The 57,671-nt window shown below is 42.4% G+C and carries 51 protein-coding genes and 1 pseudogene (1 of these 52 running past the window's edge); 37 read left to right on the top strand and 15 right to left on the bottom strand.

All coding sequences use genetic code 11. The features are described 5' to 3' along the window. On the top strand, positions 1-110 hold the final stretch of the coding sequence (locus SWH54_05470; GenBank protein ID MDY6790702.1) for an RlmE family RNA methyltransferase. 496 nt of this gene lie to the left of the window's left edge; the window shows 110 of its 606 coding nt (coding positions 497-606); its start codon lies beyond the left edge, outside the window; its stop codon occupies positions 108-110. Positions 111-264: 154 nt separating this feature from the next. Beyond that, entirely contained in the window at positions 265-1,008 is a 744-nt protein-coding gene (locus SWH54_05465; GenBank protein ID MDY6790701.1) for a YebC/PmpR family DNA-binding transcriptional regulator, read from the top strand. 65 nt (positions 1,009-1,073) lie between these two features. Here SWH54_05465 and nadA read toward each other — a convergent pair whose 3' ends face one another. After that, on the bottom strand, positions 1,074-1,970 hold the full coding sequence (gene nadA, locus SWH54_05460; GenBank protein MDY6790700.1) for a quinolinate synthase NadA: 897 nt from the start codon (positions 1,968-1,970) through the stop codon (positions 1,074-1,076). 50 nt (positions 1,971-2,020) lie between these two features. After that, entirely contained in the window at positions 2,021-2,680 is a 660-nt protein-coding gene (gene lolA / locus SWH54_05455; GenBank protein MDY6790699.1) for an outer membrane lipoprotein chaperone LolA, read from the bottom strand. 899 nt (positions 2,681-3,579) lie between these two features. On the opposite strand from lolA, the gene SWH54_05450 reads away from it, so the two are divergent. Then, positions 3,580-4,227 carry a lytic transglycosylase domain-containing protein gene (locus SWH54_05450; GenBank protein ID MDY6790698.1) on the top strand — a complete coding sequence of 216 codons (648 nt, stop codon included), beginning with the start codon at positions 3,580-3,582 and terminating at the stop codon, positions 4,225-4,227. A gap of 112 nt (positions 4,228-4,339) precedes the next feature. Further along, a complete protein-coding gene (locus tag SWH54_05445) occupies positions 4,340-4,954 on the top strand; it encodes a LysM domain-containing protein (GenBank protein MDY6790697.1) in 615 nt (204 codons plus the stop codon). Between the two features lie 127 nt (positions 4,955-5,081). Here the strand turns inward: SWH54_05445 and SWH54_05440 are convergent, their stop codons facing one another. Next, positions 5,082-5,288 carry a hypothetical protein gene (locus SWH54_05440; GenBank protein ID MDY6790696.1) on the bottom strand — a complete coding sequence of 69 codons (207 nt, stop codon included), beginning with the start codon at positions 5,286-5,288 and terminating at the stop codon, positions 5,082-5,084. A gap of 166 nt (positions 5,289-5,454) precedes the next feature. Between SWH54_05440 and SWH54_05435 the strand changes: the two genes are divergently transcribed. The 8 genes from SWH54_05435 to SWH54_05400 all read left to right on the top strand — a co-directional run bounded on the left by SWH54_05435 (position 5,455) and on the right by SWH54_05400 (position 13,561). Continuing rightward, a complete protein-coding gene (locus SWH54_05435; protein ID MDY6790695.1) occupies positions 5,455-5,751 on the top strand; it encodes a TRL domain-containing protein in 297 nt (98 codons plus the stop codon). Positions 5,752-5,763: 12 nt separating this feature from the next. Next, positions 5,764-6,126, top strand: a complete 363-nt coding sequence (locus SWH54_05430; protein ID MDY6790694.1) for a hypothetical protein — start codon at positions 5,764-5,766, stop codon at positions 6,124-6,126. Between the two features lie 29 nt (positions 6,127-6,155). Beyond that, positions 6,156-6,758 (top strand): OmpA family protein, encoded by a 603-nt coding sequence (locus SWH54_05425; protein MDY6790693.1) that lies wholly within the window; start codon positions 6,156-6,158, stop codon positions 6,756-6,758. Next, entirely contained in the window at positions 6,758-7,360 is a 603-nt protein-coding gene (locus tag SWH54_05420; GenBank protein ID MDY6790692.1) for an alpha/beta fold hydrolase, read from the top strand. The genes SWH54_05425 and SWH54_05420 overlap by 1 nt, the downstream gene beginning before the upstream one ends. Before the next feature lie 392 nt (positions 7,361-7,752). Further along, a complete protein-coding gene (gene xsc, locus SWH54_05415; GenBank protein MDY6790691.1) occupies positions 7,753-9,486 on the top strand; it encodes a sulfoacetaldehyde acetyltransferase in 1,734 nt (577 codons plus the stop codon). A 182-nt stretch (positions 9,487-9,668) separates the two neighbouring features. Beyond that, complete coding sequence (locus SWH54_05410; GenBank protein MDY6790690.1) at positions 9,669-10,883, top strand: acetate kinase; 1,215 nt, start codon at positions 9,669-9,671, stop codon at positions 10,881-10,883. Positions 10,884-11,012: 129 nt separating this feature from the next. Further along, positions 11,013-12,782, top strand: coding sequence for an aldehyde ferredoxin oxidoreductase family protein (locus SWH54_05405; GenBank protein ID MDY6790689.1), 1,770 nt, complete (start codon positions 11,013-11,015; stop codon positions 12,780-12,782). Between the two features lie 101 nt (positions 12,783-12,883). Further along, positions 12,884-13,561 carry a HEAT repeat domain-containing protein gene (locus SWH54_05400; protein ID MDY6790688.1) on the top strand — a complete coding sequence of 226 codons (678 nt, stop codon included), beginning with the start codon at positions 12,884-12,886 and terminating at the stop codon, positions 13,559-13,561. 32 nt (positions 13,562-13,593) lie between these two features. On the opposite strand, the gene SWH54_05395 is transcribed toward SWH54_05400, so the two are convergent. Then, entirely contained in the window at positions 13,594-17,040 is a 3,447-nt protein-coding gene (locus SWH54_05395) for a UvrD-helicase domain-containing protein (protein ID MDY6790687.1), read from the bottom strand. A 427-nt stretch (positions 17,041-17,467) separates the two neighbouring features. Between SWH54_05395 and dnaN the strand changes: the two genes are divergently transcribed. The 3 genes from dnaN (at position 17,468) to SWH54_05380 (ending at position 22,149) form a co-directional block, all read left to right on the top strand. After that, the gene (gene dnaN, locus SWH54_05390; protein ID MDY6790686.1) at positions 17,468-18,610 is read left to right on the top strand and encodes a DNA polymerase III subunit beta; all 1,143 of its coding nucleotides are present in this window, start codon (positions 17,468-17,470) and stop codon (positions 18,608-18,610) included. Positions 18,611-18,774: 164 nt separating this feature from the next. Continuing rightward, positions 18,775-21,207, top strand: a complete 2,433-nt coding sequence (gyrB, locus tag SWH54_05385) for a DNA topoisomerase (ATP-hydrolyzing) subunit B (GenBank protein ID MDY6790685.1) — start codon at positions 18,775-18,777, stop codon at positions 21,205-21,207. A gap of 150 nt (positions 21,208-21,357) precedes the next feature. After that, positions 21,358-22,149, top strand: a complete 792-nt coding sequence (locus SWH54_05380) for a thymidylate synthase (protein MDY6790684.1) — start codon at positions 21,358-21,360, stop codon at positions 22,147-22,149. On the opposite strand, the gene SWH54_05375 is transcribed toward SWH54_05380, so the two are convergent. The 4 genes from SWH54_05375 to SWH54_05360 form a co-directional block, all read right to left on the bottom strand. Continuing rightward, the gene (locus tag SWH54_05375) at positions 22,146-22,904 is read right to left on the bottom strand and encodes a hypothetical protein (GenBank protein ID MDY6790683.1); all 759 of its coding nucleotides are present in this window, start codon (positions 22,902-22,904) and stop codon (positions 22,146-22,148) included. The two genes, SWH54_05380 and SWH54_05375, sit on opposite strands and share 4 nt — an antisense overlap. 35 nt (positions 22,905-22,939) lie before the next feature. Then, on the bottom strand, positions 22,940-25,726 hold the full coding sequence (locus tag SWH54_05370) for an adenylate/guanylate cyclase domain-containing protein (protein ID MDY6790682.1): 2,787 nt from the start codon (positions 25,724-25,726) through the stop codon (positions 22,940-22,942). A gap of 195 nt (positions 25,727-25,921) precedes the next feature. Continuing rightward, positions 25,922-27,304, bottom strand: a complete 1,383-nt coding sequence (asnS, locus tag SWH54_05365; protein ID MDY6790681.1) for an asparagine--tRNA ligase — start codon at positions 27,302-27,304, stop codon at positions 25,922-25,924. Positions 27,305-27,401: 97 nt separating this feature from the next. Then, positions 27,402-28,811 carry a Do family serine endopeptidase gene (locus tag SWH54_05360; GenBank protein ID MDY6790680.1) on the bottom strand — a complete coding sequence of 470 codons (1,410 nt, stop codon included), beginning with the start codon at positions 28,809-28,811 and terminating at the stop codon, positions 27,402-27,404. A 208-nt stretch (positions 28,812-29,019) separates the two neighbouring features. On the opposite strand from SWH54_05360, the gene SWH54_05355 reads away from it, so the two are divergent. From SWH54_05355 to ubiE, 11 genes are all read left to right on the top strand, one after another. Next, positions 29,020-31,530, top strand: a complete 2,511-nt coding sequence (locus SWH54_05355) for a TIGR03960 family B12-binding radical SAM protein (GenBank protein ID MDY6790679.1) — start codon at positions 29,020-29,022, stop codon at positions 31,528-31,530. 82 nt (positions 31,531-31,612) lie between these two features. Beyond that, a complete protein-coding gene (locus tag SWH54_05350; protein MDY6790678.1) occupies positions 31,613-33,154 on the top strand; it encodes an Rne/Rng family ribonuclease in 1,542 nt (513 codons plus the stop codon). A gap of 151 nt (positions 33,155-33,305) precedes the next feature. Next, positions 33,306-33,440 (top strand): 50S ribosomal protein L34, encoded by a 135-nt coding sequence (gene rpmH / locus SWH54_05345; protein MDY6790677.1) that lies wholly within the window; start codon positions 33,306-33,308, stop codon positions 33,438-33,440. A 70-nt stretch (positions 33,441-33,510) separates the two neighbouring features. Then, positions 33,511-33,867 (top strand): ribonuclease P protein component, encoded by a 357-nt coding sequence (rnpA, locus tag SWH54_05340; GenBank protein MDY6790676.1) that lies wholly within the window; start codon positions 33,511-33,513, stop codon positions 33,865-33,867. Beyond that, on the top strand, positions 33,863-34,084 hold the full coding sequence (yidD, locus tag SWH54_05335) for a membrane protein insertion efficiency factor YidD (protein ID MDY6790675.1): 222 nt from the start codon (positions 33,863-33,865) through the stop codon (positions 34,082-34,084). Before rnpA ends, yidD begins: the two co-directional genes overlap by 5 nt. Positions 34,085-34,235: 151 nt before the next feature. After that, the gene (gene yidC, locus SWH54_05330; GenBank protein ID MDY6790674.1) at positions 34,236-35,924 is read left to right on the top strand and encodes a membrane protein insertase YidC; all 1,689 of its coding nucleotides are present in this window, start codon (positions 34,236-34,238) and stop codon (positions 35,922-35,924) included. 14 nt (positions 35,925-35,938) lie between these two features. Beyond that, positions 35,939-36,697 carry an RNA-binding cell elongation regulator Jag/EloR gene (gene jag / locus SWH54_05325; protein ID MDY6790673.1) on the top strand — a complete coding sequence of 253 codons (759 nt, stop codon included), beginning with the start codon at positions 35,939-35,941 and terminating at the stop codon, positions 36,695-36,697. Between the two features lie 298 nt (positions 36,698-36,995). Further along, on the top strand, positions 36,996-38,384 hold the full coding sequence (mnmE, locus tag SWH54_05320) for a tRNA uridine-5-carboxymethylaminomethyl(34) synthesis GTPase MnmE (protein MDY6790672.1): 1,389 nt from the start codon (positions 36,996-36,998) through the stop codon (positions 38,382-38,384). Positions 38,385-38,435: 51 nt separating this feature from the next. Next, positions 38,436-39,089, top strand: coding sequence for a YkgJ family cysteine cluster protein (locus tag SWH54_05315; protein ID MDY6790671.1), 654 nt, complete (start codon positions 38,436-38,438; stop codon positions 39,087-39,089). Between the two features lie 34 nt (positions 39,090-39,123). Further along, positions 39,124-39,471, top strand: a complete 348-nt coding sequence (locus SWH54_05310; protein MDY6790670.1) for a hypothetical protein — start codon at positions 39,124-39,126, stop codon at positions 39,469-39,471. Positions 39,472-39,976: 505 nt separating this feature from the next. Continuing rightward, complete coding sequence (gene ubiE / locus SWH54_05305) at positions 39,977-40,711, top strand: bifunctional demethylmenaquinone methyltransferase/2-methoxy-6-polyprenyl-1,4-benzoquinol methylase UbiE (GenBank protein MDY6790669.1); 735 nt, start codon at positions 39,977-39,979, stop codon at positions 40,709-40,711. A 45-nt stretch (positions 40,712-40,756) separates the two neighbouring features. On the opposite strand, the gene SWH54_05300 is transcribed toward ubiE, so the two are convergent. The 5 genes from SWH54_05300 to SWH54_05280 all read right to left on the bottom strand — a co-directional run bounded on the left by SWH54_05300 (position 40,757) and on the right by SWH54_05280 (position 47,209). Then, positions 40,757-41,371, bottom strand: a complete 615-nt coding sequence (locus SWH54_05300; GenBank protein ID MDY6790668.1) for an FmdE family protein — start codon at positions 41,369-41,371, stop codon at positions 40,757-40,759. Positions 41,372-41,842: 471 nt separating this feature from the next. After that, complete coding sequence (locus SWH54_05295) at positions 41,843-43,783, bottom strand: dipeptide ABC transporter ATP-binding protein (GenBank protein ID MDY6790667.1); 1,941 nt, start codon at positions 43,781-43,783, stop codon at positions 41,843-41,845. A 1-nt stretch (position 43,784) separates the two neighbouring features. Further along, positions 43,785-44,627: an ABC transporter permease gene (locus tag SWH54_05290; GenBank protein ID MDY6790666.1), complete on the bottom strand. Its 843-nt coding sequence runs from the start codon at positions 44,625-44,627 to the stop codon at positions 43,785-43,787. Beyond that, positions 44,617-45,558: an ABC transporter permease gene (locus SWH54_05285; GenBank protein MDY6790665.1), complete on the bottom strand. Its 942-nt coding sequence runs from the start codon at positions 45,556-45,558 to the stop codon at positions 44,617-44,619. The genes SWH54_05290 and SWH54_05285 overlap by 11 nt, the downstream gene beginning before the upstream one ends. Before the next feature lie 43 nt (positions 45,559-45,601). After that, on the bottom strand, positions 45,602-47,209 hold the full coding sequence (locus SWH54_05280) for an ABC transporter substrate-binding protein (protein MDY6790664.1): 1,608 nt from the start codon (positions 47,207-47,209) through the stop codon (positions 45,602-45,604). Between the two features lie 607 nt (positions 47,210-47,816). On the opposite strand from SWH54_05280, the gene SWH54_05275 reads away from it, so the two are divergent. The 6 genes from SWH54_05275 to SWH54_05250 all read left to right on the top strand — a co-directional run bounded on the left by SWH54_05275 (position 47,817) and on the right by SWH54_05250 (position 52,617). After that, a complete protein-coding gene (locus tag SWH54_05275) occupies positions 47,817-48,644 on the top strand; it encodes an outer membrane lipoprotein-sorting protein (GenBank protein ID MDY6790663.1) in 828 nt (275 codons plus the stop codon). Positions 48,645-48,647: 3 nt separating this feature from the next. Next, positions 48,648-50,186: a DUF1302 family protein gene (locus SWH54_05270; protein ID MDY6790662.1), complete on the top strand. Its 1,539-nt coding sequence runs from the start codon at positions 48,648-48,650 to the stop codon at positions 50,184-50,186. A 204-nt stretch (positions 50,187-50,390) separates the two neighbouring features. Further along, positions 50,391-51,143: a class I SAM-dependent methyltransferase gene (locus SWH54_05265; protein MDY6790661.1), complete on the top strand. Its 753-nt coding sequence runs from the start codon at positions 50,391-50,393 to the stop codon at positions 51,141-51,143. 81 nt (positions 51,144-51,224) lie between these two features. Beyond that, positions 51,225-51,869: a DNA-3-methyladenine glycosylase 2 family protein gene (locus tag SWH54_05260; GenBank protein MDY6790660.1), complete on the top strand. Its 645-nt coding sequence runs from the start codon at positions 51,225-51,227 to the stop codon at positions 51,867-51,869. 83 nt (positions 51,870-51,952) lie between these two features. Then, positions 51,953-52,342: a DUF488 family protein gene (locus tag SWH54_05255; GenBank protein ID MDY6790659.1), complete on the top strand. Its 390-nt coding sequence runs from the start codon at positions 51,953-51,955 to the stop codon at positions 52,340-52,342. Between the two features lie 71 nt (positions 52,343-52,413). Beyond that, positions 52,414-52,617 (top strand): 4-oxalocrotonate tautomerase family protein, encoded by a 204-nt coding sequence (locus SWH54_05250; protein MDY6790658.1) that lies wholly within the window; start codon positions 52,414-52,416, stop codon positions 52,615-52,617. Between the two features lie 22 nt (positions 52,618-52,639). On the opposite strand, the gene SWH54_05245 is transcribed toward SWH54_05250, so the two are convergent. Further along, positions 52,640-53,407, bottom strand: a complete 768-nt coding sequence (locus SWH54_05245) for an ankyrin repeat domain-containing protein (protein ID MDY6790657.1) — start codon at positions 53,405-53,407, stop codon at positions 52,640-52,642. Between the two features lie 633 nt (positions 53,408-54,040). Between SWH54_05245 and SWH54_05240 the strand changes: the two genes are divergently transcribed. The 4 genes from SWH54_05240 to SWH54_05225 all read left to right on the top strand — a co-directional run bounded on the left by SWH54_05240 (position 54,041) and on the right by SWH54_05225 (position 56,950). Beyond that, positions 54,041-54,199 (top strand): MGMT family protein, encoded by a 159-nt coding sequence (locus SWH54_05240; protein MDY6790656.1) that lies wholly within the window; start codon positions 54,041-54,043, stop codon positions 54,197-54,199. 404 nt (positions 54,200-54,603) lie between these two features. After that, on the top strand, positions 54,604-55,986 hold the full coding sequence (locus tag SWH54_05235; GenBank protein MDY6790655.1) for an FAD-binding oxidoreductase: 1,383 nt from the start codon (positions 54,604-54,606) through the stop codon (positions 55,984-55,986). 340 nt (positions 55,987-56,326) lie between these two features. Next, positions 56,327-56,605, top strand: a complete 279-nt coding sequence (locus SWH54_05230) for a type II toxin-antitoxin system RelE/ParE family toxin (protein ID MDY6790654.1) — start codon at positions 56,327-56,329, stop codon at positions 56,603-56,605. Positions 56,606-56,614: 9 nt separating this feature from the next. Continuing rightward, positions 56,615-56,950: a HigA family addiction module antitoxin gene (locus SWH54_05225; protein MDY6790653.1), complete on the top strand. Its 336-nt coding sequence runs from the start codon at positions 56,615-56,617 to the stop codon at positions 56,948-56,950. A 13-nt stretch (positions 56,951-56,963) separates the two neighbouring features. On the opposite strand, the gene SWH54_05220 is transcribed toward SWH54_05225, so the two are convergent. After that, positions 56,964-57,098 carry a hypothetical protein gene (locus SWH54_05220; GenBank protein MDY6790652.1) on the bottom strand — a complete coding sequence of 45 codons (135 nt, stop codon included), beginning with the start codon at positions 57,096-57,098 and terminating at the stop codon, positions 56,964-56,966. A 416-nt stretch (positions 57,099-57,514) separates the two neighbouring features. Between SWH54_05220 and SWH54_05215 the strand changes: the two are divergent. Beyond that, positions 57,515-57,671 (top strand): annotated as a pseudogene (locus SWH54_05215) (AAA family ATPase).

The following is a 57,671-nucleotide window of genomic DNA, read 5'->3' as shown; positions in this document are numbered from 1 at the left end:
TACATTCGGTCAAACGCTGTTTTGCCACCTGCCATATTTTCAAACCCAAAAGCAGTCGCAAAGCAAGCAAGGAAGTTTATATTATCGCTAAAAAAAAGAAGGCGTTATAATCATTAGCCGCTCACGGCTTGAAACTCGAAACTGGAAAGTAGAAACTCGTAAGAGATGAAACGAGAGCAGCACAAAAGCATGAAGGCCAAATGTCCCATTTCTATTTTCTAATTTCAGCGTTCCGTGAACGCTTACTATAATCAGGAGGTCACTATGTCAGGTCACAGTAAATGGTCATCCATTAAACATAAAAAAGGGGTCACCGATGCCAAAAGGGGAAAAATCTTCACCAAACTCATTAAAGAAATCACCGTTGCCGCACGCATGGGTGGCGGAGATCCGGATGCCAATCCCCGATTGAGGACCGCCATAGCCGCAGCAAAAAGTGAAAACATGCCCAAAGATAATATTGAAAGGGCGATAAAGAAGGGAACCGGTGAACTGGAAGGAGTGAATTACGAAGAAAGCACCTATGAAGGTTACGGTCCCGGCGGGGCTGCTGTTTTTATCGAATCGGTCACCGATAACAAAAACAGGGCGGTGGCTGATATTCGCCATATTTTCAGTAAAAACGGGGGGAATCTGGGAGAAAACGGATGTGTGGCCTGGATGTTCGATAAAAAAGGCTATATCGCCATAGAAAAAAAAGAGGTGGATGAAGATTCTTTAATGGAAACCGCCATCGAAGCCGGTGCGGAAGATGTCCGCGAGGATAACGGGTCCTTTGAAATCATCACCGAACCGGACGATTTTGAATCGGTAAAAGCGGCCATCGATCAGGCGGCTTTTGCCTATATCGATGCGGAGGTGACCATGCTCCCCCAGTCCACCACAAACCTTGAGGGAAAACAAGCCCTGCAGATGGTCAAGCTGATGGAAACCCTGGATGACTGTGATGATGTGCAGAAAGTTTATACCAATGCGGATATACCGGAGGATATCGTAAATAACATTTAAAAATTGGACGTTTTTATGCTTCGCACCTTTTCGGCCCCATGGCGGTATCGCCGTTGTGACGGTTTTTAACGAGACAGATCAACCATACGCTGTACCGCCTTTAGCGCCGGTACCCGGATATTTTCCGGCACATTCACTTCTCCTTTCATAAATTCGAGACTTGTTGCCACATCATCGAGGGAAATCCGTTTCATATCTATGCATTCCATACCGGCTGAAGCGGGATAAAATTTCTTGCCCGGGTTTGCCTTTTGCAGGGCATAAACCAGGCCCACTTCAGTTCCCACGATAAACGCTTTCTTTGCGGATTCAGCGGCATAACGTATCATTCCCGAAGTACTGGCGATCACATCCGCCAGTTGCAGTACTTCCGGCCGGCATTCAGGGTGTGCCATAAAAACGGCCTCCGGATAGTTATCTTTAACCGTCATACAGGCTTGGACCGTCAGTCCCTCATGAACCGGGCAGTATCCCTCCCACAGATGTATTTTCTTTTCGGTGTGTAAGGCGGTATACATCGCCAGGTTTCGATCAGGAACCATCATAACCTCGTTTTCATCCAGGCTGTTTACCACCTCAATGGAGTTTGCGGATGTACAGCAAACTGTAGAGATGGCCTTGACAGATGCGCTCGAATTTACATAGGTCACCACCGGCATGGGGGGCAGTTTATCCAGCCTGGCTTTCAGTTGTTCGGGTGTGACCATATCCGCCATGGGGCATCCGGCCTCTTTTACCGGAAGAAGTACGGTCTTGTCCGGTGATAAAATCGAGGCTGTTTCAGCCATAAAATGCACGCCGCAAAACAGAATCACCTCTGCATCGGTTTGGGCCGCTTTTATACTGAGCTCCAATGAATCACCGCAAAGATCCGCCAGGTCCTGAATTTCCGGCGGCTGGTAGTTATGCGCCAGCATAATCGCTTTTTTTTCTTTAAGTAATTGTTTTATTTTTTCTTTCATGTTTATCCTATCAAGTTAACTTCGATGAATTTGTAAAAAAAACCATCTCACTATTCATCCATCATTATCACATCCGTCCCCTCGGGTACAATAAAGTGAAACAGCGACTTGTCCAGGTTGAGATTAAATTTTGAATTAATCAAATCAATGACGGTTTCATCATCATATTGGTTTCGCGTGGTAATTTTTTTTATTTTAAAGGTTATTTTTGAAATTGCCAGATAAATTTCAGTGATTCCCGCTGTTTGTTCTTTGGGTAACAGCTTTAACACGTAGTCATGATCACTTTTTTGTTTTTCAAAATAAACCTCAAATTTTTCACGAATCAGCTTTATATCGGACAAAAAGCCCGCCCCTTTACCGTCCCCGAAAAAAGAAGGCGCCTTACCGATCATCACCTGGTTGTCATCCGGCTTATATACCCATAACTTTTCCCCGTTGGTGGTGATTGTTTGTTTGTCCGGCTTATCATACTCCCATCTCATCATGCCCGGGCGCTTGACATATATACTTCCTGAAGCCACGTCCGAGATGTCCATGGCTTTAAGTGTGGACTCCTGAACAAAATACGATGAAAAATCGTCCACATCGTATCTTTTTTCCACCTTATCCATGATTTCGTTTAAAGACAGCGGCTTTTCGCCTGCAATTGCAGCTGTGCCAGAAAAGATAACAGCACAAAAAAGATATAAAATTATCCTGAAATTCATTTTAAAACTCCATCTTGATAAAAAAAGCAGAAACAGGGTCAGAGACAATGTTTCAATACGTGATTGCAATCATTTTGTAAACAGTATCTTGCAGCAATTTTGATGGTGGCGTAAAAAGTATCACCCATAATTGATGACCTTACAATAAATCCCATTTATAATAACATGTGGATCAGCTTCCGATTAGTTGTAGTTAATTCAGACAAAGCATGTGAATCATCTTCAAGTGGGTCGGTGTGGTTCCAGAGGGTTCAAGGAGCCAAGGTTTCAAGGGTTCGAGTGAAATACTAAAGAATTACAAGGCGTTGAATGTCTGGTGAGAGTCATACAAACTCTGTTTAAAGATATATTAATAACAGCAAAATTCCCCAATGAAGAAAGACAACCCTTGATTACATGAGGATGCTTTACATTTCTTATGGTTCGGTTTGCGAACTGGAAACCCAGATATTATTAGCTGGAGATTTAGGCTTCATTGATAAAGGTGAATTGGATACAGCAAAAAAAGACATAGCAGAGATCGAAAGAATGTTGTACCGCTTTTCATAAATAAATTCCAAAATATGGAATTGCGGTATATGTGGTTGTAAGAAAAATCGTTTAGATTAAGAAACGTTTTTTAACAACCACTATAAAAGCGCTGATAAAATCTTTAGAAAACAAACACTTGTCGTAGTAAAACGGAGATCCCGTCATCGGGGAATCCTTGATCCCTGGAGTCCTTGGACCCTCTTCTCCAACTAATTTGGAGAAGAACCTAACATGTTAAACGCATTTGTTAGCATAGAATCGGTTTACCACGAAGGGCTTACCCTGCCATGGTCCCCTGTTTTTATTGACATACATCTCGATTTACCCTATTATAATACTGATCATTAAATCCTTATTGATGATTCGTTATGAAAGAAGACTCCCCCATAAATCCTCCTTCGATGAACCTGGCTTTGTGGCTAACCGTCGTTGCAATCGTTATGGGCATGGTGATGCCGTCGATATATGAGGAATCTAAGACCGCTCTGGTGGTGGCGAAAGAGCATGATATCGGGCAGCCTATCATTTCTGATCCTTTGCAAGAAAAGCCACCGGTTGCCGAACAGGATCAAAGGCGACCCATTCTCAGCTGGAATTCAGCGGAGCATCTGTTTCAGCCCATTGTTCTCAAAGCGGCCAATCGTTATAAGGTGGATCCGGCCATGGTGATGGCTATCATTATGGCTGAATCCAGTTATAATCCCAAAGCCGTTTCTAAAAAAGGCGCCAAGGGTCTGATGCAGTTGATGCCGAAAACCGCCAGATCTCTTGGTGTAAAGGACATTTTCAACCCTGAACACAACATAAATGCCGGTGTCCGTTATTTCAGAAAGCTGTTAAACCAGTTTGATGGAGATGTGGAGCTGGCACTGGCAGCTTATAACGCCGGGAGCAGAAAAGTCAGGGAGCACCGCGGAATCCCGCCTTTCGGGGCAACCCGGTTCTATGTCAAAAAGGTGATTAAGTATTACCGATACTATAAAACCCAACTGGATGCCAGCCGGCTGTATTCCTAAAACGCTGACCCCTTTCCCCACTATCCACTATATATTGTGTTGCTTTTCCCTTGACACACAACATGTATTATTTTATTCATTTTAAAAATGGTGAATCAAAGGAGAAAGAACCATGGATGAGGAGTATATTGACACAATAGAGGAAGTGACCGGAGAGGATTATTTAAATGAAGACGAGCGCCATATATGGGACAGAAAAAAATCATCTCCCATGCCTATTATTTTGCTGGGCGTTGGTTTTGTGGTGATGATTTTATTATTTATCATTTTCCTCACAAAAACGACTGATATGGCAAGCAAAAAAGAAATCGTCACCCTGGAGAAACGCGTGGCCCATCTTGAAGAAAGACTTGTTAAACTGGCCGACATCGATAAAGAACTGACACTTTTTGATACGCAGAGGAAAAAATTTGACCTGTTGCTCGACCGGTTCGACAGGTTTGAAACGTCAACGTCTTTAAAATTGGATATTATCAACAATGAGCTTTACACCTCGCCAAACAGGGGCCGTAAAACTGCTAAAAGCAAAAAACCGGAACCGGCAAAGGTGTCGCAAAAAATGGCGCATCCGGTCTATCATGAGGTCAAGGCCAAGGAAACACTCTATCAGATCAGCCGCCGTTACGGGATCACGGTGGATGATTTGCGTAAATTAAACCGCCTGACTCCTGAGGCGGTCATTCATCCCGGACAAAAACTGATTGTGGCCCCGGTGGAAAGCCAGTAACATCCGCATATGGCTATTTTTCTGCCATGCGGAACCTTTTGCCTGTCCGTAACGCTGGTGGTGATTTGGTCTTTGCTATCGCCCTCTATATAGGCCGTGTCAACATGCCCTCTTTGGCCTGCAGGTCTTAATAGCTTTTTCTTCTATCCCGCTGCGTTCGACGATCTTTTTTATACGACAGCGACACAAACACACCATCCCTTACACTCTTTCGCCGATCCTGTTTGTTTTTCCGCTGATCTTTGCGAAACAGCTTTGTATTGGAGCGTAAAGCCATTTTTTCTTGGGGCGGGTCCTTTTTGATAAAAGGCATGCCGCCAACGATAATATCCACGATATGAACCTCCTGATTTATCCATCGGTCATTACCGGTTAAAACTTTAGCTTTTTTAAATAACTGTTTTTTAGTTGCTGAAATTCAGATTGAAGATATTGTATTGAAAAAGGAAAACCCTTTTGCTATAAAGATGATAAACCCATCCATATGATAAGGAGTTGTTATGAAATCCGGATTCAAACTTGCAATTTTGCTTGCCGTCATTTTAATCTTCAGCGGCTGTGCCTATGTGCATATCAAAACTCCCTATGATTCGAACCTCGACAGAACAGAACTGGGTTCCAAAGTGGGAGTTGCCGAAGCTTACAGCCTCTTCTGGCTGGTTTCATGGGGGGATGCCAGCTATGCGGCCGCAGCAAAAAACGGAAATATTACGGTTTTAAAACATGCGGACCAGGAATCAACCCAGATATTTTTCGGAATATATGCCCGGTGGCGAGTGATCGTTTATGGGGATTGATGGTAACATCACATGACACTTAAAAAATATATCTTTTTAGCAGGCCTGCTTTTGCTTCTTCCGTTAATAAGCGGATGTATGTCCATAGGTCTTTCTGACAATAGTATTTTACGAGGCAGGGTCTTCAAGCACTACAGGCTACCATATACAATAGATCTTCACAACACGCCTGTAACGGATAGCCAGGCGCGTGGGTTAATCATCCATATAGAGGAGCCGGTGTCCGGTTACGGGCTTTATACGGAGTTTAACTCCAATGCCATTGGGGATATTGCAAAAAAACACGGACTCACCAAGGTATACTTTGCCGATATTGAGATTTTTGATGTCCTGGGGATATGGTACCACGAAAGGCTGCATATCTATGGAGAATAAAGAAAACCCCGGCAAAAAAGGAGAAGGGAATGAAAAATAAGCTGTGGATCGGTTTGGCCCTCTTATTTATTCTACCCGGTCATGTCTATTTTATCTCATGTGCCGGCAAGACCATTGAAGACGAGCCTTCTTTAAGTCAGGTATCTGAGGATGAGGCTGCCAGACAGAAAGAGGAAGAAGAATCACGACTTGCCGAAATAAAAAGACAGGAAGAGCTTGAACAGCAGCGAATTCTCGAGGAAGAACGTCTGAGAGAAGCATCGGCAAAAGCGGAACGTGACATGGCGGATGCCATGAACCTGTTCGAAAATGAAGACATCTATTTTAGCAAAGGAAGTTATTCCCTGTCTTCAGCAGCACAGGCATTGTTAGAGAAAAAAGCCGGCTGGCTAAAAACTAATCCTGAAATTTCGGTAATCATTCAAGGACATACAGATGAGCCGGGTACCGCCGAGTATAACCTTGCCTTTGGCGCAAGGCGCGGGGGGGAGGTAAAAAGTTTTTTGATAAAGATGGGTATATCGCCGTCACGGCTGACCGTTGTCAGCTATGGGAAGGAATGTCCCTCATATAAGAGCCGCAGCGAAGAATCAAAAAGAAAAAACAGACGCGTGCATTTTGTCATTGAATAATGGAACAGAGCATTTCTTTTCTATCTGAAAATTACCAATTGGAAGGCCTGCTCGATAAAAACAGCATGGACAACGGGGTGGTCATTACCCACCCACACCCCCTTTATGGCGGGGATATGCACAATTTTATTGTCGATCTCATTGCCCGTGCCTATCAAAAAAAAGGTTTTACCACCTTAAAATTCAATTTTCGCGGCGCGGGAAACAGCCAGGGAAGTTACGATGACGGCGCAGGCGAACAGGAAGATGTCCGTGCTGCACTTTCAATCCTTAAAGACAAAGGGATCAAAGAGATCAATCTGGCAGGCTACTCCTTTGGCACCTGGGTCAATGCGCTGGCAATCAATAAGATCAATTTGGTTGAGAATATGGTCATGGTGTCGCCGCCTGTCGGGTTTGTCGATTTTAATCCGGTTCATTCAATCCCCTGCCTTAAGCTGGTGGTAACCGGCAGCCAGGATGATGTTGCCCCTGCCGATCGAATTAAAACCATGCGCCCTTTGTGGAATCCAACAGCACATCTGGAAATCATAACAGGAGCGGATCATTTCTATACAGGATGCTTGGGCGAGCTTGAATCGGTCTTGTCTTCCCATATTTAAGCTTTTTGCAACAAGTTTGAAAAACTCCCCAACCGCAGAACTATTCACCGTTAACTATCGTGCATGAATGACTGCCTGCCCGACGACCACTATTTTATTATAGTGGGTGTCATAAATATGTTCCGTTTTAAATAAGAAAATTGTGCGAAATTTCTGGATATTTAATGATCGAAAAACGATACCTGTCGATTCGCGTATTCATCCTGATTGGGTCACGCTATTTGCGCCGGGAATTCTTTTCAAACTATCGGCCTGTGCGGAAATGTCTCTTGACTGGTTTTTCCAATTTGTGTTGACGGGGTATCAGATATTAGATATCTGATATACGAAATGACAAATACCTTTATCCTTAATCAATTCATTTAACTAGCAGATAATTTAGGAGAAACAACGTGAGCAAAGTCAAGATGACCCCGAGTGAAGCCTTGGTCGAGACCATGGTGGCAGAAGGGGTGAAAAACGTTTTTGGAATTGTGGGATCGGCTTACATGGATGCACTGGATCTGTTTCCCGATGCCGGCATCCGTTTCATTCCTGTGGCCCACGAACAAGCTGCCACCCATGCTGCAGATGGCTTGGCCAGAATAACCGGCAAACCCCAGGCCTGCATCGGTCAGAACGGTCCAGGAGTTGCCAATTTCGTTTCCGCCCTGGTGGCCGCTTACTGGGCACACTCCCCGGTGGTGGCTCTGTCACCTGAAACCGGCTCGATGGGCATTGGAACCGGTGGCTTCCAGGAACTGGACCAGATGGCCATGTTCGAAAAACAAACGGTTTACCAGGTACGGGTCAACCGGCCCGAACGGATGGCTGAACTGGCCCGCCGCTGTTTTTACATGGCCAAGAATTTTAACGGGCCCACCCATCTGAACATTCCCCGTGACTTTTTCTACGGCGAATGCAACGACGAAATCTACCAAACACCGGTCATCAAACGCGGTGCGGGTTCCATGGAGGATTTGGAAGCAGCGGCTCAACTGATCGTTCATGCCAGGTTTCCGGTGATCGTGTCCGGTGGTGGCGTTTCCCAGGCGGATGCCCTGACCGAGGTCAGGAATCTGTCAGAGTTTATCACCGCTCCGGTGGTTAACAGTTATCTTCATAACGATACGTTCCCCGCCAGTCATGACTTGGCCTGCGGCCCTATCGGCTACTGCGGTTCCAAAGCGGCCATGCGGATCATCAACAAAGCGGATGTGGTCATCGCCCTGGGCACCCGCCTGGGACCGTTCGGAACGTTGCCTCAGTACGACATGGTCTACTGGCCGGACCAAGCCAAGCTTATCCAGTGTGACGTCAATATCAGCGCTCTCGGTCTGTCGAAAAAAGCCGATGTGTATAGTTGCGGTGATGTTAAAGAGTTTACCGCATTGCTTTTCAAACGAATCAGGGAATTAAACCCGAACATGGAAAAGAACAACCAGCGGTTGGCCGATGTACAAAAGGAAAAAGACATCTGGGGTACCGAACTGGCTGAATGGAGCACCGGTTCACAGTCGCGACCCATGCATCCCCGTCGCTTTCACCGGGAATGGACCCGAGCTCTGCCCGAAGGGTCCATCGTAACCACCGATATCGGCAACAACTCCTCCATGATCAATGCCTACCTGAAGTTTGAGGGCATTCGTCAGCACATTTCCGCGCTATCCTGGGGAAACTGCGGATTTGCCTATGGCGCGGCGCTGGGCTGCAAAATCGGAAAGCCCGATACTCCGGTAATCGCCTTTCAGGGCGACGGTGCTTACGGTATCAGCGGTGTGGCTGAAGTGATGACCGCTGTCCGCGAAAATATTCCGGTGATCGCCATTGTGGCCACCAATTACGAGTGGGGGGCTGAAAAGAAAAACCAGATTGACTACTATGACAACCGCTTTGTCGGTGCAAACCTCCCGGAAAACCCGGATTATGAAAAACTGGCGGAAGATATGGGCGCCCTGGGTTTTCGCGTTGATCATCCTGACCAGGTGGCCGATGTGATGAAGCAGGCCATCGCTTCGGGAAAACCGTGCGTGATCAATGCCATTGTCCAGGGTGGGGAAGAAGTGCTGGCAGAACCGTTCAGAAGAGATGCGCTGAACATGCCGGTACGTTACCTGGATAAATATGCCCATTTAAACGCCAAGTAATCGTGGAGTTAATGAGAGAAGATTCCTCCGTTTTCAGGCCTTGGAGTCGGAAATAATTTTTTCATCTGGAGCGAGGCCGATGCCTTTCTCAAAGAGGTCCTTGTTTTGCTCATGCCGCTTGCCGTAACTGCACGGCTGCGGGCCATGTTACCATCATCAGATAACACGGAAAAAAACTTGATATGTATGTTCTGATAATCAACACGGGTAGTTCTTCCGTTAAATTTACCCTGTTTAAAAAAGACAATCTAAAGGTGATGGCCGACGGTATCGTGGAGCGAATCGGGCAAAAAGGCACAAAAATCAGCATGAAGACAACTGGAGGTAAACGGGCTTCCAAAGAAATACAGGTGGCAAACACCCGCCAGGCGGTAAGACTTATCGCAGATTTTCTGACCAATAAAAATGCCGGCAATATTCAACCCGGGATGGATATTGCCGGCATCGGTCACCGGGTGGTTCACGGCGGGGAGACGATCAACCGCTCTGTTGTGATTGATGATCGGATTAAACAGGTTATAAAAAGCTTTTTTGAATTGGCCCCGTTACACAACCCGCCGAACCTGGAGGGGGTTGAAGCGTGCGAGGATATCTTTCCGGGTGTTCCTCAGGTAGCCGTTTTCGACACCGCATTTCACAAGACAATTCCGCAACATGCCTATCTTTACGGATTGCCGTATGCGCTATATCAGGAAGACCAAGTGCGCAGGTACGGTTTCCAAGGCACCAGCCATCAATATGTCTCCCGGACTGCGGCCAACTTTCTCAATCGGCCATTGCAGGAACTAAAAATCGTATCCTGCCATCTTGGTAGCGGGTGCAGTATTACAGCGGTTGACGGAGGCCGCAGCATAGATACCAGTATGGGATTCACCCCCCTGGAGGGACTGATGATGGGGACCCGTTGCGGGGATATTGATCCGGCCATCGTTTTTTACCTTATGGAACACAAACAGCTTGATCCTCGACAGATTAATGAACTGTTGAATAAGCAAAGTGGCCTATTGGGTCTTGCCGGAATCGGCAGTAACGACTTACGTGATATTTTCCAAGCCTGTGAAAAAAGCAATAAACAGGCTGACATGGCGGTTAAGGTTTTCACTTACCGGATCAAAAAATTTATTGGTGCTTACACTTTTGTTTTAGGCGGCATCGATGCCGTTGTTTTTACCGCAGGGATCGGAGAAAACTCACCGTTGATCAGGGAGTTGGTCTGCCAGGGCTTAAAAAACCTGGGCATTATCCTTGATCCGGAAAAAAATGCAACAGCTAATAAAACGTGTCGAGAAATACAAAGTGAGGAAAGTCCGGTGAAAGTGCTGGTCATTCCCACTGACGAGGAACAGGAAATCGCCCTTCAGACCCTCGAGCTTCTTCATCAAGAAAGACAAGGCTAAAGCATGCCTGGGTTAAGCCTGGGAGGGACCATCCGGCAACCGGACTCGAACGGACAAGAACTTGAACCTGTTTTAAAAAAACTTAAATCAAAATATAATTGTACCGCTATCTCGGATTTCGGAGGATAAATGATGCACGGCTTTTACGGCAGGGTTTTACGAATTGATTTAACGGAAAAAAAATACAGCATCGTTAAACTTGATCATGAAATATACTTTACCTATTTAGGGGGGAAGGGACTGGCTTCTTATCTCTTATCCGAACTGAATCCTCCCGGTATCGATCCGCTAGACCCCGCCAATTGCCTGATATTTGCCACCGGTCCTGTGACCGGAAGCGCTGTTTGGGGTTCCAGTCGTTACGGCGTTTTCACCAAGTCGCCCCAGACCGGTTTTTACTCTGAATCTTACTCGGGTGGCAGGGTGCCGGAAGCCATCGACAGCACAGGCTTTGATGCCATTGTCATTAGCGGAAAAAGCGCTGCGCCATGTATACTGGAAATCCACCCGGAAGGAGTCGGTTTCCATCAGGCCGGGGACATCTGGGGGATGGATACCTTTGCTGCGGAAGATGCGGTACAGAAAAGATTTAACAGCTCAGGCCCTGCGGTAAAAAAATCCGGAGCTGCTGTGATCGGTCCGGCCGGAGAAAACCTGGTGCGGTTTGCGGTGATCGCAAACGATCACTGGCGCTGTGCCGGAAGGACCGGTGCGGGAACGGTCATGGGATCAAAAAATTTAAAGGCGCTTCTTTTCCAGGGTGACAGAACCCGTCTGGTATCGGATAAAACAGGCTTGAAAAGCTTTTCCAAGGAGATATTGGCCACCTCAAAGGATCATCCTGCAGCGATTGCCTTTAAAAAATGGGGCACGCCGAATATGGTCACGCTCACCAATAAAATCGGCGCATTCCCTACCCGATACTGGAATGAGGGAGTTTTTGAGAACTGGGAAAAAATCAGCGCTCAGGCACTTCATGAACAGTGCAGCGTGGTCCCCAAAGCATGCGCCAAGTGTTTTGTCGCCTGCGGCCGAATGACCACGGTTAAAAATGGCCGCCATGCCGGGCTTGTTATCGAAGGCCCGGAGTATGAGACCATTTTCGCCTTTGGGGGGTTGTGTATGATCGACAGCATTGAAGAGATTGCCTACTTAAATGATATCTGTGACAGGCTTGGCCTGGATACAATATCTGCCGGTAACCTGTGCGCCTTTACCATCGAGGCGGCCACAAAAAAGAGAATCGACCATAATATTGAATATGGAGATGTGGATGCAATTGCAGATCTGCTTAACGACATAGCCACCCAAAGCGGAATCGGTCAAACCCTTGCCCGGGGGATACGACATGCAGCCAATGAATGGGGTCTCGAGGATATGGCTGTCCATGTAAAGGGGCTTGAACCGCCGGGTTATGATCCCCGGGTGTTAAAAGGAAGCGGGCTTGCGTTTGCCACTTCCGACCGTGGGGCATGCCATTTAAGGGCAACCTTTCATAATCCGGAATTGGCAGGATTGATAGATCCGGCAGAAATTAAGGGCAAGGCCGACATGTTCATTGATTTTGAAGACCGCCTGACCATTTTTGATACCTTTATCCTGTGCCGGTTTTACCGGGATCTATATCCCTGGGACCGTTTGCGACAGATTCTTCAAATCACCACCGGACTGGAGGAGAATAAAGAAACGCTTCAACAAAGAGCCGCTCGGATATCCACCCTGATTCGACGGTTTAATATACGGGAAGGCTTGAAAGCGGAACACGACAGCCTTCCGACACGATTGCATAAACAGCAATTAAAGAACGGTCAAGGAATTACACCAGAAGAACTGAACCTGATGATTCAAGATTATTATCATCTTCGCGGGTGGGATCCAAAGGGCGTTCCTCTATCATAAAGATATTGGCGGCTACTGTGATATAAAACTCCATATGGTTGACAGGTAAAAAAAGGAACTTACGTTAATAAGCAGTTGTTAATCAAAATTGGGAGAGCAAAATGACATTTGAAACCAAAGAGCAGGTTTTTGAAAAAGTAATATCCATGAAAAAACCCCTATGTCCGCACTGCAAAAAAGAGATGAGCATCTGGGAAGTTCCTCCGGTTACCTTCAGCGATGGGTTGGGATGGGGCGAACCCTATCTTTTTCTCTGTTTTAACGATGATTGTCCGTTGTACAAAAAAGGATGGGAAAACCTGAAGGAAAATTTTAATCAAACCGCCTCATACAGATGCATGAATTATCCCGGTACAAAGACCTTTGAACTGATGCCTGTTTTCAGTCCGATGGGTGCCACCGGGCAGATTATCGACGACAAAATTCTGGCTGCCGAAGAGGCTTTAAAACAGGCAACCAAAAAGGGATTCTCCATCCTGGCCGATTGCTATGTGTCAAAGGATTCACCCGCGGTCCTCAGGTTGCTGCTGGATCCGACCGAACCGGCCAAGGTCCGATTAAAAGCAGCGGAAATGTTAGGAGATATCGGAGAGCTGGAAGCCATCGACGCGCTGCGAAACCTTACGGTCGGCAATGAAATTATTGAAAAAGAAATTGCCAAATCAGTCAACAAGATACATGAAAGATTTTTTACCAGAGAATGCCCCTTTTGTGCGGAAATAATAAAAAAGAAAGCCAAGATTTGCAAGCACTGTCAACGAGAAGTGGCGGGTAAATAAGCGATACCTTTAAAATTCGGTTGGCAGACTAGCTAAAATAGCTCCAGTTGAACCGGTCTGTTTTTCTTTTTCTGTGGAACGGGTGTTTCCTGTTTTTTTAATTGCTTTTCAATATCTGCTACAAATGGGGAGAGATCTCTGGACAGCGTTTTTCCAAAGATGGTGCGTTTTTTCGCCCGGGTTAAATACAGCCTTTGTTTGGCACGGGTCATGGCCACATAAAAAAGGCGTCTTTCCTCATTGATGTCTGTCTTTTTTTCCCCACTTCTTTCAAAGGGTATATAGCCTTTTTCACAACCGGCAATAAACACAACGGCAAACTCCAACCCTTTGGCGGCATGCATGGTCATCAGTGACACCTTTTCAGCCTGTGGGTAGTAGCTATCCGTGTCGCTTTGCAGGGTCAATGTGGTAAAAAATTCGTTTGAACTATTTCCGTGTTTTTTTGACATATCAATCAGCTTGTCAAACACATCTTTTGACGCAGGGTTGTTTTTGCTGGTCGTTTTCAGTTTGGTGTTTTCCGTGATATATAAAAGTTTCTCTTCAACGTCCATCTCCTTGGTTTCGGTTTTAAATCCTGAAAAAGTATCCAAAAATGTCTGAAAGCGGATCTGTCTTTTGCTGCTCATCCCTGTGATGGGAAAGCGACTGCTGGTAATTATGGCTTTTTTTAAAGAAAATTTATTTTTTTTCGCCCAGGATAAAAAAATATCCGCTGTCTGGCTGCTGATTCCGGGCGATATGGTCTTTATTACCCTTTTAAGGTCGTTGTATGACCCGGTCTCCTCAACAATTTTTAATAATGATATAAGTTGCTTAATATGTTTATGGTTAAACATATCATCCCTGCTTACCGTTTGAACAGGAACACCTCTTTTATTTAAAACATCGGTTATGATTCGGCTTTGAGTTTTGGTCCGGTATAAAACGGCAAAATCGGAAAAGCTCATTTCTTTTGGGGAATAAAAATCATTAACCCTTCCGGTATCAATACTGTGATGCCCCGTTCCTCCTATCATTTGTTCAATGGCATGGCAGATTGATTCTGCTTCCGCTTTTTCCGTTAAACATTCAAGGATTAATATTTTTTTTAATCCTTTTATCTCAGAATAAATCCGGGTGGTCAGTTTGTCTGATCGTTCCGTTTTGTTTGGTTTATTGGCTGAATGAATCGGGCTTCTGTTTTTAATAATCTGATACGATGCATTAAGAATGGCTTTGGTGGAGCGATAGTTTTTTGTCAGTGATATGATTTTGCTATCACTGTAATCTTTGGTAAACCGATTAAAATACCTGATATCCGAACCCCTAAATCCATAAATGGCCTGATTGGGATCACCGATCACACACAGGTTGCCGGCTGGCTTATCCGGCGGAGCCAGCGCTTTTATTATTTTATATTGCCCGTGGTTTATGTCCTGGTATTCATCCACAAAAACAAATTTAAACTTGTTGGTGTATCGTTTATTTTTGATATCATTTTGTTCAAAACGTTTTACTACTAAATATATCAGATCTTCAAAGTCACATAGTTTTTGTGCGGATAAAAGGTTTTGATAAGCCCGGTAAACAAGGGCAAATGGTTCTGTGTTTTTTTCCCCAGTAATGTCTTTAAGATCGTCGTCAGGACCAAGTATGTGCTGTTTGGCATAGACGATTTTGTCTGAAAGAACATTGGGTTTTTCATTGATGTTCAATCCTTTGTTTTTGATATCATTTATCGCCTGTAAAACCGTCGCTTTTCGTTCATCATCATCTATGACGGATATCTTTGACAGGTTGTCCTGTTGTTGCAATAGCTGATAACAAAACGCGTGGAAAGTAACCATAAGAGGAAATTGTTTAATTCCTCCCAGTAATCTCTCCAGTCTTTGTTTCATCTCCGTGGCCGCCTTATTTGTAAAAGTAACGGCCAGTATGTTTTTCGCTGGTACTTCCTTTTCTTTTATCAGATAGGCTATTCGGTGTGTAAGGGTTCTTGTTTTTCCCGTACCGGGTCCGGCAATGATCATCAGCGGACCGTTTTTATGTAAGACGGCTTTTTGCTGATCTTGATTTAATGAGTTTAGTATATCGTGTTCTGTTTCTCTTTTTGTTTTGAGCGTGGTTATCTGTTTTTTTTCTTCTTTTAATGGTTTTTCTTTTTTCTCCACATGTTGTTGGTTAGACGCATTTGTTACGGGCTGGTAATTAAACAGCGTTTTCTGTTTTGAAAGCCGTTCTCTTTCTTCCTGGGTAAATATGATTACCTTGCCAAATTCTCCATCGTATCCGGGCTGAAGCGTGATTTGTTTGTTTCTCATTCTTTTAATGGCTTCACTCAATAAAGGAATTCCCGATTTTTTTAGAGAATCCTCATTTATTTGGTGAAGTATGTTAAATTCGGGACCAAATTTTTCCAGCAAATCATTGTACTTTTGTTTAACCTTTTTTGAAGTTGGACCCACTTTTAAAATTTCGGATAGTATCGCGGCTAATGGCACAATACTATAAAACGGATTTTTCTGTTGCGGATTTATATTATCAGGCCTGTCCGCAAGCTCCTCAACTCTATATAACACCCCCAATGTTAAAGGTTTATTACAAACAGGGCATATACCTTTATATTTCATGGTCTCTTTGGGTGTTAAACGCAGATTACATTTCCGATGTCCGTCCAGATGATATTTGCCCTCCTGGGGAAAAAACTCGAACGTGCCGGGAAATCGTTTTTTATCTCCTTCTTTTATGGCTGATCTGATGCCATAGTATGAAAGATCTGTATTAAACAGATTTGCCTCTCGACCAAGTTTCATGGGTGAATGGGCATCCGAATTTGATACAAGGGTGAGGCCATCCAGCGAGGATATTCTCCAATTCATCGGCGGATCGGAAGAAAGACCGGTTTCAACGGCAAATATGTGTGAAGTAAGGTCTTCAAAACATTCTTCTATGGAATTAAAACCGGATTTAGAACCCATCACCGAAAACCAGGGCGTCCAGATATGGGCGGGTATGAAAAAGGCCTGATCTGAAGTGTCGAGCATTATTTCGAGCAGGTTTTTTGCATCAAGACCCAATATCGGTCTTCCATCGGACTTTATATTTCCTATTTTATCCAGCTTTGAATTAAAAATTTCAGCCGTTGCTAAATCCGGAATGAATATAAGATTGTGATTTTTTCTTACTTTTCCGTCCTTTTTATAAATATTGCTTATTTCACAACTTAAAACAAAGCGAACCTTTGACCGGCATAAAAGGGGAACTTGTTTATCACACTCCTTTGCCAGATGGTCTTTTAACTTATAAAGACCCGGTTCAGCTGGAACAAGTTTATCTTTTAATTCAGCAAACCATCCCGGATGGGTAAAATCACCTGTTCCTATCACGGTTATCCCTTTTAATTGGGCGGCAATATAAAGATTTTCAAGGTCTAACTTTTTGGCCGTGGCGATAGAAAATTTAGAGTGAATGTGGAGATCGGCGATAAATTTCACTTACATTCCTTATTCATTAAAAATAGCGTTAACACACAAAATTCTCTTGTATATTTTACCTCAATACTCTATATATATTTATTATTTATCGGGTTATATACTATATGTTGATGTTACCGCCCTTTAAATTATAGAATATTGTGTTTTGGTTTTTTTTGCAAAATTCTATAATATACCCATTTAAAAACCAAACTATAAAATGATACTGTTGTTTATATCTGGACAATAAATTGTTAACAAACATCTTTATATAAACATCTTTTTTTGTACAACTTAAAAAAAAAATAATTATTGGTGATTTATTAACCGGTTTATTGATGTGTATTTATAATATTATACATATATAATCAGTTGGTTAAAAGTTTATTGTATTTATTGACCGTACTTATTAAAACTATTAGATTTTAACAATATTAAAGGAAATACTATGGATTTTACCATAAACAGACATGTTTTCTCCAACGTTTTGGCTAAAGTACAGGGTCTTACCGGGAGAAAAACAAATCTTGCCATAACCACCAACGTACTTATCAAAGCTAAAGGTTCACAACTGTCCGTTATTGCAACAGATTTGGAAACAGGATTTGAAGGTTATTATTCGGCTGAAATAAAAAAAGAGGGCTCAGCAGCGTTAAATGCAAGAAAACTATTTGAAATTGTAAGAGAATTTCCGGATGAGCTGATAAGGATACATGAGGTAGAAAATTACTGGATTAAAATTGGAAGAGATAAGGTCGATGCTGCTGAAGAAAAGCAGCTTGAATTCAATATCGTTGGGATGAATCCAGATGATTTTCCTGATATACCTGAGATAGAAGAAGTTCAGTTTTTTAACATCGATCCTACGGCTTTAAATAAGATGATTGAAAGAACAGTGATCATCACGGCTTCTCCGGACGATAAGCGGGCTCATTTTATCGGGATCTATTTAGAAATAATAGAAAAGGATGATAAAAAATTATTACGGATGGTATCGACAGATGGCAGCAGACTTTCTACTGCTGATCATATATATGATAAAAATGATGAGATCCCCATTAATAAAAGTATTCTAATACCTAAAAAAGGAATAAATGAAGTCACCAAATTTCTCGACGATGAAAAACTGGTACAACTGGGGGTGAAAGATAATAATTTTATAATTAAAAAAAATAGCGAAAAAATCATAATCAGATTGTTAGAAGGCGACTTTCCAGATTACATCGACATCACCACCAAGAAAGATGTACATACCATTAAAATGGATAAAAACTTATTTTTAATGATGCTAAAAAGAATGTCCATTTTGGCATCGGATGATTATAAAGGAGTGATATTTACTTTTGATAAAGATAAATTAAAAATAGATTCCACCAATCCGGAGATTGGTGAATCAAGAGAGGATATTATTATCGATTACAATGGCGATAATGTCGAAGCCATGTTCAACCCGAGGTTTTTTATAGAAACCATTAATGTGATCGACGACGAAAAAATTCTATTAAGTATTAGCAGCGGAGAAAAACCGTGTATTATAGAGGCTGAAAAAGATAAAACCTATCTGAGTGTAATTATGCCTATGAAAATCTGATGGCTAATTAAAAAGGCTCATCTACTTCGTTGGTGAGATTTTTCCGGAACTCGACATACTATGGGTATAGTCTCGTCCCAGAAAAATCACTCCGCCTTGTATATAAACCTCTTTAATTAGCCATCAGACGCTATTATAAAAATTATTTGTGAGTGTATGAAAATATGAAAGAAAAAATTAATATATATAACGAAGATAATATAAAAATATTGGAAGGTCTTGAAGCGGTTAGAAAAAGACCGTCAATGTATATCGGAAATGTGGATATGGCCGGACTTCATCATCTTGTTTATGAAGTCGTTGACAACAGCATTGATGAAGCCATGGCCGGATACTGTGATACCATTAAGGTCATCATACATACCGATAACAGCGTGAGTGTGGAAGATAATGGACGTGGTATACCGGTTGGTATTCACAAGAAAGAGAATATTCCGGCAGTTGAAGTGGTGATGACAAAGCTTCATGCGGGTGGTAAATTCGACGATCATTCATATAAAGTTTCAGGTGGACTGCACGGGGTGGGTGTTTCAGTGGTAAATGCTCTTTCTTCTTTTCTTGAAGTAGAAATATATTCTAATGGCAAAATTTACTACCAAACCTACGAAAAAGGGATTAAGACAAGCGAATTAAAAGAAAAAGGGAAAACAAGAAAAAATGGCACAAAGGTTCATTTCGTGCCGGATATGGAAATATTAACCACTGATAATTTTTCCTACGATATTCTTATTAGAAGATTAAGAGAACTTGCATTTTTAAATAAAGGCGTAAAAATAATTATTGAAGATGAACGGTCTGACAATAAAGAAGAATTTTATTTTAAAGGAGGACTGAAAGCGTTTGTTGAGTATTTAAACAGAAGACATTCCACCCTTCATAAAGCCGTTATTATTGAAGGGGTAAAAAATGACGTGGAAATAGATGTAGCCATTCAGTACAATGATACCTACAATGAAAAAATATTTTCCTTTGCCAATAATATAAGAACGGCTGAAGGAGGTTTTCATCTTATCGGTTTTAAAGCCGCTCTAACCCGAACAATCAACCAATATGCATCTAACGGAAATTTACCCAAAAACCTTAAAGCAAAAATCACCGGAGATGATGTTAGAGAGGGTCTTACGGCCATTATCAGTGTGAGGATTAAATCACCGCAGTTTGAAGGACAGACTAAAACAAAACTGGGAAACAGCGAAGTAAAAGGGCTGGTCGAGTCCCTGGTTAATGAAAAATTGGGGAGCTTTTTTGAAGAAAACCCAGCCGTAGCCAAGAAAATAATTTCAAAAGGTGTAGATGCTGCAAGAGCAAGGGATGCCGCCAAGAGAGCCAGGGATATCGCCAGAAACAAGGGTGCGCTGGTTGATGCGACACTTCCCGGAAAGCTGGCGGAATGCCAAAGTTCATATCCTTTTGAAAGAGAACTGTTTCTTGTTGAAGGAGATTCCGCCGGAGGAAGTGCAAAACAGGGAAGGGATAGAAAGTTTCAGGCAATTTTGCCACTCAAAGGAAAAATACTGAATGTTGAAAAAGCCCGATTTGATAAAATATTAAAAAGTGAGGAAATAAAAAATATCATCACCGCTTTGGGTACCGGTGTGGGGAAAGAAGAATATAACATTGAGAAAATTAAATATCATAAAGTTATTATCATGACGGATGCTGATGTTGATGGTTCACACATACGGACACTTTTGTTAACCTTTTTTTTCCGACAGATGTCGGAAATGATTGATAAAGGATTTCTTTATATTGCCCAACCGCCGCTTCTTAAGGTGGGTAAAGGCAAAAATGAAAGATATATTAAAGACGAGCAAGAACTAAAAAACTATATATTAAAAAGAACATGTAACAGTAAAAGTATAAAGGCGGGCGAAAAGATAATTAAGGGGCACGACCTTTATATTTTAATCGGAGATATTGCCGAATATTTCTCCATTATGGAAAAGCTTAATAGAAAAGGACTAAAGACAGAAATCGCAGAATTACTCATTAAAGAAAGTGTTGAAGATAAAAAATTTCTTCAAGACAGGAAAAAGATGTCTAAATTAAGGGAGCGGTTAATTGAAAAAGGGTATGATGTAGGCGAAACATCATGGAATGAAGAACGAGATGTATATGAAATGGAGATAAGAAATACAGTTCATGGAAAACAACAAGAAATATTTGTTGAAAAAGACCCGGTAGCCAATAATCCCATAAAAATTGGAAGAAGCCTTATATATTCCAAAGAATTTCAAAAAGGACTGGTGATAGGAAAGAAAATACTAAAGTATCATAATGTTCGTTTTCATATTTTTAATAATGATAATAATAAAGAAACGATAAAACTTGAAGATAAACAAAGCTTGCTTGACTATATGATAAATGAAGGAAAAAAAGGACTATCCATTCAAAGATACAAAGGATTGGGAGAAATGAATCCGGAACAGCTATGGGAAACAACCATGAATCCCGAAAAGAGAAACCTTTTGCAGGTGAGGATTGAGGATGTGGTAGATACAGATGAAACGTTTACCATTCTTATGGGAGAAGAGGTAGAACCGCGAAGAGAGTTTATTTACAGCAACGCCTTAGAGGTCAACACTCTGGATATTTAAAAAAACGTTTGCAGGAGATAGATCGAGCAGTTGATTTTACAGGCATGAGCGGGTACGACGCTCAATTTTATTAGAGTCGCAAACACTTTCTGTGTGGTAAAAATGGATCAATAACTGTCGTTTTCAAGTATAATAACCGGATCTACGGAGATGAAAATTCATTTTATAAAAGCCAGAGACCTTCCGGATCTTTGGTTTCAGGCGGTTAACGATATTCTGGACCATGGTCGTAAATTTAAGATAGACCGGGGAAGTTATGCGGGGCAGACCAGACTCGAGTATGATTTTTTCTGTGGCCACATCACCCATCCTTTTGTTAAACCGTTGTTGCCGGACATCCCTCCGACCTGCGGGATACCAAACCCGGTGGAAGAATCATATATTTATGGAGGGAACGGATATGAAAGATCGTATATCGAATACCTTATGACAGGTGAAAAACAACCCGGAGAGTCCTATACCTACGGCGAAAGGCTTACCAAAGTACCGCTGACCGGCAATAAGCTGGCCTGGTGGGAAAAAGAGAACAGGGAAATTATTGATAAAAGGGAGATAGATGAAAAGACCGTTTTTGAAGAAGATGGAGTCCTTTATTTAAACCAGATTGAATGGATAATAGATACTTATAAAAAATACGGGGTACGTAACAACCAGATGGTTTTACAGGTGGCTCACCCGTCGGACCTAACCCTGGTTGATCCGCCGTGTCTCAGATCGATCGATACCAGGATTCAGGATGAGACACTCACCTTTTTTATTTATTTCAGGTCCTGGGACCTGTGGGGAGGGTTACCGGCAAATCTGGCTGGTATACAAAACCTGAAAGAATACATGGCGGGCGAAATTGGGGTTAAAGACGGAGAGATGATCGTCGAAAGCAAAGGGCTTCACCTATATGGCTACGCCGAGGACCTGGCAAAGCTAAGATGTTTAAAAGATTAAAGTTCTATATTGCCTGAATCGGCAAACCGATTTAATTCCTGCAGATCCTGCTGTAGATTCATGGTTTGAAAAGCAGATCTTGCCTTTAAAAGATAGTCTTTTCTTTTGATTTTATTTAATTGATCAAACGTGCTTTTTTGTTCGAAAAGCCGTTTACCGACCTCAAAATAGGTTCTTGACAGTTCAACAGAAGAACCTATTTTTTTTCCTACATAAATGCTATCCTGCCAATATTTAAGGGCTTTCTTTTGTTTATTTATCAGCCAGAAAAACGTACCCATCAGTTTAAGCGCTTCTGTTTTGTCAAGCGAACATTTGTTTGCTGTTTTTAACGCTTTCTTTGCACTGGCATACGCTTTTTTCTTTTGTTTTGATATGGTCACACGAGTTTCAGAATGAATTGCTTTTTCCAGCAGGTTAAGGTCAAATAACAAACGCCCCATAAAATAGCTGATAATATAATAAGTGGAAACCCGTCCCTTTTTGGATATGATTTCCTCTACCTGTTTAAAGGATATGTTTGCCCCATTTAGGTCTTGTTGTAAAATTTGTATAATCGATTTTAATCCAAGAAAATGTAAAGCCCGTAACTCTTCTCCTCGTTCATATTGAAAAGAAATACCTTTTTCAGCCTCGGCCAGAGCGTCTTTGATTTTCCTTCGTTTAAGCAACAGTTTTATGGTAATAAAATATTTGTTTCCGGTTGCATTTTGATATTCATAAGCCTCCCAAATTTTATCAAGCTTGCGGGTCATCAGTTCAACTTCTTCAAAAATTCCCTGTTCAACCTTTAACAGGCCGTTATGAAGGATATAGGTTGCAGCCAGCCAGATTCGTCCTTTTTTAAATTGAGCACCACTAAATTTTCATTATATTTTTTGCAATTATACCACTGCCCGGACAGTATTTGATGAAAACGGTTGTACATTTCGTAGCAAAGAAGTTCTTTGATATTGTTTTTATCAATTAAGCGTTCGGCATGTTTTAATATTCTGCCGCTCAAACCAAATAAAATTCCGGTTAAGGCGAAAATCCCACTGGATGAACAGTATGAATAGACACCGGTGTCCACCTGTTTAAGATCAAACCGGGTGAGTCGTTTAATAAAGGTAATGTTCTCAATAAAGAATCTTTTTGTATCTAAATATATTAAACAAATGCCTCTTTTTTGAAAAATGTCAAAAACCATATTGTCTTTTGGAGACGGTTTACGTTTTGCTTGCAGAAACGGAAGATAAATTTTGGCCATAAGGAAAAGCATATCAAAAACAAGGCGAAAGGCTTTATGAAACCTATTTTTGGGGAAGCCATATGCAAAACGATCTAAAACAATATCAAAATGCTCCACCGCATTGACAAACAAACCTTTATTATAATATGCCAACCCGATGTTTTTTTCAAACAGGGCTATTTTTTCAGGATCGGCATCATCTCCATACTTGTTAAGATATAAATTTAATGCTTCTTTAAAATAGCTTAGCGCTTCATTGGAAGCGGATGACTTTAACGACGCTTCGCCGGCTTTTATTAAGTATTCTTCGGTTTTTCCCAGGTTTTCACCCCGCCCGTAATGGTAGGCCAGCAAACCGTAGAACTCGTATAGTTTATCATAAAACAGACGTTCTATTGAGGTGGCGACTTTCAAATGCAGAAAGATTCTTTTTTTTTGAAGGATCGATTCATACACCACCTCCTGGGTGAGAGCATGCTTAAACAGATATTCCAGTTCTCCCATTCGATTTCTTTTAAAAATTAACTGGGCTTCTTTTAGGATGGAAAGCTGTTGATCAAAATCTTCTTCCGGATGGACAATATCCGCCAGAATGCGGTAGAAGAAGCTTCTTCCGATCACAGAGGCAACCGCTAGAAGGTTTTTGGTTTTTTTATCAAGGCGATCAATCCTGGCCATAAGGACATCGTTGATGGTTTGAGGGATAACCAGGGCATTAATTTTCGCGGTCGGTTTAAAAACACCATTTTTTAACACAGCGGCTTCAACATCTATAATAGAACGTATTATTTCTTCGGTAAAAAAGGGATTGCCGTTTGACCGGTCCAGTATTTGCTTACGGATAGAAAACGGAAGCGCTTTAATATCCATAAAATTACCCACAAGGGTTTCGCTATCCTTTCTGTTCAGCGGTTGAAGGGAGATCTGGGTGTAGATGTCTGGATATAATTTAGTAACCGTGTTTAAAAAGCGTTCACTGGTTCCAATATATCCGGGCCGAAATATATTTATAAAAAGTATGCGGTTATTCTGGATCAGACCCATCAAAGACTCGGTAAAATCTATGGTGCTGGTATCCGCCCAGTGCATATCCTCCAGGATAAACACCAAAGGAACGGTTTGGGATGATTTAATCAATAATTTTCGAATACTGTTAATAATCAACTTTTCTAAGGCTTCATCCTCTACATCCTTTATCTTATCTTGATATTCTCCGGATAGCCTTAATCCCATCAGTGTGGCCACAAAAGGAAAAATCTCTGAAGTTTCATGAAGGCACAGCCCCCAGATGGAATTTTTCAGCTTTCTGACCATTTCGACCGGGGGGTCTTTTTCACTTATTTTTGCCCAATTTTTAAATATAGTTATAATTGGATGAAAACTAAGGTTTTTACCAAAAGCAAGCGCCCGGCCTTCAAGAAGCGCGACATTTTTTATTGCCTCCTGTTTTTTTAATTCCTCGATTAGGCGGGATTTTCCGATACCCGCTTCGCCCACCAGGTTAATAATTGAGCCTTCTCCATTGATCACTTTTGATAAATGAAGTTTTAATTTATTTAGTTCTTTGTTTCTCCCAATTAGCGTTGAGGATATGACCGGTTTATTAAGCGACTGAGAAGAGGTAACATCCTGCTTTAGCTCATAAATTTTAACCGGAGCTGATGCTTTATAGGAAAACGGTTCTAACGTGTGAAAAACAAAGTTATTGCGAACCCTTCTATAGACACTGTGGGACAGTAAGACAGAGCCGGGTTTGGCCGCTTTTTGAATCATAAAAGCCAGATAGGTAGTATCGCCAAAAGCCGTGTAGTCATAGAGAAGGTCATCTCCAATTGAACCCACTACCACTGGACCGGAATTGAGACCGATTCGTATTTTAAATGATATACCAAGTTTTTGTTTGATTGTTATGGCATAATTTTTAACGGAGCTTTGAGATGCCAGAGCAGCCAGACATGCTTTTCGGGCATGGTTTTCAATAGCCAGGGGCGCGCCAAACATGGCAATTATTCCATTGCCGGTAAACTGATTAATGGTTCCCTGGTATTTATGGATTTCGGTGAGTAAAATATGAAAAAATCCATCCATGACCTGGTGAACGTCTTCCGGAGAAATTTTTTCCATCAGGGTAATGTAATTGGAGATCTCGGTGAAAAGAACGGTGACCAGTTTGCGTTCGCCTTCAAAAGAGAATTTAGCGGATGAAGGCTGGTTGATGGGTCGTTCGGGGGTATAGGGCTTGGGTTCTTTTATGTGGGTCGGTGTTTGATTTTTGAGGTCAAATCCGCAATTGCTGCAAAAATTTGCGCGATCTTTATTATTACTATGACAAATCGGACAATTCATAGTTAAAACCAAGCCAATTTGGTAAAGTAATATGTTTAATAAAGAATGCCTTTAAACGTACTTGGTAAAAAAAGAGACGCTTATGAAAAAATGGTAGGCAAATTACCTAAAGCAACTTTATATCATGTAAACTATATATTAGAAATAATTTGAAAGTCAACCTGTTAAGGTCTGTTAAATGAAAGCAAAAACAAATTAAAATTCAATGTTATTCGGCGTTCTGGGAAAAGGAATGGCATCTCTTATGTTGGTTATACCGGTAAACAACATTAACAGCCTTTCAAAACCAAGGCCGAAGCCACTGTGTTCTACAGAGCCGAATCTTCGGGAGTCTATGTACCACCAGTAGGTCTCTTGGGAAAACCCCAATTCATCCATCCGAGAACAAAGCACATCCAAACGTTCTTCCCTCTGGCTACCGCCTATAATTTCACCGATACGCGGAACGAGCACATCCATGGCCGCAACGGTTTGGCTGTCGTCATTCATGCGCATATAAAAAGGCTTAATGGTTTTGGGGAAATCAAAGACGATGACCGGTTTTTTAAAGTGTTGTTCAGTCAAATAGCGCTCATGCTCGGATTGAAGATCTTTTCCGAAGTCGATGGCATATTCAAATTTTTTACCGGAGCGTTTCAGTATGTCAACGGCATCTTTATAGGGGAGCCTGATGTATGAAGAAGAAGCGATGTTTTCAAGGTTTGACAGCAGGGTTTTATCGACAAACTTGGCAAAAAGCTCAAGGTCATCGGAACAATCCTGCATGACATATATGGCGAGGTATTTTATCATCTCTTCGGCAAAGTCCATATTGCCATAAATATCGCAAAATGCCATTTCCGGTTCCACCATCCAGAATTCAGCACTGTGTCTCCTGGTATTTGAGTTTTCCGCTCTAAAGGTGGGACCAAAAGTATAAACATCACCCAGAGACAGGGCAAACATTTCAGCGGAAAGCTGACCCGAAACGGTGAGGTTTGCCTCTTTACCAAAAAAATCGAGTAGGTAATCGGTTTTTCCGTTCTTTTTGGGCAGGTTTTCCAGGTCAAGGGCAGTTATCCTGAAAAGCTCCCCCGCACCTTCGCAATCCGAGCCGGTAATAATAGGCGTATGAATATATTTAAAATCTTTCTCTTTAAAAAATTTATGAATGGCGTATGAAAGCTCAGATCGAATACGGAAAGCGGCACCGTACTTATTGGTTCTGGGTCTTAAATGTGCAATGGTTCTCAAGAATTCATCGCTATGGCGTTTTTTTTGCAACGGATAAGAATCTGGTGCAAGGCTGATAATCTCAACAGAATCTGCCTGGATTTCCCATTTTTGTTTGCCACCCGGGGATTGAACCAGTTTTCCGCTTACCGTAACAGCAGAGCCCGTTGAGAGCGTTTTTATCTGCTGGTAATTGGGCAAACCAGTATCGGCTATGGCCTGAATGTTCTTCAAGCAAGAGCCGTCATTTATTTCTAAAAAGGAAAAGTCCTTAGAATCCCTTCTGGTTTTTAACCACCCTTTAATAAGAACATTGTCTATCGGGTTTTTTGAGTGTAACAGCTGTTTTATTTTTGAGCGAGTCATGATTTTTCCTTTTTCGAATGAAGTTAAAAATCGTTGAAATTGGAAAAGCGAATTTATAATTTCAAATTTCAAGCCGTGAATGGCTAAAACTGTAAAATCAAATTTCTACTGCTAGATAGTAACCCTGACCGCCGCGTTGAAGAAGAAGTATAATCGATTTTTTCTGGCGGCATTTTACCATCGCTTTATAAAAATCATTTGTATTATTAATGGTTAAATCGTCAATCTGGCGAATGATATCTCCAGGTTTGGCACCGATTTCTGAAAGATAGGAATCGCGATTAAGCTGGGAAATCACCACACCTTTTTTTTCTATTGTTTTATAATAAAGACGGTTTTTCGCATTCAGGTTTTCCACTTTTAATCCCAGGAGAATATAAGCGAGGTTTGGTGCAAGTTTGAGCGGAAACAGGCGGGCCACAGGTTTGACGTTGATGGTTTTATTGTTTCGCCAGATAGAAATGCTTAAAAGATCGCCCTCGGCAAAACCTCTCATCACCGTATGGTATTCCTCAAAAGAATGAATATTTATATGATTAATCGAGATAATGATATCTCCATTACGAATACCAGCCCTATTTGCCGGACTATTTTTTTCCACCGCTTTAACCAGAACCCCGCTTTTTCTCTGGAAATTAAGATAACGGGTGAGTTTTTCATCTATATTTTGTACGGTGACACCTATCCACGGTTGAATCACTTCACCATGTTTAATCAGATCGGAAACGATCTTTCTGGCCTTAGCAACAGGGATGGCAAAGCCGATCCCCTGGGCTTTCGCATAAATGGCCGTGTTGATTCCAATAAGATCTCCATTAATGTTTAATAATGGACCGCCGCTGTTGCCGGGATTAATAGATGCATCAATTTGTATAAAATCATGGTATATCCTGTCTTTGGTTCTGACGCTGCGGTTAACCGCACTAATCACCCCGGTGGTGACCGTATGGGAAAAACCAAACGGGTTGCCGATGGCAATCACCGTTTCACCGATCATCAGATCATCGGTGGAACTCAATTTCAAAGAAGGTAAGGGTCGTTTTGTTTCGATACGAAGGACGGCAAGATCAGAAGCCGGGTCCGCGCCAATGATTTTAGCGGTAAATTCACGTTCATCCTTTAGTACCACCTTAATCGTACCGGTATTTGCAATGACATGTGAATTGGTGATAATGATACCGCGGTTCCCATCAATAATTACTCCGGAGCCAAGACTGCTTCTTCTGGATTTCTGTTTAAAGCCGTGATCAAAAAAGTCTTTAAAAAAAGAATCAAAAAAAGGATCGAGGTTCAAATCTGAAAAAGGATTACGCTGGCTTCTAACCGTGTATTCAGAGCTGATATTCACCACAGACGGACTTGCTTTGCGTACGGCCCTGACAACGGGGGTTTCCCTGCTATATTCGACGGCAACAGTCGAACAGGGGAAATAAAAAAGCACAAAAAGTGTTGTAAAAAGGGCTTTAATAAATAGAATGTATTTATTATTTGGCTGTTTATTTGGCACAGGTGTTTGAAATATTATTATCGGTAAAAGAAATGAACCGCCAGGTAAAAATTAATAACGACTTTTTACCATGAGGCTGAGCGTATTGGTTTTAACAATTTGACAAAACCGGTATATTTTTTACATAGCATATTGCACTTACAACGTAAAGAATTGGATGTTTTGCAAATGAATCATAGTTACAAAATGATTAGAAAAAGCGATTAACATGAGCAAAAAATACATTCAAGAAATATTACCGTTAATAGAGCGTCCAAGCCGGTATCTTGGGAACGAGATAAATATAATAAAAAAAGATCCGCATACGGTCAAACTTAAATTTGCCTTGGTGTTTCCCGATCTTTACGAAATAGGAACGTCGCATTTCGGGATGCAAATACTTTACAGTATTTTAAATAAAAAAAAAGAGGTTTGTGCGGAAAGGGTTTTTGCACCCGGCTCGGACATGGAAGAACAATTAAGGAGATTAAACATTCCGCTTGTATCTCTGGAAAGCAAAAGACCGGTCTGCGATTTTGATGTAATCGGTTTTAGTGTTTTATATGAACTTGGCTATACCAATATTTTAAATATACTAGAGCTGGCACAAATTCCTTTTTATTCATTAGAGCGGGATGAATCGTATCCGCTCATTATTGCCGGTGGTCCATGTACATGCAATCCGGAGCCCATAGCAGATTTTTTCGATATCATCGTTGTGGGTGATGGCGAAAACACAATCGTTGAAATTAGCGATACGTGGCTCAGGTTTAAAAAAAGTAAGAATAGGGGGAAGGAAAGCCTTTTAAAATGGATGTCTAAAATAGAAGGCGTATATATTCCTTCCTTTTTCAAAACGGAATACGATGAAAAAGGTATTCAGATCTTAAGACCAAAATATTCAAACCACACCAAGGTAACCAGAGCGATCGCAAGCAATCTTGACACCTTGTCGTTTCCCGACGCGCCGATTGTACCATACGGAAAACCTGTGCATGATCGACTTCGCCTGGAAATAGCAAGAGGATGCACCAGGGGGTGTCGGTTTTGCCAGGCCGGGATGATTTACCGGCCGGTACGGGAGCGATCTATGGAAACACTGCTGGAACTTTCAGAAAAAGCACTGGGAAAAACCGGTTATGAAGATCTATCTTTACTATCGCTCAGTACCGGTGATTATGAATGCATTATTCCACTGATGCAAAGAATGATGGAAACATGCCAGGCAAGTCATATTGCTATTTCTTTACCTTCACTCAGGGCCGGCACGTTGAATACAGAGCTGATGAGTCTGATTAAAAAAGTGAGGAAGACAGGCTTTACCATAGCGCCCGAAGCAGGGACCGAAAGACTGAGGAAGTTTATCAATAAAAATATTTCAGAAAAAGAGATTGTTACCACGGTTCAAGATGCTTTTAATCTGGGATGGCAGGTCATTAAATTATATTTTATGATCGGGCTACCTTCGGAGACAAAAGATGATATTCAAGGAATTGTTGATCTTGTCAACAGGCTAACGAAAATTAAGGGAAATAAAGGGAAATTCGGTCAAATAAACGTGAGTGTATCGACGTTTATTCCCAAACCGCACACCCCTTTTCAGTGGGAGTCCCAGCTTTCGCTGGATGAAGCCAAAAAGAAAATCGGCTGGTTAAAGAAAAAATTAACAATGCGCGGAATTCGTTTTAAGTGGCAAAATCCTGAAACAAGCCTGCTCGAGGGACTTTTTTCCAGGGGAAACAGGCGGCTGGCCAAATTGCTGGTTGGCGCCCATAATAAAGGCTGCAAGTTTGATAGCTGGAGTGACCGGTTTAATTTTGGGTTATGGCAGGAGGCGCTGGAAGATTGCGCGGTGGACATTGATTTTTTTACCCGCACAAAAAGAGAGTTTGACGAACCGCTTCCCTGGGATCATATCGATACAAGGATTAGTAAAGAATTTTTAATACAGGAGAAACAGAGGGCGGAGAATCTCGAGTCAACCGGGGACTGCCGTAATGGTGATTGCCAAGGTTGCGGCGTGTGTGATTTTAAAATTATCGAACCCAGAACTTTCAAACAACCTCTTGTAGTGGCACCACTTAATAAGCGAAAAAACAACCACATGTTTTATAGGAAATTGAAAGTGTCCTTCTGCAAAACAGGTTCGGCAAAATATTTCGGGCATCTGGAGCTGGTGAACATCATGATTAGAGCCTTAAAACGGGCAGGGCTGGACATCAAATATTCACAGGGTTTTCATCCAAAACCGAAAATTTCTTTTCAAGATCCGCTGGCAATCGGAATCGAAAGTGAAATTGAAAATATGTATATTTCTGTCAGCCAGTTTATTAAACCGGAAGAAGTGATGCAAACCTTAAACCCACAGCTTCCAGAGGGTCTCCAAATACTCGAATGCGCTGATGCACCGTCTAAATCAGAAATTAACCGGGAAAACGGTTTCCTTTACCGGGTGGCTGCCAAAAATCGTGATTTTGATAAAAGGGCGATTGAAGATTTTAATAATCAGGAGAAGGTGGTGGTGACGCGTATAAATAAGAAGGGAAAAGCAAAACAGATAAATTTAAAAAATGCGGTGGTAAACCTTCAGCTGAAATCAGAACAGGAAATAGAATTTTTATTGAAACCGGATAATGGAAAAATCGTCAGACCCCATCAGGTTTTACAAAAAATATTTAATTTTACCGAGGAGGAAATCAGGCAGGCGGCGGTAGTAAAAATAAGAAGTAGGAAAAATTAGCGACCCGCTACTTCTATATTGGACCACCGGTCATGGCGTTTATAAATCAATGGATGAGATCAATAACAGAAAGAGTGAAAAAATGTATAAAAAGATCATAATTAACGAAACTGAACATGAAACAAGGGTGGCACTTTTAGAAGACGGTACCCTGGTTGAGCTTTTTGTCCAAAGAGGCGATGAATCTGATATAGCGGGAAATATCTATAAGGGAATCGTTCAACGGGTTTTGCCTGGGATTCATGCCGCATTTATAAATATCGGTTTGGAACAGGCAGGATTTATTTATGTGAACGACGTTGCCCCTCAAAGAGATAGGGAACTGGACGAAATGTTCATTAAGGGTGAAGAGAATGGGTATGAGCATTTAGACCCCACAGAAGATATTTTGTCAAAATCATTTAACAACTGCAAATGGCGTATAGAGGAGCTGCTGACGGAAAATCAGGAAATAATGGTGCAGGTTGATAAATCACCCATAGGAAGTAAGGGGGCACGGGTTACATCTCATATCTCGCTTCCGGGAAGATTTCTCGTACTTATGCCGCAATCCGACCATATAGGAATATCAAGACGTATAGAAGATACGGCGGAAAGAGACAGGCTCAAAGAAATCACCCTTTCTTTGAGAAAAGAAAATTATGGATATATTATCAGAACAGCGGCAGAAGGAATTCAACAGGAAAAAATTGCCTACGAAATGGAATTTCTTAATAACATGTGGGAAAATTTACAGCAGAAGTACAAAAAGGCATCCGCACCCTGCCTGCTGCATAAGGAGCTTACCGCAAGCCTAAGAGCGGTGAGAGACTTATTGATATACGAAGCTGAGAAACTGGTTATAGACTCAAGAACAGGATATGAATCCATCATTTCTTTTATGGAAAAATTCACCCCCGGCTTAAAGGAAAACGTGGAAATATATGAAGAACAGGAACCTATTTTTGATGTTTATAATTTAGAAGGAGACATTTCACGGGCGCTTAAAAAAAAGGTCTGGTTGAGATCGGGAGGGTACATAGTCATTGAACACACCGAGGCTCTGGTGGCCATCGATATTAACACCGGAAGATATGTGGGAAAGCATAACCTGGAAGAGACGATATTGAAGACCAATCTTGAGGCGGTAAAAGAGATCGCCTATCAAATCCGCCTGCGGGATATCGGCGGTATTATTATTATCGACTTTATCGATATGGAAAAAAAATCGAATCAGGAAAAAGTATTTATTAAACTTAAAGAGGCTTTTAAAAAAGACCGAAGAAAAACAAATATTCTGCCAATATCTGAGATGGGATTAATACAGATGACCAGAAAACGAAATAAGAAGCCGCTTTCGAGAATGCTGTGCGAGCCCTGTTTTTACTGCGACGGTGAAGGATATTTAAAGTCTAAGCAAACCATATGTTATAATATTTATCAGGAGATAAAAAGGGACATAAACGATATCACCGATAGCAAGATTACGCTAAAGGTTAATCCGGAAATAGCAGATCTTTTACATGGTGAGGAAAGCAGGATCATTTCCAGCCTTGAAAAGGAAATTGGAAAGGAGATTATCGTTTATTCCAATGCAAAATATCATATGGAGGAATTCGAAATTTTTGAAAGTTTAAAGGATTAGAAAGGAAAAAGCCAACCTTTCATTTTGACTATTGACATACAAAAATGTATATGATTGATTAATATGTTTAATTATTAAAAAGGATAAAAATTCTTCAACAGATAGAAACCAACCGTTTATAGCATACAAGTATAATTAAAAGGATACAATTATGAAACGAACATATCAGCCAAGCAGGATTAAGCGTGCCAGAACACACGGTTTTATGAAAAGAATGTCCACCAAGCAAGGAAGGAAAATTATCAACAGAAGAAGGGCAAGAGGAAGGGCTCGTTTAGCCGCATAGCCAGGGAATAGCCATCGAAGGGTTCCAAAAAAGCTGTAAAAACAACTAGATAGTATAGGAACCGCGGAGTTTGAAGAAATTCTCCTTTAAAAAGAAAGACAAACTATTGAAGCGGGGAGAATTTTTGCAACTGCAAAAATGCGGAACAAAAATTCAGGACAGGAATTTTATTGTCATTTATTTTGGCGGAAGATTCGAGAAACAGCGAATCGGCATTACGGTAAGCAAAAAAATCGGAAATGCAATACAACGCAACAAAATAAAACGGTTAATCCGTGAACACTTCAGAATGAACCGGGATAAAATTGCAGAGTTTATGGATATTCATGTAATAGCGAAAAAAAAGGCAGCAGAAATTCCGGCAGATATGATTTTTGAATCACTGGACAGCATGTTTAAAAAAATACCTAGGAGTGAAAATCATTAAACGATTATTTTTATTGCCTTTCCTGGTTAGTATCAAAGCCTATCAATATTTGGTATCACCAATTCTTGGCCCTACCTGCAGATTTTACCCAACCTGCTCTGAATACACCTATCAGGCTATAAAACGTTATGGTCTGGCCAAAGGAGTCTACCTTGGTTTAAAAAGAATTTTGCGGTGTCACCCATTTAATCCAGGCGGAATTGATCCTGTACCGTAGTATTTTATTATAAATAGAGACATGTTTTATAAAAGGACCTTAAGATACAGAGACCTTCGCATTTTAACCTAATCCGAAAGTGAAAAGCAAAGACTTCCAATGGAGATGTGTTTAAATGTCTTCGTTGGCAATGAAGTAATAGGAGATAAACATGGAACAAGGCAGGGTAATATTAGCAATTGCGCTTTCTGTGATCATATTTTTAGCCTGGGAATTTTTCTTTTCCCCTAAAGAAAAAGTACAACAGCGGGAAAAAAAAGAAAAAGTAAGCCAAACAGAGAAAACAACCACACAAGAGAAACCCTATGTAAAGGCGATTGAAACAGAAAAAGACAGAGCAATTGCAAAAGAAGTTGTTGAAAAGAAACAACAGGAGCCAACAAAAGAAAAAGCAGGCAGAATAATAACGGTTCACACCCCATTATATTCAGTAAAGATATCGGAAAAGGGAGCATTATTTAGAAGCTTTGTGTTAAAAAAATACAGGGAGACAGTGGAAAAAGATTCTCCCTATAAAGAAATTATCGTAAAAAAAAATCAACAGGGAAACGTTATTCTCGGGCTTGAAGGAAACAGTATTGAAGGAATAGAACAGGCCGTTTTTTTGAGCCAGTTACAGGAGAATACGGTTGATGTGGTTAACGCCAAAAGAGAAATTGGTTTTTCATGGGAATCACCGGAAGGAATTATTTTTGAAAAAATATTTTCCTTTTCACCCAATGAATACACCATCGGACTTAGTATTAATATAAAAAATGGATCGGGCCAAGCCTTTGAGGATAAACTAAGACTTTCTTTGATAAAGTATTTTAAGCAAGAAAAAGCCATGTATGGATTTGAGGGGCCGAGTGCACTGATAAATAATAAACTTGAACAAATAAAAGTAAAAAAAATAGAAGAGCAAAACATATTTTCCGGAACCTTCAAATGGATCGCTTTGCAGGATCGGTATTTCATGTCTAGCATTCTGACGGGAAACGGTAGCGATTCACCGGAAGGGGTGATGAGGCTTTTATTTAAAGACAATATGCTTAAAGCCCAATATATTTTACCAAGTACTCGGGTAAATCCGGGAACGATGAAAAAAGTGGAGTATAAGCTGTTTTTAGGGCCTAAAAGCATGAAAGTTTTAAAACAAACCGGTCATCGTTTGGAAAAAGCGATTGATTTTGGGATGTTTGATATATTGGCCAAGCCGTGTTTGTGGATAATGAATTTTCTGCACGATAATGTGATTCAAAATTATGGCATCGCTATTATTATTTTAACGATCCTCACCAAAATATTGTTATGGCCGCTGGGAACCAAGAGCTATAAATCTATGGGCGAAATGAAAAAGATACAGCCGTTAATGGCCGAAATAAAAGAAAAGTATAAAAATGATAAGAAAAAGATGAATCAGGAGGTGATGGCTTTATACAAAACCTATAAAATAAATCCGGTGGGAGGGTGTCTGCCCATGGTGGTGCAGATTCCGGTATTTTTTGCCCTTTATAGGATGCTGTATGAGGCCATTGAGCTCAGACACGCGCCGTTTTTTTTATGGATAAACGATCTGTCCGCTCCTGACCGGCTTTTCAGCTTTGATTTTTCAATTCCATTCATGCAGCCGCCTTACGGTATTCCGGTTTTGACCATTATTATGGGAGCCTCGATGTTGCTTCAGCAGAAGATGTCACCCCCGATGGGTGATGCGGCTCAGGCTAAAATGATGATGTTTATGCCGATCATATTCACAGTCATTTTTATTAATTTTTCATCCGGGCTTGTTTTATACTGGCTGGTAAATAATATACTATCTATGGCACAGCAGCATTATATAACCAAGAAGAATGCATAGTACGGGGGTCATACATGACGTCTTATATTGAATTTGAAGGGAAAAATATCGAGCAGGCGGTAAAAAAAGCATGTGGTAAGCTCAAAATAGATAAAGAAAACATAAAGTATAAAGTGATATCTTATGGATCAACGGGAATTTTTGGATTGGCCGGAAGAAAAAAAGCCAAAATAGAGGTTTCGATTTCAGCCGAGAAAAAGCCGAAAGTAGAACAGGCGGAGAAAAAAAAGGATGGAATTGACGATCACGGAATTAAGGAAAACGAAATAAGAAAGACCAATATCAAAACAGGAATGGATGTTTTGCAAAAAATAGTCGATTCGATCACAGATGATGCTAAAATAGAAATCCAGCAAAGGAAAAATAAAACAGTATTTAATGTGGTTGGCGGAAACTCTGCTTTATTAATCGGCAAAAGAGGAAGAACACTGGAAGCGATCCAACTGATCGTGGATAAAGCGATTAATAAAAAAAATGAAAAGAGAAGCAGAACACGGGTGGATGTTGAAGGGTATGTGGAAAAAAGAAATTCCTATCTGAAAAGCCTGGCAAAGCGTCTGGCAGATAAATGCAAAAGGTTTGGAAAACCGGTATCAGTGGGAGAGATGAACGCACACGATAGGAGAATCATTCATATCACTTTAAAAAGCGATAAAGAGGTGGGAACAAAAAGCAAGGGGGAAGGGATATTAAGAAAAATTGTGATATTTCCTAAAAAGAGTTCTTATCAAAAGAAAGAAATGGTTCAAGCTAAGATTGAAAAAGCAAATTAAGCGGTATTCCCGGCAAGCAATTGCAAAAATTCATTATCAATAAATAAGGCGTTAAAAAAGAACTTTTCAATGGGTGAGCATGATCGATTTTAGCGTCGGACCTGCTAAATGCATCGCCTGTCTTTGCTGTGTCAGACTCATATTTTAACCCTCCGGCGGCAGAAAACCAGCAAAAAATACTGATGGATTTGTGTTCACCTGAAAACATGCATACAGTCAGACAGTTTCCTCATTGTAAAGGGAACATATTTTTGAAAATTACTGTAACATTATACGCTTAGATGTGAATATAGCCAAGATGAACGATTCGACCATAACGGCGGTGGCAACCCCTTTGGGAAGCGGCGGAATAGGAATCATTAAGATTTCCGGCAAAGACGCGCTGCCTATTGCAGAATCCATTTTTATAAAAAGGCAAAAAAAAGATAAAAAAAAATTCGAATCACACCGGCTCTATTTGGGAAACATTGTAGATAAGGAAAAAAATAAAAAAATCGATGAAGTCCTGCTTACGGTCATGAAGGCACCGAACTCCTATACCAGAGAGGATGTGGTTGAGATAAACGCACATTCCGGAATCGTTGCTTTAAATGAAATTATTGGGCTGGTGCTAAAAAACGGGGCGAGACTTGCGCAACCTGGAGAATTCACCAAAAGAGCATTTCTAAACGGGAGAATTGATCTGACCCAGGCAGAGGCGGTGATTGACATTATTAATGCAAAATCGGAGAAATCGCTTGAGATCGCAAATTCGCAAATAGAAGGAAAGCTTAAAACCAAGATAGGCTCAATAAGGGAAAATGTGATACAGCTTTTGTGTATGATAGAAGCCGGAATCGATTTTCCTGAAGAAGAGATTGAGAGTTTAGATAAAGAGACCATAAAAGGTAGAATTAAAGCCGACCTTGTCACACCGCTGACACAGCTGCTAAACAATTTTCAATCCGGACAGGTATATAAAGATGGAATTAGACTCGTTGTGGCGGGAAAACCCAATGTGGGAAAATCGAGCCTTATGAACAGGATGGCCAACAAGGAAAGAGCCATTGTGACCGCTTTGCCCGGAACCACCAGGGATATAATCGAAGAAACAATCAAAATAAATGGCATACCGGCAATTATTAGTGATACCGCCGGACTGCACAATACAAAAGATACGGTGGAGGTGCTTGGAATAGAAAAAGCCTATGAACAAATTAAGCTAGCGGACATTGTGCTGTTTATGATCGATGCAAGCTGGCCGTTGACCGAAGAGGACGAAAAAATATTCCAAGAGTTAACACATAAAAAAAAGATTATTGTGATCAATAAAATTGATCTTGTAAATAAAAACGGAATGATCAAAATACCCGAAAGTTGGCATGCAATAAAAACGGTACAAATATCAGCTTTGTACAACAAAGGCATTGATCAATTAAACAGGGTCATTTTCAAAATGTTCACAGGAGAAGGGGCGATTGATCCAAACAGTGCAATCATACCAAATATCAGGCATAAAAAGGAAATTGAAAAGTCTATGCAAGCGTTATCAAGGGCTAAAAAATGCTTGGAAGGAGAAGAAACGTCTCTTGAACTGATAGCCATCGATTTTCAGGAAGCAATCGATTCACTGGGCAAAATATTGGGGGTTTCGGTTAAAGAAGAAATAGTAGAAAGAATATTTGAAAAGTTTTGTATCGGCAAATGATGTTTCACGTGAAACAATTGAAAAATTAACCCATAAAAGGGGAGTCCGTTAATGGAGATAAATTTTGAACCTTTTTTTAAAAAATATAAAGAATTGGCAAAGGCAGCAGATGATGTCTTTGAGCGTGTGTCTCAAGCCCATCCTGACTGCGTGAAGTGCAAGATTGAATGTGCGGACTGCTGTTACGCCATATTTGACCTTACTTTAATCGAGGCCATTTATATAAACCAGAAATTCAACGAAAAGATAACAGGAAATGCCAGGGAGCTGATTATAAACAAGGCAAACAATATCGATCGTCAACTTCATAAAATAAAGAGAAACGCGTATAAGAAATTGGCGGCAGGCAGCGTAGAGAATGAAATACTTGCCATGCTGGCCGAGGAACGAGTGAGATGTCCGTTACTTAATGATAAAGATGCTTGTGACCTGTATGAATACCGGCCGATTACTTGTCGGTTTTATGGAATACCGACATCCATAGGCGGCGTTGGGCATACTTGCGGTAAATCGGCCTTTATTAAAGGCGAAAAATACCCAACGGTTAATCTGGACATCATCCATTCCAAGCTTCAGCAGATTTCTGCGGAATTTGTAAAGGAAATAAAAACTGAATATATAAAATTGGTGGATATGCTGGTTCCACTTTCCATGGCGCTTCTTACGGTATATGATGAGGAATATCTGGGGTTAAAGAAAGATTAAACCGCAAACCAGGGCGAGTTTAAAGGAGTTGGGGATGGCAGAATTTTCTATTAAAGATGCTGAAAAGCGAAAAAAAGCAGTTTTTGACAGCATGTCACCGCGAAGGCAAAAACATATTCTTAAAAAGGGATTTGACCAATGGGATCCGTTTCAGGAACCGAAAGACCCCATTGATATTCGTAAAGATAAAACAAAACGCACCAGCCAGATGCTTATTAGAGAGTTTCTCCAACAGACCAGTCATGAAGAATACAGCAACGCATACGGCAGGGGGGTGGTGGATATTTGTATTGGTATAATAAACGGCGATGAACGCTATCTTGCCATGCTTGATTTCGCCAACTGGTATAATGAGCTTCTCAAAAAGGAAGGATGCGCATAATCTGGACCGCCCACGACTTTAAACCCGAACAACCCCGGCCTCTTTTAGTCAAACTGGGACATCGCATTAGCTAATTTGAGGGATCGGGGATTTTTTTAATTCCCACTCAGTTCATCCGGAGAAGCGTCCATTTGCCCGTATCAGCCGTAACAATGATTTCGAGAAACTGGCGTTCGGTCCGCCTAGGCGGACTGAGATTCGATTTGAACCAGCCCCAAGGGACAGAACCCTACGGCAGCGTTGATCGTCTCTGCCTGTATGGATTTAACTGAGAAGATAGGGGGCGTGTACAGAGTGCTGGTTTTATTTGTTAAGGCTGATACGGGCAAATGGGCGCTTCTGCGGATGAACCACTAACAAATATTAAAGCTCAAACGGTTCACAAAAAAGGCTATGGATAAGGAACTTACCGAACCCTCAGCCAATTGATTATACTCATTCCTCTGCTGGCAGAAAGGTTTCCAAGCAGGCAGCCTTTGCCACCTCATCGGGTCCTGAATAAAATATGGCAAAATTTGACCCCAACACAATCGACACCCGGGAAAAGTCCCGATTGATTCGCGGCTATTTTAATTCAGTAGCGCTAAAGTATGATATGATGAATACCCTGTTAAGCTTTGGAATTCATCATATCTGGAAAAAAATAGCGGTTCGCATGCTGAGCCTAAATGACGGGGATAAGGTTCTTGATGTATGCGGCGGTACCGGGGACCTTGCGGTTTTGGCTGACAAAGCCGTGAGACCGCAAGGTGATGTAACCCTGTATGACTTTTCCAGAGCCATGATAAATGCAGGCAGGTTCAAAAAAAATAATTTGCCGCTGCGAAAGCGTATTCAATATATTCAGGGAGATGTTCAGCAACTTTCTTTTCAAGACGATAGCTTTGATGCAGCCATGGTGGGGTTTGGAATTCGCAATGTGATGGATATGAAAACAGGATTTAAAGAAATGTATCGTGTTTTGAAGCCAGGAGGAAAGATGATGTGCCTGGAATTTTCCAAGCCGGTCTCGCCGTTGTTTCGCCTGCTTTATAATTATTACTCATTTCAGGTGATTCCTCTGCTGGGTAAAGCGATAACCGGTTCAGTGCAGGCTTACACCCACCTTCCAGAGTCCATACGAGCCTTTCCCTTACCTTATGAACTTAAGGCTATCCTCCAGGACATTGGATTTTTTCACGTCACTTACCGAAAACTCACCAATGGCATAGCGGTCATTCATCTGGCGAAAAAAATCTAGGGTAAATCATCAAATCGGGAGGTAAACCCAGATGACGAGGAACGCTTAAATACGTTTTTCTGCAGCATTAAAACAGGGTATGCAGAGCGTTCGGCCGAAAAGGCGACGGGTACGGGACTCCATGGTTGCTTCACCGCATTCCTGGCAGGCGATACTTTCCAGTATTCTGGCCTTACGGGGCAAGTGGCTTTGTACCGGTTTCACTTCAAATAATTTATCAAGATCTAACTCCATGATCTTTTTTATTCGCTCCGCCATGGCTTTTTTCAGCTGTTCCTGTTCTTCATGGGTTAGTTTTTCTTTCGCCTTCTTTTTCCTTAGATTGATAAGCGCATCGTCGGGATCGCTGACGGCGTTCGGTCTGGTAACGATTCGTATCGACTCCCCTTTGTTCCGGTGGTGGAAAGTAAAGGCACTTTTCCCATGATCCAGATGGATCAAGTTGCCCTTGCCAAAGGTACAGCCTGTTAAGAACTGAATGGCATCAATGGCACACATATCGGTTTCAACCACCGCAACGATTTCTTCATCCATTGATCGTTCGAATCTGTCCATAACCAACTCCGATACTCGGATGCCGATGGCCAGACCGGGACAGGAGTGGCCGTGGAAACGGATGGTTGCCTTGATCAATTCAGAACTGATTGATTTATTATTCATTCTCGCCACCTTTTATCGTTTAAAATGAAACATCATCATTAGAACCAAACATACTTTTTTTCATTTTAACTCGGTTCGACCGGGGAATTGCCTATGGGACCGTTACAATGCTTAACAAATAAGATCGGTATGTTACAGGTCCCCTATCTTTTCAGTTAAACCCATACAGGCAGAGGCGATCAACGCTGCCGTGGGATTCTGTCCCCTGGGGCTGGCTCAAAACTAATTGAAGCGAGATAGCTGCCGTACGTTCATTTCCAGATAGGATTGTTAAGTATAGTAACGGGCCCATAGGCGATTCGCCGGTCAAACCTTAGGTTTCATGCTTCGTTGTGTCTAGTCGGGCATGAAAATTTATAAGAAACAGTACAATGTATACCAAGCAAGAAATTTTGCATCAATAACCATCACAACGATAGAAAGCTTTTGCCGAGCGGGGGATCTTTCTTACCATCAATTCTAATTTTCATATTAACGATCACCAGTCAAAGGAAAATGGCATCTTACCTCGCAAAGATCCATATGAGTCATTTCAGGTACTTTTTCATGGCACACGTCCTTGGAACGGGGGCATCTGGGTGAAAAGGGGCAACCAAATGAAACCGGCGGTTGAGCTTTAACAGGAACTTTGACCGTGCCAATCACACTGTCGATAAGCATCCGGGTATAAGGATGACGCGGTGCGGACAAAACTCTAGCGGCGGGGCCAACTTCCACCAGACGACCGGCGAGCATCACGGCAATACGGTCTGCGATCTTTCGAGCCACCCCGATGTTGTGCGTGATAAACAGCATGGATAAACCCAGTTCGGTCTGGAGATCCAGAAGCAGCTTTAACACTTTGGCCTGAACACTTGGATCCAGAGAACTGGTGGGTTCATCAGCTACAAGAAGAGACGGTTTAAGTATCAGGGCACGGGCCATGCAAACACGCTGTATGGTTCCCATATTCAATTCTTGAGGATAACGCTTTAAAAATGATGCATCAACAGAAAGACGAACCTGTGAAAGAATCTGAGAAACCCGATTTTCCATACTTTCACCCACAAGGGCGTTTGGGTGAATTTTAATCGGCTCTGCGACCGCATCAAAAACGGAAAATCTGGGACTAATTGATTCGGCCGGGTTTTGATATATGACACCGATGCGGCGGGCCAGGGATCGATACTTCCGCCTGGCCCATTGATCCATATCTTTTTCTTCAAAGATTCTTTCACCGCTGTCTTGTTTAAGCACCCCCGCAGAAATCATAGCCAGGGTGGTTTTGCCTGATCCGGTTTCGCCGACAAGGCACAAAATCTCACCGCATTTTAAAGTCAGATCCGTAGGTTGAATTGCCGTTACATCCTGGTACTTTTTGCTTATCTGCTTAAGCTCAAGAATGCTGGCAATTCCGTTACGAAGGCATCGGACCAAGTGACTGTCAACCTTTTTAAGATCTACTTTTTCATGTTTACATCTTTCGATTGCCTGGGTACAACGATTTTGAAACAGGCAACCCGTAGGCGGCGCATGGCCGTTTTTATGACTTGAACCGGGGATTTGAATATGGCTATGTTGGTGTTGATCCTGATTATGCTGACCGTGTTGATGAACAATTCGGTAAAAGGCGTCGCCTTTGATACCGCCCAGATCACGTCCGGTGGTCATGGTGGGGTAGGATCGACCAAGAGCCAGGGTGTAGGGGTGAAACGGTTTTAATAAAAGATCGGCGGCAGGGAGTGTTTCTAAAATTTGACCAAAGTAGAGCACAGACACCGTATCGGCTAAGCCTGCGGCCATTTCAAGGTCGTGAGTAATTAACAGAACCGCTTTTCCCATTGATTTAAATTGATGGATTACATCCGATATAAAAATCTTACTTAAAGCGTCCAGGGAGGCGGTGGGCTCGTCCAGAATGATAATTTCAGGATCGAGAATGACAGCCATGGCCAGCAAGACCCGCTGGATCTGCCCCCCGCTCATTTGATGAGGATGCCGATACCAAGACTCCTTGGAAACTCCCATTTTATCCAGAGCTTTTGTTGCCCTTTTTATGGCTTCACCACGGCCGGACAATCGTCGCTGAATCAAAGGCTCGGCTACCTGGTCAATGATGCGATGGACAGGATTCAGATTTTCAACCCCGTTCTGAAAAACCATGGCGATTTTTTTCCAGCGGATTTCATTGAAAGCCGGTTCTTTGAGCTTATCGATTCGCCGGCCGCTTAGCATGATTTCCCCTTCTTTGATCGCGTTAGAAGGGAGCAGACCCATGCATGCTTTTCCCAGAGTGGTTTTTCCCGAACCCGACTCCCCCACCACAGCCAGGCATTTTCCCGGAGCGATGGAAAGGCTGACCTCTTCAAGTGCCTGTATGCTGTGAGATCCGTTTTGATAAATCACTCTTAAACATTTGACGTCAAGACTCATATTATCCCATAACCTCTTTAAGACGCGGATCAAACGCTTTCTCTGCACTTATTACGAGAAAGGTAACGGCCATAATCAATAAGGACAGACATGCAATCGGCGGTAAAAGCCAGTTCCACCAGATATCCAGGTAAAAATATTTTACTGCATAAACGATCATCATACCAAGTGATTTGCGGCTGGGATCGAAAAGCCCGAGAAAAGCCAGGGATGCTTCCATGAACATGGCCATCCTGGTTTTGGCTGCAAGGCCGATGAGATACAGGGGAAACATTTCGGGCATAAGATGTCGGCGTATGATATACCAGTTGCCGCCTCCGATCTGAGCAGCCGCTTTCACATGAAGGCTTTCTCTTAAAGTGAGGGTTTGTGCACGGATCGCTTTGCTAATGGTTGGCCACATCAAACCGGCCAGGATTAAGGAAAGCACAAACGGCGACGGCCTGAAAAGGGCGGCTGTGATAATAAGTATCATGATGGCAGGAATGGCCATCAAAACGTCTGCCAGGCGCATCAGGATCATATCGATAAATCCGCCCAACCAGCCGGCCAGCACACCAACTGCCACTCCAACCCCCAGTGTAACCAGGCCGCTTAGCAGTCCAAAAGTGACCGTGTTGCGAATAGCAAAGATAAGCTCTGAAAAAATGTCCTGTCCACCATCGTTAATACCCAGCCAATGCTCCGTTGAAGGGGGTGAGATGGGAGAGAAAGACATATCCCAGGGATCATAAGGAACGAGAGACGGCCCCAACAGAACGGTAGCCGCAAATAGGATTGAAAGGCCAAATCCGGTAATGAACCATGCGTCTTTGTATATATTTAAGTACTGATTAACGGTCATACTTAATCCTCGGATCAATGTATTTATAAACAAGCTCCAGAAGCAGAATAATGGTTAAAACCATTAATGAAGAAATCAGAACGATGGCCTGAATAACCGGAAGATCCCTTGCCTGAATTGCATTGAAAAGCAGTGTACCCAAACCGGGATAGGAATAAATTCGTTCTACCACCAGGGCACCGGTAATCATAAAAGCCAGCCGCAATCCGAACCGGGTGAAAAGGGGCAGCAAAGCGTTTCTGGCTGCATGGGCATATTTTATCCTTCGGTTGGCCAACCCTTTGGCACGGGCCGTTGTTATAAAAGGCGATTTGATAACCAGCATCATGCTGTTGCGGGTCAGCAAGAAGTTGCCCGGCGTATAAGCGAGAACCAGCGTGGCCAGGGGCAGAGCCAGATGGTGACCGATGTCTGTGATCCGTTCCCATAAAGAAATCGTTGCATAGGCCGTCTCTGCTCCCCCAACCGGAAACCACTGCAGATTCAAGGCAAAGATAAACATAAAGATAACTCCGGTACTGATTTCCGGGATGCCTTCCAAAAGAGTCATACCGCCGACAAATCCCTTTTCCAGTTTACTTCCCTGCTTCCAGGAGGCTTCCACTCCTGTGATAAATCCGATACAGACGGAAAGGATATGAGCCGATCCAAGCAACAGCAGGGTCCAGGGAAGGGCCTCAAAAAAGAGAGCGGATACAGGGGTTAAAAAAGAATAGGAATATCCCCAGTCGAGTTTAATCAGCTTAAGCAGGTAGTGGCCAAAGCCGGGGTCCTGGGTGTAAAAGGATTTGAGCTCAGCTTCCTGTGCGACGGTAAGTGTTACCGGCGAGCTGGCATACATGGCTGTAACGAAATCGCCAGGTAAAAAACGCGGCAAAGCGTAGCTCAGATAGATCATAACCAGGGCGGCCAGGGCAAAGGTAACCGTCAAACCGAGCTTCCTGGTTGTAAAATGAGTTGAATGGGTGTTCATCTTATAGCTGGTTTTTGTTTAAAAGCGACATCTTGTTTTGAGAAATAGGAATACCTAGGCCGATACCCCCTTTGGTGTAGTACCAAGTAATTCCCTGTTTTGGATTATAAGCGGCCATAGATGCCGGATAATAAAGTGATATAGCCGGCAACTCATCCGCATATATTTCCTGTATCCTGAATACAAGGGCCTTACGTTTTTCAACATCCATCTCAGCCAGCTGATCCTTGAGCAGTTTGAGAAGTTCTTTATTTTTTCCGAAGCGTGCGGAGTTAACCGAACCGGTGACCTTGGGGTGTATCATACGGTTGAGGATCCTTGCATCCCCCAGCAATCCACCGTGTCCGGAAATGGCAAGGTTAAAATTCCACTTAATAATCTTTGCGTCCGCGGTTGCCTGCTCCAAATGGACCAGGTCAACCCTGATGCCGGCGCTTTGCAGCTGTTGTTTGATTACTTCGCCGTCCCTGTCTGTCACGGACTCACCGGCAACGCTAATGTTTGAAGATAAAATTTCAATCTTCAGCGGCCGGCCATCCTTTATATAAAATCCTTGGGCATCTTTCATGTAGCCCAGTGATTCCAGAATTTGGCGTGCTTTGGACGGATTGGGAGGATATGACGGTGTGTGGGGGTTGTAAAACTCATGGTCCGGTGAGAGAAGTCCAAAAGAAGCCGGAGAGCCGAAGCCTCGGTGTGCCTTGTTTATGATTTCCTGCCGGTTAATTGCAAAAGCCAGGGCTTTTCGAAAGCGTTTGTTATTAAAGGGTGGAATGTGATGATTGATCATCAGCTTTTTGTTCCAGCCCCTTGCATTTTTAAGAATAACCATTCCCCTTTTCTTGAGTGTCCCGGCCATGTCCGGTTTAATATTGGCCAGATCGACTTTTCCTGATAATAGAGCCATAAGCGGTTTGCTTGCTTTTATGTATATCAGGCGTTTTGCTTTGGGGTTGCCCTGGTAGTAATCTTCAAACGCCTCATACAGATAGGTTCCTTTGGCTTTGTTGAAATCAATAAATTTATATGGCCCGGTACCGATAAAGCATTTTGCATCGTTGCATTTTTTTGGTTGTGCAACACTTTGCCAGATGTGCTTGGGAAGAATCGGCATAACGCCGCCAACATAAGCCAGAAAAGGGGCATAGGGTTTTTTCAGCCGGATAATCACTTTATTTGGCCCAATCGCTTCCGCATCTAAAACGTCGCCCATGGGAACCCACTTGTACGGATGCTTTTTAAAGTAATTAACGGTAAATACCACATCCGCCGGGCCGAAAGGTTTACCATCATGCCACTTGACGCCTTTATTGAGCGTAAAGCTAAAACTCAATGAATCCGGGTGGTAGCTCCAGGATTTTGCCAAAGCAGGGACATACCCTTTTTGATCTTTCCATAAAAGAGAATCAAACACCCAGCTCATACGAACATAACCCGGTCCACGCGGATAATGCCGATAGGGGTTTGGATAGCCCCAGTCTCCTTTGCTGTCTGCAATACGGATTTCATCCACCTGGGCCTGGACTGAATAAATTGCCGGTCCTGAAAGAATAAGCGCCATTACCAGCAAAGCAGTTTTACAAAACAATCGTTTTTTTATGATCTTCATTTCCTCCTCCTTAAAAACAAAAAGCCACGAGAACTTAAGGTTTTCTAACCTTGAAAGCCTTCGTGGCTGTTGAATCTAAGCAGAATTAAACTGATTTTTTAGGCTTCCGGCTTTCTTAGCCGGGGTTTTATATTCAGACATATAGTCTGAGAAAAAGAAAATGTCAAACTTTGTTTTGACAATTTAAACGGTATGTTCAATGTGCTATGGATGATATGGAAAATTGACATTTTTTCTAAAAGGGATACCATGCCTTCCCTTTTTGTGTTTTAGGGTGCCAGGATGAATTTACAAAAATTTCACAGCACCACCGCTAACCCTGGCTTTTTGCCTTTGGTCAGGTTAAAGACATTTTGAATGAGCGGCAAAATTGCGTCATTCTTGAATCTTACCAACAAGTCAAGCGGATAAGCAGAATCTTGGGAAGAGGATGCTTTTAACTTCCAAGTAATGTTTTGAAGGCATAGATTACGCATAAAGAGCATAGTAGGTAACTGTGAGGATCAACATAGGGATATCACGGTAAAATGGGTTGATATTTATTTAGCAAAGGGTTTAAAAAAGAAAATCTAAGTTAAATCATATCGGGCTTAAAAGGAGAACCATCATGAGCAAAGCAATCAAAAGATGCCAAACATCGGTTTTGATCATTTTATTGGCATTATCTTTTACAGTTCCCTGCGCCTTGGCAGATGATCCCAAAGCACGGGCCATTATGGAAAAGGTAGATGCACGGGACGACGGCAACAACCAGGTTTCCGAGATGGAAATGATCTTGATCGATAAAAAAGGAAAACAGAGGGTACGTAAAATCCACACCTTCAGCAAAGACAAAGACGAGGATACTCTTCGTTTAATGTTCTTTCTACATCCGGCGGATGTTAAAGATACGGCGTTCCTTACTTTTGATTATGACGACCCGGATAGAGATGATGATCAGTGGCTGTACCTTCCCGCACTTAAGAAAACCAAGCGGATTGCATCCACCGATAAAAGCGGTAGCTTTATGGGTTCGGACCTGACCTATTCGGATATGACCTCCCGCAACCTTGAGGACTATGATTATACTTTTTATGAAAAGGCCAAAGAAAAAGAGGTAAAAGGAGCAAAAACATGGGTCATCTGGTCGGTGCCCCGTTCAAAGGATGTCATTGAAGAAACCGGGTATGAAAAATCACTTCTTTTTGTGCGGCAGGACAATTTTTTTGTGATACGGGCCCTTCACTGGGTTCGGGACGGCGGCTACAAGAAGTATATGGATGTTAAACGTCTCGATCTGATCGACGGAATTTGGGTGGCAACCGAGATGCAGGTGACCAAAAAAAAGAGCAGAAACACCGTGCACAAAACCATTCTGAGGTTAAGCAAGGTAAAATTCAACCAAGGCCTTGAATTTGATCTGTTCTCCGTTCGAAGAATGGAAAAAGGGCTGTAGGGCTTGAAAGTCAATACGAAAAACCCGAGGCGGCGAAATCACATCATTGCTGCATGTTTTGTTTTCCTCTTGACGGTTGCCCTGTTATTGCCGGAGCCTGCTTTTTCTGCAGAGGATGAAACACTGGATGAAATCCTCAATGGCTTCGATGATAAAAACCCGGGTGTGCCTGCCGATACCATTCAAGACGCGATTGACGGTTTTGATGATGAAGCAAAAGATGCCCCAAACAGCAAAGCCAGCGATGAATTATTGGACGGGTTTGATGATGATTCCCCCGAGGCCAAACCTGAGATGCCGCCAAATGAAATCAAACCGTCTATTTTCGATTTAAACGGGGATGTCGAACTCGGTGCTTCCTACAACTTTGCCCATGATAAGCCACAGGGAAATGAAACCGACTGGCGCGGACTGTCACGGCTGCGGGCAGGACTTAATGTTGAATTAAATGCCAAGTTTTCCAGTTCATGGCAGGCGCGCGTCAGCGGCAAAGGGACATATGATTTTGCCTATGCCATTCAAGGCAGAGATGAATTCACCGATGAAGTGCTGGACCATTATGAAAAAGAAATTGAGCTGGGTGAAACCTACCTTCAGGGAAACCTGACCAAAAGCCTCGATGTTAAACTCGGTCGTCAGATCGTGGTGTGGGGAAAATCGGACAACATTCGGGTGACCGATGTGCTCAATCCGTTGGACATGCGGGAACCGGGCTTAACCGATATCGAAGATCTGCGGCTACCGGTTGCCATGTCCAGGCTAGATTATTATTTTGCTGACTGGAGCCTGACAGGCATCGCCGTTCATGAGATCCGTTTTAACAAAAACCCGGAATACGGCAGCGACTTTTATCCGTCCGCCAGTCCGCCACCGCATGAAGATAAGCCGGACTCCTGTGGCAAAAACACCGAATATGCGGCTGCCATCAATGGAATTTTCAGTGGATGGGATATATCCTTTTACTGGGCCGACTATTATAACGACATGCCGCATGTGGAACGGATATCCACCGGCCTTCCTCTTCAAGTCGAGTGGAAACATGCCCGCCTGGAAATGGTTGGTTCCGCCTTTAACGTCGCATTGGGGAACTGGCTGGTAAAAACAGAGGCGGCCTACCTAGACGGATTCGAATTTTTCAATTCGCCGGACAAAGAGTATTCCAGAACGGATGTGTTGGCCGGAATAGAATATTCCGGTTTCAAAGATACCACGGTAAGCATTGAAGCAGTCAACCGACATATAAACAATTTCGACGATGTGTTGGAACTTTCACCGGACGAGGCCCGGGAGGATGAATTTCAATGGGTGTTTAGATTGACCAGGGATTTTCTAAATGAAACCCTTAGCTTAACGCTGTTGGCATCCACATTTAACGGAACAGGTCAGGATGGTGCTTTTCAACGGATTTCCGCTGAATACGATGTGACCGATTCTATTGAAATCACAGGCGGTGTGGTACTCTACCAGTCCGGTGATCTGGCAAGGTTCAGAAATATCGGTGACAATGACCGCCTGTTTTGCCAAATTAAATACAGCTTTTAGTCGTCAGACGGTAACTGATCGGTATAACCTTAAGTAATCATAGCATATTTCACTTTAACCCCTGGAGCCCTTGCTTGCCGGGCGTAGCCAAAGGCGAAGCCTGGATCCCTTTGTTGGAATGCAGTGTAAATCCGTCCACAGGCGGGGCCCTTTTCTCCAAGTCTTTTGGGGATGATCCCAATTTATAAAACAGGAGTTTTCCAAATGGAAGAGAAAAAGAATTATATTCAGGCACTTATAAAATTACATCTCGGTCTTGAGAGGCAAGGTCCGGGTGATACAAATTTTTCCAAACATATACTTTCACTGATTACAGAGTTACCAAAAAATCCACGTATAGCTGATATCGGTTGCGGTGCCGGTACAGGGACACTATTTTTGGCTGACAGATTTAAATCAAAGGTACGGGCAGTAGACTTCTCGCCAGAATTTCTTGATGAACTGTTAAAGCGAGCAAAACAACGAGGACTTGAACATTTGGTAGAAATTATCGAATGCGACATGGGAAGTCTTGATTGGGAACCAGAAACCATTGATCTTCTTTGGTCCGAGGGAGCCGCTTATAACCTGACATTTGAAGGTGCGCTGAAAGCGTGGAGACCATTGATGGCGGCTAATGGAATTGCTGTTATTTCTGAAATGAACTATTTCACCAGTGAAGTGCCGGAACCCGTACAAGCTTATATGCAAAATGCCTACCCCACCATCGGTACAGAAGCAGAAAACTCAGGTTATGCAAATTTATCAGGTTTCGAGATTTTGGGAATTCACCGTTTGCCGTCAAAGGCTTGGTGGGATAATTACTATGGACCACTTCAAGAAAATATGAAATCGTTAAAGTGCTCGAAGGACAGAAGCATGCAATCCGTTATTAATGAAACTGAAGAAGAAATGAAGCTCTTTAAAACGTATGATAAATATTACGGATATTCGTTTTATATTTTGAAAGCTGTATAGTGAAATGACGCTAAAATCACCGGTGCGGACGCAGAAAAGCCATGCCGCACGGTTCAATCGGACGGAAAAATTGGTATTCAAATGAGCAAATCATCCAGTCCTCCGACACTGACTGATAAAACATACAATCGGGGTATATCTGAGTTAACCATGCGTGAGTCAGATCTTGGCGAAGCTGTTTCCAAGTGGGGTCACCCTCCATTCTGGGTTCATGCGCCTGGATTTCCCGGTATGGTAATTGCCATTCTGTCCCAGCAAGTTTCTTTGGAATCCGCACAGGCAGCATTCGTCAAGTTGGAAAATGTAACCGGTTCAATCATTCCTGAAACGTTCCTATCCCTGGATGACAACACATTAAGGGAAATAGGCTTTAGTCGCCAGAAAGCGTCATATGTCCGAGATCTGGCCCATAAAATTAGGGTTGGAGATTTCGGTTTGGAAGATCTTGAATCTATGGACAACAATCAGGCTCGAAAAAGATTAATGAAATTAAGAGGAATTGGACCATGGACAGCCGATACCTATCTGCTATTTTCACTGCGCAGATCGGATGCGTGGCCTTCGGGTGATCTTGCTTTGGCAAAAGCCATCCAGGAATTGAGAAGATTGGATTCCATTCCAAGCTATAAAGAGGTAGACAGCATCGCAGCCCATTGGAGGCCATGGCGGGCGGTGGCGGCAAGAATCCTTTGGCATTTTTATCTCAGCGAACGCGGCAGATCATGATCAATCTATCCGCACGTCCAACGGACTCCTGATGCACGTTGTGGAGAATGGTAAGCGGATACTACTATTTGAGGAGGTATGTAATGGCCATTAAAATTGTACGTCTCGGTACAAACAGGTCTCAGGGGGAAGGACTGCGCCTAGGCACGGTGAGACGTCCACCAAGAGGTGTACCCAAGAGCAAATTCGCATCGCAGAACTGGTACGATGTGTGGCTCCCCAATGTGGCCCCCAGCGCTGAACTCATGAAGCTGGGGAAAGCTGCTGAATCAGACAAAGAGTGGGCGGTATTTGTGAGGAAATATCGTAAGGAGATGGCCCATCCCGACAAGAGCAGAATTCTTGACCTGCTGGCTGCACTATCGCATGAGACCAACCTGTCCGTGGGTTGCTACTGTGAAAATGAAGCGCGCTGCCACAGGTCGATACTTCGCGAGCTATTGGTGGAGAGAGGGGCAAAACTTACATCCTGAAGGATAGCCTATCTTCTTGTACAGTCGCATATTAATCATTTTTCTGCATAAAGGTGAAGGGGAAATCGTCGATGCCATACGTTAACATCAAAATAACCAATGAGGGGGTAACTCCACAGAAAAAAGCAGCATTAATAAAAGGAACCACTGATTTGCTGCGAAATGTTCTGGGGAAAAATCCTCAAACAACCGTTGTGGTGATAGATGAGGTTCAAACCGATAATTGGGGCATTGGTGGAGAGACAGTTAGTATCAGAAGAACGCGCGGGCAATAACTAACCAATAACAAAACCACCTCTAATTACATGGTTTTGCATTCATTATCAGTTGAGTGATTCGGGAATTGTTGTTCTGTTTGGCATAGTCCAAAGCAGTGAGACCGTCAGCGTCCTTTATTTTTAGATTGGCGCAATGATCAATCAGTATGCGTGCGACATATTCATGGCCGAATTTGACCGCATAAATCAAGGCGGTTTCTCCGGAGTCGTTTTGGATATTTAGGTCTGCCGAATGCTCGATCAGTTTTCTAACCACCGTATCATAACCATCGAGGGCGGCAAACATTAATGCCGTGGTGCCTGAGCGGTCTTTGGTATTTACCAGAGCGTCATATTTCAACAGGTCGGTGACAACATCGGCATGTCCGTTGTTAGACGCAAACATCAGGGCAGTGGAGCCGTGGATGCTTTGTTCGTTGACTCTGGCCTTTTTTGCCAACAGCATTTGGGTGATTTTCACATGTCCAAACTGTGCTGCCTGCATCAGCGCAGACCACCCTGCTTTTTCCTTTATATTTACATCGGCACCTTTAGCAATCAACTCTTGAGCGATGTCGGTGTGGCCGTTATGTGCGGCTTTGATTAAAGCGGTCCAACCAGACCTATCAGAAAAATTAACATTTGCGCCGCGGCCGAGGAGTTCTCTTACCTTGGCCAGATCACCTAACTCTGTCGCTTTAATGAGAGCTTCGGAAAGCGGGTTGGCAAAAGTGTTGGAGGCCATCTGCAGGACCGATATCAGAAGTGACATGATGAGGATCAAGAAAAAAGATCGATGGCGTATCATCTTCTTCTCCTTCAAAATGATAACAATTCCCTTTTTGATATCGAAGCAGGAAAAATTAAAATTGCACCCGATAACCGCTTGAAACCCAATCCGTAGCGGGTGCTAAAACCAAAAGTCTATTCTCATATAAACAAGTGAATTTATTTTACCTTATGCACGATCTTATGTCAAGATGGATTTTGCTATGATTTGGCTAAAAGCAAGCACCCTTGGGCACCAGAAGTATGTCTGTGTTACGTCTCCATTTATTGAGTCCATAACCAGACACTCCTTTTTCCCGATTTTGGCACAAGCCGGCGGGCTCAGCGATCCTATCAGGTCGGCCATAGATTGAACATTCCCATCTATTCAGATTAAAAAAATCAAATAAAAATGTTGACGTCATGGTATTCGCTTGCAAAAGTAAATCTTATTTTGAGCCAATATGAAAGACAGCTTCAAACCCTTTATTTTTAACCACAGGCTTTCTGGTAGCAGAAGCTTATACATTAAAAGCAGCTTTAGATAGCTGGGTTAATAACGAAAATGGCGAAAGAATCTGCCTGAGAGCCGCCAACGCATATCACAAATATCGAAAATGCCGTATAGAGGGAGCGGACGCTCTTATTATACCGATGAAGAGGGGAGGAAAAAATGAAAACCTTTGCTGAAAAAGCATACGATCTTTTAAGGAAGGTGCCTAAAGGGCGTGTAACGACCTATAAAGAAATTGCCCACGCGCTGAAAACCAGAGCATATCGCGGGGTCGGGCAGGCCATGCGAAAAAATCCATATGCGCCCGAGGTGCCCTGACACCGGGTTATTGCCACATCCGGTCGGATTGGGGGATTTCAAGGAAAGACATCGGGAACTGCGATACGGAAAAAGATAAACATGCTCAAAGATGAAGGGATCGAATTCCACAGAGGAAAAGTAAAGAATTTTGAAGAAGTTCTTTTTCGATTCTCCTAGGAGATGTATTTCACTTGACCCTATAGGATCAATCCAACTCTTTTGGAGATAATCCTGAATTATTTGTCATTGCTTTAAAGCGGTTGTTATATTAGTATGTTATGTGGCGGTTTTGAATGCAACCCCAAAGCCCTGTTGGATCTTTTCCAAAACCAAAGCGCTAAATATTTGGTTGTCGGCGGTTCATCCATCTCAGGCGGATCGCCTTTCCTGATCTAAACCCTTTACTTTAACTGGTGTGATAAATGAATTATAATCGTTTAACTTCAACGCATAAGAAAGATCTCCAAAAGATCGTGGCAAAAGATCGTTTTTCCACCGGGGAATCCAATCTGAATCTCCATTCAAAGGACCAGTCTCATCATCCGCCATCCATGCCTGAAGCGGTCATATGGCCTGTTGACAGGTTTGAGGTAGCGGAAATTTTAAAATATGCCCATAAAAACCGCCTACCCATCACCGGATGGGGATCGGGTTCAAGTCTGGAAGGAAACCCGATTCCTGTGAGCGGCGGGATCGTTCTCGATTTTTCTCAAATGAACAGGATTATCGATATCAGAGCAAAGGATTTCCAGGCAGATGTGGAGCCGGGGGTTATTTATCAGGATCTGAATGAAAAATTGAAATATTCAGGGCTGTTTTTCCCTCCTGATCCTGGCGCGCGGGCAACCATTGGGGGTATCATCGCCAATAATTCCAGCGGAACAAGGACGGTTCACTACGGATCTGCCAAGGATTATGTGATACGACTTTCCATTGTGCTTGCCGACGGCAGCTATATTGAAACCGGCACCCGGGCGTCAAAAACATCTTCAGGATATGATTTGATTCACCTGTTTGTGGGTTCGGAAGGGACTCTGGGGATTGTGGTTGAGGCCACCGTGAAACTGACCGGTCTTCCCCAGGAATTTTCTGCAGCCATTGTGAGCTTTCCAAACATTACTGATGCAGGAAAAGCGGTGTATCAGATCAGAAGATACGGGCTCGATCCGGCGGCATTGGAACTTTTAAGTACGGAGTGTATTGAATTGATCAATAATAAAAAGGGACTTGGGCTGACTGAAGCCCCGACTCTTTTTATCGAGTTTCACGGTCCTTCGGTGACCTATCTTTCAGAAACGCTTAAAATGGCTCAAGAGATTTGTCATGATTCAGGTTGTAGCGAATTTCGTTCCGGTTTGGGCAGAGATGAAAGGGATCGCCTGTTTGAAGCACGACATGAATTGGCGGAAATGATCTTTCAAAATCATCCGGACTGCAATGTACAAATACTGGACGTGGCTGTCCCCATAACAGGATATGCCAACATGATTTCTAAAGCGCGTGAAATGACAGATGCGGCAGGATTGACCGGTTATGCGTTTAGCCATGCCGGGGACGGGAATATCCATCTTTGCCTTGCAGGGAAAAAGCAAAACCAAAAAGATTGGGATTTGATAGACAATATCAGCCATGAAATGGTTGCAGCAGCTTTATCACTTGGCGGTACCGCCACCGGAGAACATGGCGTGGGCATTGGGAAAAAGAAGTATATGGCTGATGAACATGGCCACAGCCTTGAATGGATGAAAAAAATAAAAAAGCTGTTCGATCCCACCAATATCCTGAACCCCGGTAAAATATTTTAAAGCCGGTATCTGCAACCGGCTATTGAAAAATTCAAAGACTGCCTTTGTATTTCACTTGCTGGAGCGTATTGTAAATCCGCCTATGTTTGTTTCTTCACAATTTGGGTAACAGTCTGGTAGGATAGAGATAAGACACCAATCTTATCAACCATACCTGTTTATCTATGATATCGATATGTTAAAAATTTATCAAAAAAGCACTGTGCGGCAAAACAGCTATCAAAATTTTGCGCTATTTCGAAATATCCTGGCTGCCTTTTTGTGCAATAGCTCTAAAGTATTAAACCCCCATGGAAATAATCCGCTTGACATAATACCCGTCACGTAATACCATCTGTTAATGATTAAGTCGTTTTCCTGCCGAGATACAGAGAAATTATTCAATGACCAACGAGTGAGACGTTTCCAATCTTTTGAACGGCAGGCAAGAAAACGGTTAATGGTTTTACATGCTGCTCCAAGTCTGGATGCCTTAAAGCTAAATCCAGGAAACAAATTCCATGCCTTGGGAGGAGACAGAAAAGGGCAATATGCTATCAGCATTAACAAAAAATGGCGTGTTTGTTTCGAGTGGCAAGACAATAATGCTTATAACGTTAAAATTTTAGATTATCATTGAGGTGTAAAGATGAATACAAAAGAATTACTCGATCCTATTACCCCGGGCGAAATTCTGCGGGAAGATTTTATGGAACCAATGGGTATTAGCATAAATAGACTTGCACGAGATCTTGCTGTTCCTCCCAACAGGATAAGTGGAATCGTCAATGGCAAACGTGCTATTACAGCAGATACCGCTTTAAGATTGCAGTGTTACTTTAAAATTGAGGCACAATTTTGGCTGAATCTCCAGTCTGAACATGATTTAAGAGTCGTTAAGCGCAATATTTGGTCTGATATTGAACGTCGCATCTTACCGGTGCAGGATATGCAGACAACCAAAACGCATGAAGCTATGGTATAACAAAATATGGAGATCAGTCAGGCGGTCCTGTAAGGTATAGAAATATCGGCGACAATGGCCGCCTGTTTTGTGAAACCAGTTGCTTGCCGGGCGTAGCCGAAGGCGAAGCCTGGACCCCCATTTCGTCCAAAGCGCAGAATCTTATCATCAGAAACTTCCGCAAAAAATAACCGGTGCAAAAATTACAACTATTCAGCCAGGCAGGTTGCATTCCATACATCAAATAAATTGGGTCCATCCAGTAAATCTGTCAAATATTTAGAATTCTGGACAATTTTTAAATAATATGATATCCTACGCAGCGAAAAAATTTACTTGTTTCTACTTAAAAACTTGTTGAAGCGACCGACCGTTAACGCAATAAGGTTTTTGTGTTTGATGATTATGTGAGAATTTTTTGATGGGTTACGAATGAAAGGAAAAAATACGATTTTTTAACTTAAATTTAAAACTCATCATTCGTAACTCAATCGCGAATGCGATTCAGGAAGGTTTTTGGATGAATAGAATCTTATAATTTGATGGGCGTCCCGCAACCTTAATAAAAAGTTTGAGAGCAAGGGAGATTTTCTTGTTCATCTAAAAGATTTTCTGCACAACGCACATGCAGAAAATAAAAACGTTCTTTTGATAATTGATGAAGCCCAGAGGCTCAACCATAAACTCCTTGAAGAAATTCGTCTTCTTTCCAATATTGAACTGCATGATAAAAAGCTGATTA

The sequence above is a fragment of the Thermodesulfobacteriota bacterium genome, assembly GCA_034189135.1.
GTDB lineage: Bacteria > Desulfobacterota > Desulfobacteria > Desulfobacterales > JAUWMJ01 > JAUWMJ01.
The sequence above is the reverse complement of the archived record's forward strand: the minus strand, read 5'-3'. Positions and strand labels throughout refer to the sequence as shown.

Coding starts and splice junctions, on each gene's coding strand:
- SWH54_05465 (MDY6790701.1), top strand. CDS start 265: ATGTCAGGTCACAGTAAATGGTCATCCATTAAACATAAAAAAGGGGTC.
- nadA (MDY6790700.1), bottom strand. CDS start 1,970: ATGAAAGAAAAAATAAAACAATTACTTAAAGAAAAAAAAGCGATTATG.
- lolA (MDY6790699.1), bottom strand. CDS start 2,680: ATGAATTTCAGGATAATTTTATATCTTTTTTGTGCTGTTATCTTTTCT.
- SWH54_05450 (MDY6790698.1), top strand. CDS start 3,580: ATGAAAGAAGACTCCCCCATAAATCCTCCTTCGATGAACCTGGCTTTG.
- SWH54_05445 (MDY6790697.1), top strand. CDS start 4,340: ATGGATGAGGAGTATATTGACACAATAGAGGAAGTGACCGGAGAGGAT.
- SWH54_05435 (MDY6790695.1), top strand. CDS start 5,455: ATGAAATCCGGATTCAAACTTGCAATTTTGCTTGCCGTCATTTTAATC.
- SWH54_05430 (MDY6790694.1), top strand. CDS start 5,764: ATGACACTTAAAAAATATATCTTTTTAGCAGGCCTGCTTTTGCTTCTT.
- SWH54_05425 (MDY6790693.1), top strand. CDS start 6,156: ATGAAAAATAAGCTGTGGATCGGTTTGGCCCTCTTATTTATTCTACCC.
- SWH54_05420 (MDY6790692.1), top strand. CDS start 6,758: ATGGAACAGAGCATTTCTTTTCTATCTGAAAATTACCAATTGGAAGGC.
- SWH54_05410 (MDY6790690.1), top strand. CDS start 9,669: ATGTATGTTCTGATAATCAACACGGGTAGTTCTTCCGTTAAATTTACC.
- SWH54_05405 (MDY6790689.1), top strand. CDS start 11,013: ATGATGCACGGCTTTTACGGCAGGGTTTTACGAATTGATTTAACGGAA.
- SWH54_05400 (MDY6790688.1), top strand. CDS start 12,884: ATGACATTTGAAACCAAAGAGCAGGTTTTTGAAAAAGTAATATCCATG.
- dnaN (MDY6790686.1), top strand. CDS start 17,468: ATGGATTTTACCATAAACAGACATGTTTTCTCCAACGTTTTGGCTAAA.
- gyrB (MDY6790685.1), top strand. CDS start 18,775: ATGAAAGAAAAAATTAATATATATAACGAAGATAATATAAAAATATTG.
- SWH54_05380 (MDY6790684.1), top strand. CDS start 21,358: ATGAAAATTCATTTTATAAAAGCCAGAGACCTTCCGGATCTTTGGTTT.
- SWH54_05375 (MDY6790683.1), bottom strand. CDS start 22,904: ATGACCCGCAAGCTTGATAAAATTTGGGAGGCTTATGAATATCAAAAT.
- SWH54_05370 (MDY6790682.1), bottom strand. CDS start 25,726: ATGAATTGTCCGATTTGTCATAGTAATAATAAAGATCGCGCAAATTTT.
- asnS (MDY6790681.1), bottom strand. CDS start 27,304: ATGACTCGCTCAAAAATAAAACAGCTGTTACACTCAAAAAACCCGATA.
- SWH54_05355 (MDY6790679.1), top strand. CDS start 29,020: ATGAGCAAAAAATACATTCAAGAAATATTACCGTTAATAGAGCGTCCA.
- SWH54_05350 (MDY6790678.1), top strand. CDS start 31,613: ATGTATAAAAAGATCATAATTAACGAAACTGAACATGAAACAAGGGTG.
- rpmH (MDY6790677.1), top strand. CDS start 33,306: ATGAAACGAACATATCAGCCAAGCAGGATTAAGCGTGCCAGAACACAC.
- yidC (MDY6790674.1), top strand. CDS start 34,236: ATGGAACAAGGCAGGGTAATATTAGCAATTGCGCTTTCTGTGATCATA.
- jag (MDY6790673.1), top strand. CDS start 35,939: ATGACGTCTTATATTGAATTTGAAGGGAAAAATATCGAGCAGGCGGTA.
- mnmE (MDY6790672.1), top strand. CDS start 36,996: ATGAACGATTCGACCATAACGGCGGTGGCAACCCCTTTGGGAAGCGGC.
- SWH54_05315 (MDY6790671.1), top strand. CDS start 38,436: ATGGAGATAAATTTTGAACCTTTTTTTAAAAAATATAAAGAATTGGCA.
- SWH54_05310 (MDY6790670.1), top strand. CDS start 39,124: ATGGCAGAATTTTCTATTAAAGATGCTGAAAAGCGAAAAAAAGCAGTT.
- ubiE (MDY6790669.1), top strand. CDS start 39,977: ATGGCAAAATTTGACCCCAACACAATCGACACCCGGGAAAAGTCCCGA.
- SWH54_05300 (MDY6790668.1), bottom strand. CDS start 41,371: ATGAATAATAAATCAATCAGTTCTGAATTGATCAAGGCAACCATCCGT.
- SWH54_05295 (MDY6790667.1), bottom strand. CDS start 43,783: ATGAGTCTTGACGTCAAATGTTTAAGAGTGATTTATCAAAACGGATCT.
- SWH54_05290 (MDY6790666.1), bottom strand. CDS start 44,627: ATGACCGTTAATCAGTACTTAAATATATACAAAGACGCATGGTTCATT.
- SWH54_05280 (MDY6790664.1), bottom strand. CDS start 47,209: ATGAAGATCATAAAAAAACGATTGTTTTGTAAAACTGCTTTGCTGGTA.
- SWH54_05275 (MDY6790663.1), top strand. CDS start 47,817: ATGAGCAAAGCAATCAAAAGATGCCAAACATCGGTTTTGATCATTTTA.
- SWH54_05265 (MDY6790661.1), top strand. CDS start 50,391: ATGGAAGAGAAAAAGAATTATATTCAGGCACTTATAAAATTACATCTC.
- SWH54_05260 (MDY6790660.1), top strand. CDS start 51,225: ATGAGCAAATCATCCAGTCCTCCGACACTGACTGATAAAACATACAAT.
- SWH54_05255 (MDY6790659.1), top strand. CDS start 51,953: ATGGCCATTAAAATTGTACGTCTCGGTACAAACAGGTCTCAGGGGGAA.
- SWH54_05250 (MDY6790658.1), top strand. CDS start 52,414: ATGCCATACGTTAACATCAAAATAACCAATGAGGGGGTAACTCCACAG.
- SWH54_05245 (MDY6790657.1), bottom strand. CDS start 53,407: ATGATACGCCATCGATCTTTTTTCTTGATCCTCATCATGTCACTTCTG.
- SWH54_05240 (MDY6790656.1), top strand. CDS start 54,041: ATGAAAACCTTTGCTGAAAAAGCATACGATCTTTTAAGGAAGGTGCCT.
- SWH54_05235 (MDY6790655.1), top strand. CDS start 54,604: ATGAATTATAATCGTTTAACTTCAACGCATAAGAAAGATCTCCAAAAG.
- SWH54_05230 (MDY6790654.1), top strand. CDS start 56,327: ATGATTAAGTCGTTTTCCTGCCGAGATACAGAGAAATTATTCAATGAC.
- SWH54_05225 (MDY6790653.1), top strand. CDS start 56,615: ATGAATACAAAAGAATTACTCGATCCTATTACCCCGGGCGAAATTCTG.
- SWH54_05220 (MDY6790652.1), bottom strand. CDS start 57,098: ATGATAAGATTCTGCGCTTTGGACGAAATGGGGGTCCAGGCTTCGCCT.